Genomic DNA, 57,406 nt, shown 5'->3' on the forward strand with positions numbered 1-57,406 from the left:
CCATCGATGCGGTAGAGCAGGGAGCCCTTGATGCCGGAGATCACCCCTTGCAGGTTTTTCAGAACCAGGACGTTGGAACTGGTGATCTGGGGCAGGGTGATACCCCGGTGGTTCAGGGCATCGAACAGGATCCCTTCGAAGGTCTCGGTGATGCGGCTGGTGCCCACGGTGACGGTCTTGGCCTGGTGCTTGATGGCGTCCACAGGCCTTGCCATGGCGTTGATGGCATTGGAAAAGCAGCCGAAGAGCTTGTCCAGCATGTTGGACGGGGTGCCCTTGCAATCGAAGTCCAGCTCAAAATCCGCCGACGGGAGCTTGCCCGCGAGGTATTTCAGCAGCAGGGTGATGTCCGAGGCGGTGTTGAAACCCAGGATGGGAGGCAACTTGCCCTTGCGCCGGCTGGTTCGGAACTCCTGGTAGACCTTGGTGATCTTCTCACGGAAGGCCTTCTCAAGAATGATCTCGTACAGGTTCATCCCTTTGGCCTCAAAGGAGGTGATGACCTTCTGCAGCTCCTTGCGGTGCTCAAAGATCACGCGGGAGCCATCGTTGATGGCAAGGGCCGCGTAGTAGCCCCAGATGTGGCCGGCCAGGGTGTTGATGATGGGGGCCAGGTGCTCGGAGACCTGGGGCACGTGGAAGATACTGGCCGCATAGTTGTTGAAGCGCTCCTCCCCTTCGCTGGCGATGACGATGGGAACGGCTTTGTGGGCGTGGAAGATGGCCGTGTCCTTGATGATATCGCCCAGGACGCTCTCCCGGGTGCCGGCGGCACAGACAATGATCAGGGGTTCGGAGGAGAGGTCGATGTGCTTTTTGTCCTCCACGAAGTCGCTGGAGATGGTTTTGTAGCAGAGCTCGCTGAGCTTGATGCGGATCTCGTCGGCAGAGGCCTTGTTGGCACCGCTACCCACCGATGCCCAGTAGGTGCGGCTCACGGCATGGGTGAAGGCCGACGCCTTGATGTCCTCGACCATGTCCAGGACTTTTCGCATTTTTGTGGGCAGGGCCAGCAGCTCGCGAATCTCTTCGGAGATGAAGCGGGCATCGCGTTTTTTGGTCTGGCCGGCCAGGTGAAGCCCGATGAGGGCACCAGCCACGATCTGGCTGTAAAAAGCCTTGGTGGAGGCCACGCTCATTTCGATGTCTCGGCCGCTGCTGGTGTAGACAACCCCGTCCACCTTGAAGGTGAGGTCTGAGTCGCGCCGGTTGACGATGGCCAGGGTAGCGGCTCCCTTGGCCTTGACCATGTCCACGGCCAGGTTGGTGTCCGTTGTGGTGCCGGACTGGCTGATGGCGATGACCAGGGCGTCGGCCATGGTGTCCCCGTCGCCGTCGCCCATCATGAACCCGGAGAGCTCCGAGGCTTTCAGGGGACAGACCTGGATGGCGGGGTCTCCCAGGTAATGGGTGAAGAGGTGAGCAATGGCCTGGGCCGCAATGCCTGCCGTGCCCTGGCCCACGAGAAAGACGCGCTTGATGGTTCCGTTCTTGATGCGGGCGATGGTGGCCTCGGGGATGGCGCTGTCGTCGAGCATGGTCTTGCAGAGCTCTTTTTTCCCGTCGATTTTCCAGCGGTTCTGCAGGGTCTTTTCCACGGAGGCGGGAGACTCGGAGATCTCCTTGAGGAAGTAGTGGGGAAAGTGCTGGCGGTCGATGTCCCGGCTGGTGATCTCCGTCTCCATGACGGATTCGACGGTGACGGGCACCTCGGTGCCGTCGTAGTGGTAGGAGCGGATTCCGGCCTGGGCGCCTTCCAGGCGTGCCCTGGTGCCGTCCAGGACCACGATCTGGCCGGAGACGGGCTTGCCGTCTTTTCCGGTGATGGTCTTTTCGCCGTTAAGCTTAATGTAACGGGGGGTTTCCTCCACGAATCCGTACACCTCGGAGACGGCGATGTAGTGGTCTTCGGCGATGCCTACGAAAAGGGCCTGGCCGCTTCCCTTCTGGGCAAGAAAGAGCTTGCCCGGGGCCAGGTCTGTCTGCATGGTGATGGCGTGGGACCCATGGAAATCGTTGACGGCAAGGCGAAACGCTTCCTCGATGTCGTGACCTGCCTTGAGGTAGGTCTCGATCTGCATGGGGATGACCTTGGTGTCTGTGGTGATCTCCTTTTGGAGGGTGTCGAACCGGTCTTCGTACTCTCCTTTGAGGGAGGCGTGGTTGTCGATATCGCCGTTTAAGCTCACGTGGATGATGCCCGAGCGGGGGATGCGCCCGTCGGTGTTCTGGTTGTCCACCGGGTGACAGTTGGCGTCGGTGATGGCACCCACCGAGGCCCAGCGTGTGTGGGAAGAGACCGTAAAATCGCTGCGTTTGAAGGTTGCCGCCACTTTGAGCAACAGGTCGTTTCGAATCTGTCTCCGGAGAAAATCGACGTTGTCGCCCAGGCTGCCGATCTCTGCGGCCCGTTTGTAGACAAAGGCAACGGAGGTGCTTTTTCCCCTCTCTTCCACGGCAATGGTGTTGTTGAGGAGGGTGTCGCCCTGGGACCGCTCGTTTAAGGTCTCTTCCAGGCCTTCGGCCTGAAGGAATTCCCTGAGCTTGGTCCATGTTTTCGCCGGGAAGGTGAACATCACGGAGATGCCTGCAGAGTCGCGCCCCCGGACTTCAAGGCGGTTGATGGCGTTCAAGGTGGTGTTGATCTTTTTAAAGGGCACGATCCATCCGTTGCCGGACTGGATCAGCTCGGCCCCGGCGAGGTCCCTGACGCTTCGGACGTTGGTGAGGGTCTCCTGGGTAAGGGACCACGAAATATCCCGGAGCCCTTCCAGGGCATCGGCCACGGCATCGGTGTCGGCCGGGGAGAGAAAACCCGCCTGTTCGGTGAAAGCCGCTTCTTCGCGGGTGAGGAGTTCGCGGATTGTCGTCGCGGCTCGGGAGAGGGCCTCAAGCTGGTCCTGGTTCTGCAGGAGCAGGGAGAAGAGGTGGTCCTCTTTGAAACGGCAGGCCTCGTTGTACAGGGCGGTGACCTGCTCCCGGCCGCCCAGGTAGTCGGTGGCGAGTTCGTCGCCTGCGTTGATGACGGCGTCGAGCCCCTTTGCGGACAGGATCGTGATGGCCTCCCCAAGGGTGGGGACGGGCCCCTCCGCAGGGCCCCTTTCAAAGGAGACAAGGCCGGCAAGGCCGCAGTGCAGGGTGTTGGGGGCATTGGGGAAGAGAACCCAGGCATGTCCGGTGAGTTCCTGGGGGCGCCTGCCGAAATAGATGGGGGCGTTGAGCAGGGAACGCAGGGTGGTCCAGGGTGTAGAAAACGTCCTTTTCATGGTTTAGATTCTCCAATGGTTTTATATCCGGGCGCCGCAAAGGACGGGCGCGTGGTTTGTAAAAAACGTACCGATTCATCTTGCTGCTGCCTCCTGTGGCTCTGCCGGAGGCCAAACATTTAAAACCGTATGATAAACAGGCCTTGCCTAAGCCGTTGAAGGCTCCGCCGAAATAATTTCGACATGTTCGCACCTGTATCAGGAAAATTTTTTGCGGAGCTTTTTATCAAAAAAAACGAATGCATCACGGGGTCTGGATGGGGTCCGTGGCGGTTGTCGTTCTCATGGTTACGGAACGCGCTATCTTTTGAGTTATACCACAGCTTGAGGGCCAAGGTCCCCAAAAAAACCGGTCCCGCTTCTCCTGGCCGTTGGGTGGCTCAGCTGTCGCCGGGGGAGGTGGCCTGCCGGGCTTCGGCGATGTGGGACCTGTCGGGTTCGGGGGGGTGGCTGAAGTAGCAGGTGATGGCTTTTCGCGCATAAGCGCTGGCCCGGGTCCCTATGTACGCCTGGTGCCCCACCACCACGGCGATGGCCATGGATCGCCCCGTTTTTTTCTCTTTGGCAAATCCCACGAACCAGTCCACGCGCACATCGCGGGCCTTGTTGGAGATGGACCCTGTTTTTCCGCCAAGGGTGAGGTTTTTCAAGACAGGGTCCCTGCGGTACCCTGCAAAGCTTTTGCGGGCCGTGCCGGAGCGGATGGTGCGCTGCATGAGCTCATTGAGGGTGGAGGAGACCTGCTGGGGCACGGCGCGACCCAGGGTCGGCGGACGGGGCACGGAGAGCTCTTCGCCTCCGTCCGTTGTCACCGAGTCCACGAGGTACGGAGCGGGGATTTTCCCGCCGGTGACGGCTGTGGCGCCGATGAGGGCTCCGTGGAGGGGAGAGATCCGGGTTACCCGGTTGAATCCGCAGGCAACCTCCGCCCACTGATAGGGCTCTTCCCCGATGGCAAGGATGCTCTTTTCCACGGGCAGGTCAAAGGCGATGTCCTGATTGAAGAGAAACCGGTCCGCGTAGCCCGACAGGTTCTCTTTCTTGAGCTTGAGGGCGCCCAGCTTGCCGAAGACCGGGTTCACGGACTGGGCAAAGGAGTCCCGAAACGAGATGGTGTTGGTGTACTTGTTTTTCTTCTCGTTGAGCTGTCGCTTGTAGAGGGTGTATTTCCCCCCGTTGAAAGAGAGGGTGCTCCGGGGGGTCAGGCCCAGCTTTTCTGCGGCGGCTGAGGCGGTGATGATCTTGAAGATGCTGGCGGCGGGGTAAGCGGCTTCAAGGCTGGGGTTTGTGATGCCCTCGTCCTTGCTGAAGCCGGCCATGGAGAGAATACGTCCGGTGGCCGGGTCCATGGCCACTGCCGCCACATAACGCGGTGTGCCGCGTTTTCGGGCAATATTGCGTTTGAATTCGCTGATAAGAAGGGCCTGGAGCTCCAGGTCCAGGGTGGTGGTGACCGTGAGCTCCTGCTCCCCCTGGATAACCTGAAGCACCTTGTGATCCAGGTGGGCCAGGGACTTGGGGGCAAGAAGGCCTTTCAGGTTGTCCTGGCTGAGGAGATTGGGGTTCTCTTCCGGGGCAGGGGGCGCTGCCGTGAAGGTCTCTTTGACCCGGGGCGCCACGACGATCACCAGGGCCACGACAAGGGCCACCAGGGCGCCGCCTGCAAGGCCGCGCAAGGCGCCTTTTTTAAAGCTTTTGGATCGTTCTTTGATCTTTTGGCGTTGCTTCAGGCTCTGCTGGTAAGCTCGCCAGTCCTGTTTTTGCTGTCGCATAGGTCTCGTCGGAGGTGTCGTGATAGTGTCAGGCGCCCCAAAACCAAGCATACAAGGGCAGCAGGTGTTGAGCCGGCTTCGCAAGCCGGGATGCGTCAGCCCGAAGGGCCTTCGGGCTGACGCCGTGTCCATGTCTCCATGCCTTTTTCGTCAAGGCGGCGAAACGATTACTTAACGGGTGTTCCCGGCTTCAAACCCTCCACGTCAAAGGTGGCAAGGGAGAGGTTCTTGCGCTTGGTGGCGGCCAGGAGCATGCCCTGGGACTCCACGCCCATGAGGGTGGCAGGGGCCAGGTTGGCAACCACCACCACCTGGGTTCCCTTGAGCTCTTCCGGGGTGTAGCTTTTGGCGATGCCCGCCACCACGGTGCGGGGGGTGCCTTCCCCCAAGTCCACGGTGACCTTGAGGAGCTTGTTGGCCTTGGGAATGGGCTCGGCATCAAGAACCGTTCCCACGCGCAGGTCCAAGTTCTGGAAGTCGTCGAAGCTGATCTCCGGCTTGAGGGGCGTTGCCAGGGCCTTTTTGGCCGGGGCGGGCTTGTCCTTGGCCTGGGCCTTTTCAAAGGCCTTCAGGTCGATGCGGGGAAAGAGCGCCTTGGCCTTGGTGATGGCACCGCCCGGGGCAAGGGCGCCCCAGTTCTCAAAGGAGGAGAGGAGCATGGGGGTGTCCCCTGTGCCCAGGTGTTCCAGCATGGCCTTTGCCGTGCCCGGCATGACCGGGGAGATGAGCCCGGCCACCACCCGGAGGCCTTCCAGGAGGTTGTACATGACCGTCTTCAGGCGTGGGGCCTGGGCCTCGTCCTTGGCCAGGTCCCAGGGTGCGGTTTCGTCCACGTATTTGTTCATGCGGCCCACAAAGGTCCAGATCCCTTTCAGGGCCCGGTCAAAGGCGAAAAGGGGCATTTCGGTGCGGAAGGCCTCGCGGGCAGCGTCCGCGTCGCCGGCCAGGGAGAGTTCGTCCATGAGGGCGGCATCGGGCTCGGGAACCACCCCGCCGAAGTACTTGAAGCTCATGGCCACCACTCGGGAGAAGAGGTTCCCCAGGTCGTTGGCCAGGTCGTAGTTGATGCGCTTGACAATGGCCTCTTCCGAGAAGTTGGAGTCGTGGCCGAAGGCCATGTCCCGCATGAGGAAGAACCGGTAGGCGTCCACGCCGTAGGTCTCCAGCAGGTAATCGGGGCTGGCCACGTTGCCGAGGCTCTTGGACATCTTGGCGTCGCCCATGTTCCAGAACCCGTGGACGTTGAGGGTGTTGAAGGGGGAGAGGCCCGCAGCCTTCAGCATGGTGGGCCAGTAGATGGCGTGGGTCTTGAGGATGTCCTTGGCCACGATGTGTTGCACCTTGGGCCAGAAGGTGGCGAACTTGTCGTCTTCGGGGTAGCCCAGGGCCGAGACGTAGTTGAGCAGGGCATCGAACCAGACGTAGGTGACGTAGTTTTCGTCAAAGGGCAGGGTGATGCCCCAGGTGAGGCGCGACTTGGGCCGGGAGATGCAGAGATCCTCTAAGGGCTCCTTTAAAAAGGAGAGCACCTCGTTGCGGTACTGTTTGGGCCGGATAAAATCGGGGTTGGCCTCGATGTGGTCGATGAGCCACTGCTGGTATTTGCCCATGCGGAAGAAGTAGTTGGACTCCTTGATGCGCTTGGGCTCTTTTTTGTGGTCCGGGCACTTGCCGTCCACCAGCTCACGTTCCAGGTAGAAACGCTCGCATCCCACGCAGTAGAGGCCCTCGTATTCCGAGTAGTAGATATCCCCGTTGTCGTAGATCTTCTGGAGGATGTCGGCCACCACCTTTTTGTGGCTTTCGTCGGTGGTGCGGATAAAGTGGTCGTTTTCTACGGAGAGCTTGGGCCACAGGTCCCTGAAGAGGGCGCTGATCTGGTCGGCGTACTCCTTGGGGCTGCACGCGTTGGCTTCAGCCGCCTCGGCGATTTTGTCCCCGTGTTCGTCGGTGCCGGTAAGGAAAAAAGTTTCGGCGCCGAGCATTTTGTGGAAGCGGCTCACCACGTCGGCTGCGATGGTGGTGTAGGCATGACCCAGGTGGGGCTTGGCGTTAACGTAGTAGATGGGCGTGGTAATATAAAAAGGATCGGTCTGGTTCATGGATCTCATCTCTGTTGGTTCTGTTCTGGGTCGTGCCCGCAGGCTCCGGCTGCGCAAAGGGGCCTGAAGGCACCGGGCGGGCAGTCGTGACGGCACCGCCGGGTGCATGAAGGGCGCTTTGCCGGGTAAGGCTTCTTATCCTCTGGGTTTGTCCGGTTTGACGTTGTCCAGGTCGGCTTCGTACTCGCCCCCCTCATCGAGCCTGACGGTGAGGCGGTTGCAGATGACGTTGTGACGGATCACCTTGCCGCGGCCCTTGTCCGTGGTGACGAATTTTCCCACCTTGGGATAACGCTCTTTGAGCTTCTTGTAGGTGGCGTCTTCAAAGGTCAGGCAGCACATGAGTCGCCCGCAGAGGCCGGAAATCTTGGTGGGGTTGAGGGAGAGTCCCTGCTCTTTCGCCATTTTGATGGAGACGGGCTCAAACTTCTCAATAAAGGACGAACAGCAGATCTCCCGGCCGCATCGACCGAGCCCGCCGCACATTTTCGCCTGGTTGCGGATGCCCACCTGGCGCATTTCGATGCGCAGGCGGAACTGACGGACAAGGATCTTGACCAGCTCGCGGAAGTCCACGCGTCCGTCGGCCGTGAAGAAAAAGGTGAGCTTGCTGGCGTCAAAGGTGCTTTCCACGGCAAAGAGGTTCATCTCCAGGCCGAGTTTTTCCACCTGCTGCTGGCAGAAGTCGTGGGCCTCGGTTTCGAGAAGGATGTTCTTCTCCCTCTGCCTGACGTCCTCTTCCGTGGCCAGGCGAAACACCTTTTTCAAAGGGCTGCCGGTCTCTTTTTTTTCCAGGGGTTCCGGCGGGGTGGCCACCACCCCTAAGCCGAGCCCCTGCTCGGTGGTGACGATCACCTTGTCGCCCACGTTGAGGACATAGGGACCGCTGTTGAAATCGTATATTTTTCCGGCCGGTTTGAACCGAATGCCGACTACTTTTTCCATAGGTCTGTGCCACACTGCTTGGGTGAAAAAAGGCTGCTTGCCGCATGGGCATGCGGAAAAGCACGTATGCCCCTTCGTGCACGGCGTAAGTAAGGCTGCGGTGCAGCCTGCCGAGGCAAAGGGGCACGACAATTGGGGGAAGCCGAAAGCGATCAGCTCTGCATCAGCTTCAACGCCATCACCTCCAGGGTGTGCCGCAACACGGTGTTGCCGTCGATGCGCTGAAGGGTGTCCCGAACCGTGTCGGCCATGGCGGTGAGCCGCGGCATCTCGAATCGGGCCGCATCGGCTTCCAGCTGCGGCATGAGGTCGCGGTTTACCACACGCCCGGGGTCCAGCTTACAGACCATCAGGTCGTGGAGGTAATGCCCGACCAGTGAGAGGGACCGGATGGCCTTCTCTTTGTCCCTTCCCAGCACCTCGGCAAAGGCCAGTGCATGGGAGAGATCTCCCCGTCCCGGCAGGGGGAGGGCCGTAAAGAGCCAGTTGCGCTGTGCAAGCCAGGCCTCCACGCCGCCTTTCCCCGAGACCATCTCAAGGGCCCGGGCATAGCTGCCGTCACTTAAGGCGGCCACTGCTTCGGCCTGCTGCCGGGGCAGGTCCGTCTCTGCCGTGAGGCATCGTACCACGGTCTCCTGCTCAAGGGGCCGAAACGCGACGAGCTGACAACGGGACAGGACCGTGGGCAAAAGCTCCGAAGGCTGGCAGGTGGTCAGGATGAAAAAGGTCCCGGCCGGAGGCTCTTCCAGCACCTTTAAAAGGGCGTTGGCTGCCTCGCGGTTCATGTGGCCCGCCTCCCGGATCACAATGACCCGATGGGTTGCCTCCAGCGGTTTTGCAAGCAGAGTATTGCATAGATCACGGATCTGCGCAATCTTGATATGGGTGCCGTCCGGCTCGATAACCCGGATGTCCGGATGGCTTCCGGCCTCGATTTTACGGCAGCTTCGGCAGGTGCCGCAGCGAAGGGAGAAGAGGGGGTGACACTGGGGCTCCGGCGGTGTGTCGGGGCTTTGGCAGTTGAGGATCTGGGCCAGGGTAAGGGCTGCTTCGGCCTTGCCGGTTCCGGCGGGGCCGGAGAAGAGCAGGGCGTGGGGGAGGGTGTCGTGACGTGTCATGGACAGGAGGGCGGAAAGTGGCTGCTCCTGTTCTGGGAAGTGTTCTAACATAGATGGTGCCACCTGTGAGTATGATGACGCGGGGTCTCCGGGTGAAAACCGCCTTTTTTCTCAAAAAAAACGGCACGTGACTCGGGACGGCTGTGAGGCGGTTGCCTTTGCCGGCCGTCCCGGCAGTGCCTTGACTGTCCCGACGGGAGTCGGGGACACCGCCGAGCCGTTGTCGGCGGGCGGTGCCATACCCGGAAAAAGGGGCGCTAGTAGTCCACGCGCTCCTTGAGCTCCTTGCCGCACTTGAAGAAGGGCAGCTTTTTGGGGCTGATGAGCACTTTGTCGCCGGTCTTCGGGTTGCGGCCGGTGTAGCTCTTGTACTCTTTGACGTAAAAAGAGCAGAGGCCGCGAATCTCTACGCGGTCTCCGCGGGTCAGGGCGTCGGTCATTGAATCAAAAAAGATCTGTACAACCTCCGCAGCTTCCGCTTTGGAGATATTGGCTTCGTTTTTCAGTGTGGAGATCAGCTCCAGCTTATTCATACATCCTCCTTAGAATACTAAGACTTATCTTTCAATCTGGACGCCTCGCGGGCGTTGCATCGCTCTTAAATAAACGTAAATCCATAGCAAGTCAAGGGGTTATGGAGAAGTTTTGAGCGGATTGTGGAAAAAAATGAAATCCCCTGATTTTTCGACGGCTCCGACCCTCGGGGATGCAAGGGGCGGGGCGTTCTAAACCTCGTTTTACGGGACGCGTTCGATGTCCGTGTCGGAAACATGGACCGCTGCTGACTGTCCCAGGATATCAATATTGACGATGACCCGGCCCTGGCCGAGGTTCTTGGCAAAGATGCCCGTGATCCCCTCAAAGGGGCCCCGGGTCACAATGACCGCTTCCCCTTCCAGGAAGGTGGCGGCAGTGAAGATCTCTTCCCCGGCGGAGACCATGATCTGAAGGGAGGAGAGGGACTCCTCCGGGATGGCCACCGGTCCCCGGGTGCTCCCCAGGACGCGGACCACGCCGATGGTCTTCAGGATGGAAAGGTGGTTCTCAGGGGTAAGCCCCGCCTTGACAAAGACATAGCCGGGAAAGATGGGGACATCCAGGACCACACGGCGGTCCTTTCGCCGGCTGGGCTTTTTCATTTTGGGGAGAAAGGTCTCAAAGGACTTTTTGGTCAGGTTCTCGAATACCACATTTTCAAATCGACTCCGCGTGTGAAGGGCGTACCACATCTCATCCGTCGGGGTGATAATCGTCATGTGAAGATCCTCAAAAAGGTGTCATGGGTGGCGCGCCGCTTCCCGAATAAGGAGGGTACGGCGCGCAGTTCTGTTGTCTTGATCAGTTGGCGTCGTAGCTGCTGTCGAAGCCGCCGAGGCCGGTCAGCTCCACGCCGAAGACGATTTTTGTGTCGTCGGTGGAGTCTTCATACCGGGTAAACAGGGACCAGCATGAGGAGGTGTAGGTGACGCCTACGGATTTCTTGATGTCTTCGTTTTCCTCGATGTCCCGCTCGTAGTCGCAGTCCAGGGTGATGCGGTCAAAGAGGTCCGTTTTGAATCGGGCCACAAGGCTGTTGGTGGACTCGTAGCTTGTGGACGGGGTGATGCCCAGGCTTTCGTGGATGCTCTCCAGGGGGTCCCGCTTTTTTCGGTGGCTGATGCTGAAGAGTCTTGTCTCTTCGGTTCCCATGATCAGGGCGGTGTTCTGGGTGAGCATTTCGGATTCGTACCAGCTCCAGGTGCCGTCGAATTTGAAGTAGAGGTTCATGGCCGGGTTGAAGATCAGCTCGGCGTAAAAGGGCCTGAAGGGTTCCTGGGTGAGGCCGTTGCGCCATTTGGTGGGATCAGACTCCTGCTCTTCCTGGATATCATAGGTCTGGGAGATGGTTCCGGTGAGGAGATCCCGGTAGACGGGGATGCCCTCGCCGTTTTTCTTGGAGGTCAGGATGGAGTCCAGCTTCAGGGTGATCTGGTTTTTGCCGTCGATTTCGTCAATGGAGTCAAAACGCGGGTACTCGGACTCCTCCAGGCGATCCTGCCAGTCGTAGGTCAGGGTCGGCTTGATGCGGTGGCGGGCCTTGTCCGCCCAGTCGGCATCTGTGTTGAAAATACGGTAAAACTCCGTTGAGATGTCCGTGGAGAACTCGGGAACGGCGGCGGAATGGGTCCCGGAGAGGTCATCGGTTGAATCTTTTGTGTCGATATCCCACCAGAGGCCTTTCACCCCTGCGCTGGGATCCACGGAAAAGGCGCCCACCTTGAAGGGCATGTAGACCTTCGGCAGGACGTAGGTGCGCTCGCCGTCGTAGAGGGCGTCGGTGAGGTCTTCCCGGTAAAAGCTGGTGGCCCCGCCCGTGACGGAGACCTGGAAAGGCGTTGTGCCCAGGGCGGTCCGTGACTGGGTCATGGTGAGGGTTGGCAGCTGCTGGAGAGTGGAGTCCTCGGTATCCTGGGATCGGGCCACGACATCGTCGTTCCAGATGCCCGAGAGGCTTGCGGTGAAGGCGTTGGTGGTTTTGGTGACCGAGAGCTTGTTGGTTCTCACCGTGTCGGTGTAGTCATCGAGGGTACGTCCCATGAACTCTTCCATCTCGTCCTGGGTGGCGTCGAAGCCTCCGGGGCCGTCCTTGAACTCCCTCAGGTAATCCTGGTCGCTGACCCAGTCCAGATCGAGTTTGGCTTTGAACCCGCCGCCGAGTTCCTGGTCGGCCTTGCCGCGGAACCAGTAGCGGTCCGTGTTGGTGCGGTCCGGGGAGCCGTCGTATCCGTAATCGGAGTTGGCGCTGGTGCCGTCGTCGATTTTCTGGTCGTCCAGGCCTTCGACGGAGAAGATCCCCCTGGACAGGGCGCTTGCCATGTACCGGAACTCAACGCCTCCGCGGAGGCCGCGTTCGGTCATGTAGTTGGTGTAGACCGTGGCATCCATGCTGTCGCCCATGGTGACGAACAGGGGCTGGATGATGTCCAGGCCTTTGCGAGAGGAGTAGCCCACAAGGGGTGCCAGCAGGCCTGTCTGCCGTTTGATTTTAACGGGGAACAGGAGGTACGGGGTGTAGATTACGGGGAGGCCGGCCGTTTTGAGCATCACGTGGTGGGCCGTGCCGTAGCCTTCGATGGTGATGTCCAGCTTGCGACCGGTGATGGACCAGTCCGGGTCTTCGCCGTCGCAGGTGGTGATGGAGACCTTTTCGGCGGTGTATCGGTTCTCACCCCGCTTTTCAAGGGTGGCGCCGCGGATCCACAGGTTGCGGCTCTTGATGAACACCGTGCCGTTGGTGATGGTGCCTTCCTGGCTCTCCATGGCGTAGGTGACGGTGTCCGCGGTGACCTGTTCTTCGTCGGAACTCAGGCGCACATTGCCCTCGGCCTCGGCAGTGCCTTCCTGGATGTGGTAGGTCACGTGGTCGGCGTGGAGGGTCACCGAACCGTCGGTGACCAGGACGTTGCCTTCGGCGACGTAGACCCCTTTGGCTGCGTCATGGGCCAGGCTGTCCGCGGTGATGTTTACCGGGGCCTTGCCGGGCGTGGGGGCGGCAGAGGCGGATTGAACCGTAAGGGTGAGGATGCTTAGCAGGAGAAACCATGTGAATCTGTGCGGAAAGACCATGTTGAAGCGTGCCTGTGTCGTCTGTCACCCCAAATGACTATAGGGGCTGGGTTGAGGTCTCCGGCCGGTGACGGCCCAGGGTGCCCCGGTGGACGGGCCCTGTGGGATCCGACCGACGTCGAGGCGTCGAAGAACAAGTGTGGCTTTGATTTTTCCCCGGCCATCACGTATGATGCCCTCGAAAAAAGTCACGGGCTGAAACGCCCTGCATCTCCTCATTGCCTGAGGAAGAAGATGCCGTGGCGTTGAAGAGTATTGCTGAATTTACCGGGTGCGTATACCGTTGCCCTGTGGGTCGGTCCGGCCCCTGTCCTTTAGACGTGCCGACGGGGCGTTTTCGAGACCACCCGAGTTATAAACCCCGAATACCCTGAAAAGTCAAGTTGAACATGGGGCGGGGACTGTACGGCACATGCCGCATTGCGTGGAAACGAAGCCACCGGAAATGAGTTGAGGAACGACTATGCTGATTACCCTTGAAGGGATTGAGGGCTCTGGGAAGAGTACTCAGATAAAACGGATAACGGCCCACCTGGAGACGCTGGGGCGCCGGTGCATCACCACCCGTGAACCCGGGGATACGCCCATCGGTAAGAAAATTCGGGCGATCCTTCTGGATCCGGAGAACCGTGAACTTACCTCCCTTGCGGAGCTTTTCCTCTATGCGGCCGACCGTGCCCAGCACCTGGGAGAGCGGGTTCTTCCCCACCTTGAGGCCGGTGACGTGGTGGTGAGCGACCGCTTTTTCGATGCCACCACCGCCTACCAGGGATATGCCCGGGGCCTGGACCTTGAGGTGATTGAGAAGATCCACGGCATGGTGCTTAAAGGGCTGCGGCCCGACCTGACCCTGCTTCTGGATCTTCCCCCCGAGGTGGGCCTGGGGCGGGCCATCTCCGCCATTGAGGCGGGGGACCGCACCGTCGCTGAATCCCGGTTTGAGCAGGAGGCCCTGGCCTTTCACGAGAAGGTCCGGGCCGGCTACCTGGCCCTTGCCCGCCGTGAGCCCGACCGCTTTGTGATTATTGACGCCACCCTCTCTCCGGATGAGGTAACCGAGGCCGTGACGCGGGCCATTGATGAACGGCTGGCACGGGCTTAAGGGATGAAAAGAGCTGAGACCATGACGACCCATACGATTCTGGATGCCATCGGCAACACCCCCCTTGTGGAGGTGACGCGCTTGAATCCCAACCCCCGCGTGCGTATCCTTGCCAAGCTTGAGTATGTCAACCCCGGTGGCTCCATCAAAGACCGCGCCGCCCTGTCCATGATCGAGTATGGGGAGAAAACCGGGGCCCTGACCCCGGACAAGACGGTTATCGAAGCCACCAGCGGCAACACGGGTATCGGTCTGGCCATGGTCTGCTCGGTGAAAGGGTACCGACTGAAGCTGGCCATGAGCGAGGCCGTGAGCGAAGAGCGCCAGAAGATCCTTCGCGCAAGGGGCGCTGAGATTGTCCTCACCCCGGGTCACCTGGGCACCGACGGGGCCATCGACGAGGTCACCCGGCTGGTGGCCGAACACCCGGAGGCCTACTATCGCAGCAATCAGTACAGCTCCCCTGCCAACTGGATGGCCCACTACCACGGCACCGGCCCGGAGGTCTGGGCGCAGTGCGAGGGGCAGGTGGATTGCGTGGTGGCTTCCATGGGCACCACCGGGACGCTCATGGGGCTCTCCCGGCGCATGAAAGAGTACAGGCCGGAGATCCGTATTGTGGGGGTCGAACCCTATCTGGGCCACGGCATCCAGGGTCTCAAGAACATGAAGGAGGCCAATGAGCCCCCTATTTACGAGCGAAGCCGTCTGGACGAGAAGGTCAACGTCGAAGACGACGAGGCCTTTGAGATGACCCGGCGCCTTGCCGCAGAAGAAGGGCTCTTTGTGGGCATGAGCAGCGGGGCGGCCATGGTGGCCGCCGTAAAGGAGGCTGAGGCCATGGAGTCGGGGACCGTGGTGGTGATCCTGCCTGACGGCGGGGAACGGTATCTCTCCACGCATCTCTTTTCCGTCAAGGACAAGCCCGGGCCCATGCTGTACAATACCCGCACCGGCCGGCGGGAGATGTTCGCCCCCAAAGATCCCGGGGTGGTGACCCTTTACTCCTGCGGCCCCACGGTCCATCAGCGCATGGATCTTTCCCTCATGCGCCGCTTTCTCTTCTCGGACCTTCTCAGCCGCTACCTGGGCTACCGGGGGTTTGCCGTTCGCCATGTGGTGAACATCACCGATCTGGACGACAAGACCATTGCCGGCGCTGCGGAGCAGGGCGTGCCCCTGGCTGAATTTACCCGCCACTGGATCGACTTGTTCCACAAGGACCTTGCCGCTCTGACCATCAAGGCCCCCGAAGCCTGTCCCAAGGTGAGCGATCACGTGGATAAGATGGTATCGGTCACCGAGGAGCTCCTTAAAAAAGGAGTGGCCTACGAAAAGCTGCGGTCCGTCTACTTTGACATCTCCCAGGTGGAGACTTACGGGAGTATGTCCGGGGTGGATCTGGAGAAGATCCGCCTGGGGGCCACCGTGGACCTGGATGAATATGAAAAGGAGAACCCCCGGGACTTTACCCTTTTTAAACGCACCCGGGGCCGGGAGCGTGAGATGGGTGTGAGCATTGCCACCCGGTGGGGGCGGGTTCGGCCCTCCCTCCACGTGCAGTGCGCGGCCATCTCCATGGCGTTTCTGGGGGGCGGTTTCGATATTCACACCAGCAGCCGGGAGCTCTTGTTCCCCCACCATGAAAACGAAGAGGCCATAGCCCGGGCCCTCACCGGCGAGCCCCTGGCCCGGTTCTGGCTCCACTGCGACCGGGTTTTGGTCCGTGGCCGCAAGATGGCGGGCAACGGCGAACGCATGACCCTGGAGGATATTCGGGGCATGGGCTTTGACGGTCGTGTCCTGCGGTACTGGCTTCTGTCCGGGCACTACCGCAAGCCCCTGAACTTTTCCCGGGAGCGCCTGGAGGAGGCGGCCAAGGCCCTTGCCAAGATTGATGCCTGCATCCATGCCCTCATGGCACGGGAGTCCGGGCGTCCCTTCACCGACCTGGACCAGGTTGTCTACGATATCCGGCGGGGCCTCATTGATGCCATGGACGACGACCTCAACGTGTCCCGCTGTTTGGCGGTGATATTTCGGGCCATCCGGCGGATCAACGCCTTGCTGGGCGACGGCTGGATCGACGCGGACGGCGCCCGGGAGCTTCTCAAGATTTTTCGGGATGCGGATCAGGTCCTCGGGGTCTTTGACTTTTCGGATGAAAAGGGGACCTGCCGCGATGAGGTGGCGTCCCTGGTGGCTGAGCGGGACCGGGCCAGGGAGATGGGGGCGTGGGACCGGGCCGATGCCCTGCGTGACCGTCTGGAGGCCATGGGGGTCACCGTTCGGGACGCCCGGGTCCATGAAGAGGCCTGACTCCGGCCGTGCACGGGCAACATGGGTCTTGATGCCGCAGCAAGCGGCGCATACCTTAAAGAAAGATGATTTAACATCGGAGGGATCAACCAGAATGATGCGCGTACGATACTTTCCCCATACCCATATGAGCGATGCCGTGGCCCAGGTGCTGACGCCGCTGTTCGACGAGGTGGTCATCACCAAGGCATCGACCGCAGACCCTGTCCCCGACGGGGTCACAGCCCTTGGTCCCTCCCCTGAAGAGGAGGCGCGCCTGTGTGCCCTGCTGGCGGACTGGCGGCAGTTCAGCGGGCTCCATGGGGAGGGGCTTGCCACCTATGCCCGTGGCCTGGGCCAGCGGGTGGACCCTCTGGATGAGCTGCTCGCCTCCCAGATCAAATGTGAACTCCAGCGCCAGATCAAGGGCGACACGGCCCGCAACGAGGGGGCCGATGCCGTGACCACGGCCCGGGCCCTTCTCAGCCTGGCCGCAGAGTATGACCTGAGGCACCGGGATCTGGATGACGACCTGTGCCGCATCGACGCCAGGCAGCAGGCGCTTCTGGATACCTTGAAAGGAGAGGTGGCGGACCTGCCCGAAGCGGAACCCCGCGGAGAAGCTGCCGGGGAGGTGAAGATGATGCAGCGCCTCTCTGCCTGGGGGAGCCTCTTCACAGCCGAAGGGGAGGCCTGCCCGGACCGCCTCTTTGTCACCACCAGCCGGGAAGCCCTGGATCTGGTGGCGGAGCACGGAGGCATTGCCCTGGAAGAGCTCGGGGTGCTCCGGGGCGTGGGCCTGAGGCGCGAGAGCCTGGAAGCCCTGTTTGCCGGGGACCCTTCGGGAGTCCCCCTGGAAACGGGGTCCGATGACGGTGGGGTGCCCGTCACGTTCACGATATGCATCGCTCGTGGTGAACACCCGTATAATCTATTTAACCGGTTTGCTCGCGGGACAAATGTTTCTCTGCAGAATCAGACTGTTCAAGGTCTTGAAATAAAAGAAGATGTGGTCTTCGTCTTGGCGGAAGAGATTGCCCCTGACTAGTGATTGCGCAAGGGGCTTTTTATGGATGCTACTTTTTTAAAAACCATATTGACAGCCCCTGAAAAATATATAATGAATAGATCTGACTTCGTCAGGACAGATTATTTTCAGGCGTTTTCAGCCTGATTTTAGTTTGGGTGAGAATATAACTGAATATTTTTTAAGGAGGCTTTAAGATGGGTTTCGAACCTAAAGTAGATGCTGAGAAGTGCACCGGTTGCGAAGAGTGTGTAGACGTATGCCCCACCGAGGTATTTGAGATGAAGGACGGCAAGTCCAGCGCTGCAAACGCAGAAGAGTGCCTTGGCTGCGAAAGCTGCATTGAAGTTTGCGAATCCGACGCGATTACTGTTGAAGAAAACTAGTTGACGTTTTTTTCATGAATCCCCGACGTGCTCCGGCGCTGTCGGGGATTTTTTTTCCCGCCCCTTTCGTACACGCCTTTCAGATCCTCTTTTGAAAACACGTGGTTTTGTGCTTCCGGCACCTGCAGAGGGTGAACATCCACCTTGCCCGGGAGAGCATTTTGTGATACGTCGGTTTTTTATACATATCTCTTAAAAGCGGAATTGTTTGGTTTATGAAACAGTATGTCATTGATGAACTGAGACCCGAGGATTACGACAAGATCAAAGCCTGGCTGGACGACAACCTGGAGAGATCGGCCCTGGGAGATCTTTACTGGCTTCCCCTGGACGGCGGACTGCTCAATGACGTGCAGCGGGAACACACGGACTGCGCCCCCCATGTTTTTGCCCTGGAGCTGGGGCCCACCAGCCTTTCCTGCGAACTGCTTGTCCGGACACGAAAAAAGGTCACCTGCCCCTGCATCGGCTACGCGACAGATCAACAGTTTCTCTGGCTTGTGGGGCGCATGGACGATCTCTTCCAAGCGGCCGGGGTCCTCTGTTAGCGTCATGGACCCTTTCGCTCCCCGTGCCGACGGCATGGGAGACACGCAACACCCATCTTTGCCGTCTTTGGCTATGGATGGCCATTATCATACACGTTTGACAAGATCATCAATCAACATCACGAGACTGGGTGAATAGATGGAACACAATGTATCACCGGAAGGCGACAAGGCCTTGAGAATCATTCCCCTGGGAGGACTGGGCGAGATCGGGCTCAACATGATGGTGATTGAGTACGGTGATGACGCGATCATCATCGACGCCGGGCTGATGTTTCCGGAAGATTACATGCTCGGTATCGACATCGTGATTCCGTCCATGGATTACATCAAGCAGAACGCCTCGAGCATTCTGGCCGTGATCCTGACCCATGCCCACGAAGATCATATCGGGGCCCTGCCCTACCTTTTAAAAGAGGTGGACATACCGGTCTACGGCACCTCCTTTACCCTGGGCGTGGTGCGCAGGAAGCTGGAAGAGCAGGCGGGCCTGGGCTCTTCCTCCCTCAATGTTTTCCACGCAGGGGAGCTGCTCCGCATCGGCCCCTTTGAGGTGGACCCCATCCGGGTGAGCCACTCCACAGTGGACGGGGTGGGGCTGGCTGTACGGACCCCCCGGGGCGTGATTGTCCACACCGGCGACTTCAAGATCAACCTGTCGGGCAACGAGTCCACCATGACCGACGTCAACAGCTTTGCCCGTTACGGGGAGAAAGGGGTCCTGGCCCTTTTGTCCGACTCCACCAACGTGGAAAAACACGGCTACACCATCTCCGACGGCGAGGTGGCCGATTCGTTGAGGCGCATTGCCTTTGACGCCGAAGGGCGCATCGTGGTGGCCCTGTTCGCCTCCAACGTGGCGCGCATCCAGCAGATCGTGGACATTGCCGAGAAAAAGGGATGCAAGGTGGTCTTCTGCGGACGCTCCGTGGAGCTCACCGTGAAAATTGCCCGTGAGCTGGGGTATCTTCATATCCCCCAGGGGATGGAGCTGGACATCCGTCGCAGCAACGATTTCCCGGCCAACCGCCTGATCCTCATCACCACCGGGAGCCAGGGAGAGCCCATGAGCGCCCTGCCCGCATGGCCGCCGGAAACCACAAGCACATCAAGATCCGGAAAGACGATACCATCGTCTTCTCATCCAAGATCATCCCGGGTAACGAGAAGGCCATCGCAGGGATCATCAACACCATCTATCGCCTGGGCGCCAACGTGGTGTACGAAAAAACCGCGCCGGTGCACGTGTCGGGCCACGCCCATCAGGAAGAGCTCAAGACCATGATGCACCTGACCCGGCCCCGCTACTTTATCCCCATCCACGGCGAATACCGCCATCTGGTGCACCACGCCCGCCTGGCCGAATCCGCAGGCATTCCCGAGGAGAACGTGGTCCTGGCCGAGAACGGGGACATCATCACCTTTGACGACGACGGCGCCCGCCTGGACGGCAAGGTGGCCACAGGCCGCGTGCTGGTGGACGGCAAAGGGGTGGGGGACGTGGGGCGCAGCGTCCTGAAAGAGCGGCAGATGCTGGCCGAGGACGGACTGGTGGTGGTGACCATCGTGTTTGACGAAGAGACCGGGGTCATTGTGTACGGCCCTGAGATCGTCTCCCGGGGGTTTGTCTTCTGGACGGCCACGGGGCACCTTCTGGACGACGCCCAGTGCGTCATCCTTGAGGTGGTGGAGGAGGTGGGCATGGACGCCCCCAACCGCACGGATCTCATCCGGTCCAAGATTCAAAAGGCGCTGCGTCAGTACTTCAACTTTACCATCAAGCGCCGACCCATCATCGTTCCCGTCATCATGGAGCTGTAGATTCGGATGCGAAAAGAGATCACCGGTACCCTCCTGTTTTTTCTTGTGGTGTTGACCCTGATCAGCCTGGTCTCCTACAACTGGACCGACCCGTCCATCAACCATGCCGGGGCGTCGTCCGCCCATGTCAAGAATCTCTTCGGGCTCCTGGGGGCTCACATCGCCGGGTTTCTTATCGGGCTCGCCGGTATGGGGGCCTTCTGGATCCCCGTGCTGCTGCTCATCGCCAGCGTTCATTTCCTGAGCAACCGTGAGGGAAAGAGCCTCTATTTTATCACCGGGGGCGGCGTGATCCTGGTTTTTGCCACCGGTACCCTCCTGGCCATGGTCTCGGGCCTTGACTACTATATCCTCTTCGACAACCGGTTCCCCGCAGGGGGCCTGATTGGGAGCATGCTCAAAGGGGCGCTCCTGAAATACACCAACCTCACCGGCGGGCTCATCATCATCAGCGTGGCCATTTTCATCGGCCTGATCCTCTCCACCGGGTTCTCCTTTATTGCCCTCTACCACTTTATGAGGGGCCGCTGGAAAAAAGCACAGGAGCACAGGGCGCGCCGTAAGGTAAAAAAAGATCTGGAAAAGAGTGTGAAGACCGCCAAGGTCAAGGAGAGGAAGGCCAACCGCAAGGTGGCCAAGAGCACACCGGCCGATGCCTGCGAGGTGAAGATCAAGAGCGTCAAGCCCAAAAAGGCCCATACCGCCACCGTGGCCCAGCAGGCCGAGTTCAGCTTCATGAGCCCCGGCGAGACCAAGGGGTACCGGCTCCCCACCATCTCGTTTCTCAATGACCCCGTCGAAGAAGAGGGGGCGGTCATCGACAACGAGAGCCTGCGCATGCTGTCGGTTCAGCTTGAGAAGAAGCTGGAGGACTTCGGGGTGATGGGCAAGGTGTCCGAGGTCTCACCCGGCCCTGTGATCACCACCTTTGAATACAAGCCCGCCCCCGGGGTGAAGATCAACAAGATCGTCAACCTGGCCGACGACCTGGCCCTGGCCCTAAGGGCCATCAGCATCCGCATCGTGGCCCCCATCCCCGGCAAGGACGCCATCGGCATCGAGGTGCCCAACGATGTCCGGAGCAAGGTGTGGTTCAAGGAAATCGTCACCTCCAGCAGCTTCATCAAGTCCAAGTCCCCGCTGTGCATGTGCCTCGGTCACGACATCGTGGGCAACCCTGTTTCCGCCGAGCTCAACAAGATGCCCCACCTGCTCATCGCCGGTGCCACGGGCGCGGGCAAGAGCGTGGGCTTAAACGTCATGATCTCCAGCCTGCTGTTCAAGTCCACCCCGGACGACGTGCGCATGATCATGGTGGACCCCAAGCGCATTGAGCTCTCCGTCTACGACGGCATCCCCCATCTCATCACCCCGGTGGTCACGGACATGAAAAAGGCCACCAACGCTCTGTTCTGGGCCGTTCGGGAGATGGAGCGGCGCTACGAACTCCTGGCCCAGTACAAGGTCCGGAACATCGACCAGTTCAACAAAAAAGCCGAGAAACTCGCCCAGGAAGCCAAGAAAAAAGGGCCCGCAAAACCGGCCCCCCAGGATGCCGAAGGCGCCCAGGTACCGCCGGAGCCCACAGAGCCTCCGGAGAAGCTCCCCTTTATCGTCATTATCATCGACGAGTTGGCCGACCTCATGATGGTGGCCTCCCGGGACGTGGAGGTGGCCTTGACCCGCCTGGCCCAGATGGCCCGTGCATCGGGTATTCACATTATCCTGGCCACCCAGCGGCCCAGCGTGGATGTCCTCACCGGTATCATCAAGGCGAACTTTCCCACGCGTATCTCCTTTCAGGTCTCCTCCAAGACCGACTCGCGGACCATCATCGACGCCAACGGGGCGGAGAACCTCCTGGGCATGGGGGACATGCTCTACCTGCCGCCGGGCACGGCCAAGCTAATGCGAATCCACGGGGCCTTTATCTCCGACGACGAGCTCAGTGAGCTTATCAGTTTCTGGAAGGCGCAGCAGGGACCGGGCTACGACTCCTCCATCCTCGACACGCCCCCTGAGGCGGCTGCCGCCGAGGGAGGCGACGAGGAGTACGATGAAAAATACGACGAAGCCGTGGCCCTGGTGACCCGAACCCGGCAGGCTTCCATCTCCAGCGTCCAGCGTCACCTGCGTATCGGATACAACCGGGCCGCCCGCATCATCGAGGCCATGGAGCGTGACGGGGTCATCGGCCCTGCAGACGGCTCCAAGTCCCGGGAGATCCTGGTGGCATCCTATGACGAGTAGGGTTTTCTGCCGGGTGACATTATTTCATTGATGTGATCGGGGCATCCCGTCAAGGGTGCCCCTTTTTTTATCTGACATTTGAGGAAAGTTGGTGTTGTATGGCTTTGGACAGATCATTGATCGACAGCGTAAAAGGCTTTTTGAGTATTGAAGAGGGCACACGCCTTTACACCCTTGCCACCGAGGCGGCAAAGATGGGGCCCTGCCTTGAGATCGGCAGCTACTGCGGCAAATCCACCCTCTGGATCGGCGAGGCCTGTCGCCAGGCAGGCAGCGTGCTGTTTGCCGTGGACCACCACCGGGGCTCGGAGGAGCAGCAGAAAGGGGAGATGTTTTTTGATGCCGACCTCTGGAACGCCGAAGAGGAGAAGGTGGACACCTTTGCCGTGTTCCGAGATGCCCTGGACCGGGCCGACCTCAATGATACCGTGGTCCCCATGGTGTCGAAGTCCACGGTGGCTGCGCGGTTCTGGGCCACTCCCCTGAGTCTTGTGTTCATCGACGGCGGGCACACCTACGAGGCCGCTTACAACGACTATGCCTGCTGGGCAAGGCACGTGGTGCCCGGCGGTTACCTCCTGGTCCACGACATCTACGACTCCATCGAAGAGGGGGGGCAGGCCCCCCACCACATCTATAAAATGGCCGTTGCCTCCGGGCAGTTCGAGGTGCTGGAACGCACGGGCTCCCTCGGCGTTCTGAGACGTTACCCCTGTGGGGTGCTTCCGGCGGATCTCCCGGAAAAAGATTATTAGGTTTCAGCGAGCCCGGACAGCGTTGCCTCCCACCGGACACCCTTGGGCATAGGCCGATGGTGCAACGCTGACCGGATTCCAGGCGACTGATGCCTCTCCGTTGCACTCCACGGCGGTGTGCCCCTCCTTGGGCATGAAGGGTGTTGCCCACCTGTGCTCACTCTGATAAACTATGTCCATCTGCGTGGGCCTCACCCGGGGCCCTGCACCGGGCTGTAAGACATGACGCCCCTGTTTTTCCTTCCTTTCCGAGCCTCTGCGCTGCGTTGTTTTCGACTCGCCGAGTCCTTCGTGTGTCATTTCCTTTTTTATCTTTCCATGCGTGGGATGCCTTGACGGATATCCCTTTGTTAACAAGAACCGATCCGGGTATCCGGCCGCTGTGAGCGGACGGCCCTCACCTTCGGGCGGTTTTGTTTCCCACTGTTCAGGCTGTCACACAACCCAATCTGCGAGGTGGTTACGATGGTCGAGTTCATCTACGGTTTACTGGAGAGCGTCGGGTTTCACCATCCCCTGCACCCGGCGGCAACCCATATTCCCATGGGGCTTGTGATGGGAGCCCTGATTTTTCGCGTGACAGCCATCCTTTCCCCCATGAAGGAGCTGGCTAGGACCGGTTACCATTGTGCGGTGCTGGGACTACTGGGCACACCACCCACGATCATTGTGGGGTGGATGGACTGGCAGCACCGGTACGGGGGAGAGTGGGAGTACCTCATCGGCTTGAAAATGGTACTGGCCGTGATCCTTACGGTGCTTCTGATCCTCATCGTGGTTCTGGACGATCCCGAGACACCGCGGGTGGACCTGCGGAGCTTTTTGTATGTCCTGGGTATTGCCAATGTCATCGGCTTGGGGTTCTCCGGTGGCGAACTCATTTACGGTTGACGGAGGACGCTATGAAACACTTGGTTTTCTGGATCATGCTTCCGGCCTGTTTTTTGTGGGGCAGTTCAGCCTTCGGGGCTACCCATGAGTTTACCCACACCCTGAAAGACGGCCCCATGACGTTCAGCTGGACGGTGAGCGGGGAGAGCCTCCACGTGAAACTTACGGGCAGGACCACGGGCTGGGTGGGGGTTGGCTTTAACCCGGAAAAGATGATGAAAGGCGCGAACTTCATCATGGGCTATGTGAAGTCCGGGAAGGTCAAGGTCACCGATCATATCGGAAACAATGAGCGCAACCACAAGGCCGACACAAAATCCGGCGGTGAAAACAACACCACCGATATTGCCGGTTCCGAAAAAGGCGGCGTCACGGAGATCTTTTTTACCATCCCCTTGAAGACCGAAGACGCAAACGACACGGACCTCGATCCCGAAGGCGTGACCACGGTGCTGCTGGGCATGGGAGGCGGCCGGGACAGCTTTCGCTCTGTCCATAAATTCAGGTCGGTGCACAAGGTAACCCTGTCCACGGGTGCTTCGGAGAAAGTCAAGTGAGCCGGGCGGCGGCCATGGCCCTTTGTGTGCTGGCCCTTGTGGCGGCTGGGGCCTCCCGCGGTCTCTCCCAGGATGAGATGGACCATGGGGCTTTGCACCATGGCGACGCGCCCATGGTCATGGTGGAGTCGTCGACGGCCGTGGATGTGGGGGTGGATGAAAAACCAGGCGATACCCTCTACACGGAGGGCAAGCTCTGGAATGAAAAAGGGGAGGCCGTCAACCTTGAAGAGGTGCTGGACCTTCCGACCCTCCTGATTCCCGCCTATTACAATTGCCCTCGGTCCTGCAGCCTCCTGCTTGCGTCCATGGCCACGGCGATTCGGGACCTGGACCTTTTCCCGGCCATGGAGTACCGGGTGGTGACCTTGAGCTTTTCACGGGAAGAGACCCCTGCCGATGCTGCACGGGCCAAGATCCAGTACATGAACATCCTGGGGGACGGCTACCCCGAGGAGGCCTGGACTTTTCTGGTGGGAGACCCCGAAAGCATCGCACGGATCTGCGATTCCATGGGCTACCGTTTTACCAGAAACGGCCCCAACGCTTATGTCCACCCCAATGTGGCACTTGCCGTGGCTCCCCGGGGAAAAATCATCCGATACCTTTACGGACCCGACTTTCTTACGGCGGACATCAAAATGGGATTGCAGGAGGCCGCCCGCGGCATGGCGTCGGTCTCCATCCGCAAGGTGGTGACCTTCTGTTTTGACTACGATCCGGAGAGCCGGGGCTACGTGCTGAATATCTACCGGTCCATGGGTACCCTGATCCTCACCCTTGTGGGGCTCATGTTCCTCTATCTGGTGCTGGGGCCCAAGGGGCGGCGAAGGGAGAGGGTGTAGGACGGCAGGGGATAGGAAAAACAGGTAAGAGGTCATAGGTGAGAGGTTATAGGTAAGAGGTTATAGGTGAGAGGTTATAGGTAAGAGGTTATAGGTGAGAGGTCATAGGTGAGAGGTTATAGGTGAGAGGCTATAGGTGAGAGGGGGGATGGAGAATCGCCCTTTTTCATGTTGTGTGGATTGCCATTTAAACGGAGATCGGAGATCAGAGATGGAACAGGTTCCCTCGTTTTTCGAGACACCAGCACCGCCCCGCTTCAAGGGCGTGCTCTCCTGGCTTATCACCACGGATCACAAGCGCATCGGGCTTATGTATCTCTTCGTGATCCTTTTCTGGTTCGTGGTGGCCATGTTCCTGGGCGGGCTGATGCGCCTGGAGCTGATGTTCCGCGGTGAGACCCTCATGGGTGCCCAGTCCTACAACGCCCTGTTCACCCTCCACGGGGTGATCATGATTTTTCTCTTCATCATCCCGGGCATCCCGGCCATCTTCGGCAACTTCATCCTGCCCATCCAGCTCGGCACCGACGACGTCTTTTTCCCCAAGCTCAACCTGCTCTCCTGGTATCTTTACGTCATCGGCGGGGTCCTGGCTCTGTCCACGCTGTTCATCGGCGGCCCACCGGACACGGGCTGGACCTTTTACGTCCCCTTCAGCGTGGGCACCAACAGCAATGTCTCCACCGCTGTGTTTGCCGCCTTTGTGCTGGGGCTGGCCAGCATGCTTACGGGCATCAATTTTGTTACCACCATCCACCGGATGCGCAGCGAAAAGATGGGATGGCTTCAGCTGCCCCTGTTCTCATGGAGCCTTTACGCCACCAGCTGGGTTCAGATCCTGGCCACGCCGGTGGTCTCCATCACCTTGCTTCTGATCATCGTGGAGCGTTTTCTGGGGGTGGGGCTCTTTGATCCGGACAAAGGGGGGGATCCCATTCTTTACCAGCATCTCTTCTGGATGTACTCCCATCCGGCCGTGTACATCATGATCCTGCCCGGCATGGGGGTGATCTCCGAGGTGATGGCGGTCTTTGCCAGAAAGCCTGTTTTCGGCTACAAGGCCATGGCCTTTTCCAGCCTGGCCATTGCCGTGGTGGGCTCCCTGGTGTGGGCCCACCATATGTACACCAGCGGTATGAGCGATACGGCGGTGTTTGTTTTTTCCCTGCTGACTTTTCTCGTGGCCATTCCGTCGGCCATCAAGGTGTTCAGTTGGGTGGCCACCCTGTACAAAGGGTCCATCCTCATGACCCCGCCGCTCTTTTTCGGGCTCTGTTTCATCTACCTGTTTTCCGTGGGCGGGCTCACCGGCCTGGTCCTGGGGGCCGCCGGTCCCGATATCCATGTCCACGATACCTACTTTGTGGTGGCCCATTTCCACTTCACCATGTTCGGCGGCACCGGGTTTGCCTTTTTTGCAGCCCTTCATCACTGGTGGCCCAAGATGTTCGGGCGGATGTATGACTTTAAGGCGGCCTACTGGGCGGCGGTTTTGGTGACCTTTGGCTTTTTCCTTCACTATGTGCCCATGTTTGTGCTGGGGCTCCAGGGCATGCCGCGGCGCTACTACGACTACCTGCCCGAGTACGAGGCCGGTAATTTTGTGGCGGGTTTCGGTGCGGCTTTTATGCTGGCGGGCCTCGTGCTGATGCTGGCGAACCTGATGGTGTCTGTCAAACGGGGCAGCATTGCTGCCGCCGATCCCTGGGGCGGAACCACCCTGGAGTGGACAGTGCCGTCGCCGCCGCCGCTGCATAATTTCATCCAGGACCCGGAGGTCCCGGATTACCCGTATGATTTTACCGGTATCGGTGCCGTCAAGGCTAAGGCCGGTGACGCGGAGGTCTCATGAGGCAGGCCACGGATCACAAAGGAAAGCGTCTCGGCATGTGGCTTTTTCTCTATACCGAGATCATTCTCTTCGGCGGGCTGTTTGTGCTCTACGCCGTCTACCTTGCCAAGTATCCCGGGGATTTTATTCAAGGGGGAAAAGACCTGAGCCGGCTGTTTGGCGCTGCCAACACCCTGATCCTCCTGGTGAGCAGTTGTGCCGTGGCCTCGTCCATTACCGCCGTGCAGAGAGACCAGAAAAAGCTGGGGCTGATCCTTGTGGGCGCCACCATTTTCTGCGGCCTCGTGTTTCTGGTGAACAAGTACTTCGAATGGGGGCACAAAATCCATGAGGGCATCTACCCGGGTTCCGATGACCTGGTATACGGAGAGCCGGGCCGCAATATTTTTTTCGGGCTCTACTATGTGATCACCGGCCTTCACGGCCTTCATATCGTCATCGGCATGACCGTTCTCACCGTGGCCTTTGTGCTGGTGTCAAGGGAACGTATCACGCCGGAAAATCACGTGTTCCTGGAAAACGCCGGGCTCTACTGGCACCTTGTGGATCTTGCCTGGATCTTTATCTTCCCACTTTTTTACCTGGTCCTTTAAGGAGAGACCCATGCACATTGCATCCTACGGACGGTTGATGGGCGTCCTGGCCGCGCTCATTGTCTTGACCGGGGTCACGGTGGCGGCCTCGTATGTGGACCTGGGCCCTTTGAACGTCTGGGTTGCCCTGGCCATTGCCTCCACCAAAGCCTCCCTGGTGCTGCTTTTTTTCATGCACATCGGCATGGAGGGGCGCCTGGTGGTGGCTTCGTTTCTCAGCACCATTTTTTTCCTGGCCATCATGATCGGTTTTACCTTCTGGGATGTGGCGTTTCGGATGCCCTGAGTGGTGAATAGTGAGCAGCAGGTAGTGAATAGTGAGTTCTGAGCCGGTACGGTTTCCCCTTTTCCCAAGGAGTGCATTATGCCCATGGACAATAACCCGGTGGCTCTGGTGGACCGGTCCTTCTATTTTATCATTGGGTTTTCCTTCCTGTTTCTTTTTGCCATTACCGTGGTGATGATCTGGTTCGTGATCCGGTACCGAAGGAGCCGGAACCCTTACGCATCGGATATCCGGGGCAATGTGTGGCTGGAGCTTGCCTGGACGGTGATTCCAACGGGTATCGCCATTGCCATGTTTGTGTCCGGCTGGCAGGCGTATACGGGGCTTCGGAATGTCCCGGACGGAGCCCTGGAGATCAAGGCCTACGCCCAGATGTTTTCCTGGATCTTTGTCTACCCCAACGACAAGGAGACCGAAAACGAGCTGGTGGTTCCCGTCAATGTCCCGGTGAAGATCACCCTGACATCCGAGGATGTGCTTCACAGCTTTTACCTGCCCTCATTCCGGGTGAAGATGGACGCCGTCAAGGGCATGGACACGCGGGCCTGGTTTTTCCCCGACAAAGAAGGGGAGTTCGTGTTTCACTGCACGGAGTTCTGCGGAACAGGCCACTCCACCATGGACGGCACACTGACCATTGTTTCCAAGGAGGCCTACGAAGCATTTCTTGAGGAGGAGGACGACGATGAGTGACCGCAGGACGTGCAACCGAACGGAAAGCACGGGACACGGCGGTTTCAACCAAGAGATGGAGATGGCCGTGGCAGATACGAATCCCCCACCCAGGATCGCTCCGAAGGGAAGGGTGCTCTCCTTTATTCTCCTCTCCAAAGCCTTTCTCTCGGCCCACATTGGCCTGGCGGCCGCCGCTGGCTGCCTGTTTCACCCCGACGGCGGGGTCATGCAGGCTGCCATGGCCTGGGTGGGGGTGACCATGACGGCCATGGCCGGTGCCCTGGTGAACAATATCCAGGATCGGCTCCAGGACCAGGAGATCCCTCGCACAAGGTGGCGCAAAGAGGCCCTGGAATCCGCCGGGGTCCTTGCCCTGCTCAAGGGGGCGGGTCTCATGGCCGTCCTCGGTCTCATGCTGGTGGTGGACGCAGGTGACGGCCTCTGGCCCGGGGCCATGGTCCTGGTGGGACTTTTTTTCTACAACGCGGTGTATACCCCGCTAAAGAAGAAGAGTCACCTGGCCCTGCTCCCCGGTTCCCTGTGCGGCATGGCCGCCCTTCTTGCCGGGTGGATGGTGGCCGGGGGCTCCCCCATGGACCGCGGGGCGCTTTCCGCCGCCCTGGTGGTGGGGGTGTGGCAGATCCCCCATTCCATGATCCAGAACCTCAAGCACGCCGATGAGCTGAGAAAGAGCGATCAGCCCACCATCACGAAGCTCTTCAAGGATCCGGACCTGGCCTTCGTGACCCTCATGTGGGTGATGCTTTATAATCTCTCCTTGTACCACCTCATTTTCATGGCGCCCTTTTCGGATTGGGCGCTGCTCCTGCTCTTTACCAATGCAGGCTTTCTGACCCCGCTTTTTGCCCATACCCTGTTTGTGCTCAAGAGGCCGGGCCTTGCCTTCAACTTTCTGAACCTGTCCCTGGTGGTGTATTTTATCGCCCTGATGATACCCTGAAACGACGTGAAAACGGAGAAGGGATGCCGACGATTCATGATCCGATCCCCCTTGTGGAAGAACTCTTCGTACCTTGGAAGGCGTCCCTTGCCGATGAGTACACGGGATACCGAAATCATGTGTACCGCATGCTTCACTTCTGCTTCGGCCTTGCCCGCTGCTCCGATGCGGAGCGTGAAAAGCTCTGCATCGCAGGGGTGTTCCATGATATGGGCTTGTGGATCGACGTCAGCTTCGACTACATCCCCGCATCCATCCCCCCGGCCCTGGCCTGCCTGAAGGGCCGCAACCTCTCTGCCCACTCCCATGAGATTTCCCTCATGATCTCCGAGCACCACAAGCTTCGGGAGTACAGGAACAAAGCCTTTCCCCTTGTGGAGCTGTTTCGCAAAGGCGATCTGGTGGACGTCTCCCTGGGCCTGTGCCGCTTCGGGCTTGATAACGCCTATGTCCGGGCGGTGAGGGGCCATTTCCCCAATGCCGGATTTCATGTGAACCTTGCCCGCAGGGCGGCCAGATGGGTCGTCAGGCACCCCCTGGATCCCGTCCCCATGATGAAGTGGTGACGAACGCTCCATCATTCCTCCGTTCCCAACGTTTCCTTGACCCCTCCCTCTTATGATGTGTTCCCGTGTATCCCTGTGTCTGAATGTCGAATGCGTTTGACCCGTTCTGCCCGGCGCGGAGCGAGTGACTCGGGTGTATTCATATGTCTCAGCGTGTGATACATAAATGATTTCCCGTTTAGACAAAGTTGGGGGTGGACAGGGCCCTGGGAGAGGCCCTTTGGTTTTCTTTTTTTCGTTGCGCAAGGGGGGCGTTCCGGCCGGTGTCCGGGACCCTGGTGCGGCAACGATTGCCGGAGTATGTGGTGCATGGCTGTATGTGGGTGTGTGAAGCGTGTGATGCTGGTGGGGGCCTTTGTTCTGTGCCTTGCCTTGCCGGCGGGGGCGTTTCAGGTGTCTTTGTTTGTGCCCCGGGACGACACGGTGTTCTGGGCGTCCCTTGTGAGGTTGACCCGTGCGGCGGCCCATGACCTGGCTTTGGACCTTGAGGTGTATTCGGCCGACAACCGGGGGGACATCATGCTGTCTCAGGTAGAGGCCGCGTGCGCCAAGGGCACCGACGGCATTCTTTTCATGAATTATGAAAACCTCGGCCAGCAGATCCTGGCCATATCCCAGGCCCACGGAGTACCGGCATTTCTTTTCAACACGGGTTTTTCCGATTCCCGGCTGGTCCCCAGGAAACAGTATCCCCATTGGATCGGAAGCATGACCCCGGATGATGCCCGGGCCGGGGCGCTCCTTGCCGAAGGGTTGATCCGGGCGGCCAAGCGGTCGGGCAGGAGCGATGTCCAGATGCTGGCTGTGGAAGGCAACCCCTTGGAGAAATCGTCCTCGGACCGGGTCGACGGCATGAAGGCGGTTGTGGCTGACCGTGACGACGTGACGCTGTACGGCATTGTCAGCGCCGGAAAGGGGTGGAGCCGGGGCCGGGCAAGGGACGCGGTCATGGAAGGGCTGCGCAGCCACCCGGATATCAATACCGTGTGGGCGGCAGGGGACGACATGGCCCTGGGCGCCCTGGATGCCGTACGTGAGCTGGGGCTGGACAATGGGACGGTGGTCACGGGGGGCATAGACTGGAGCTTTTCAGCCGTAGAGAGCATTCGGTCCGGTGGTGTTACCTTGAGTGTCGGCGGCCATGTCCTGGAAGGGGCCTGGTCCCTTGTCCTGATGCACGACTATCTCCACCGCAGGGATTTTTCCCGGGAAAGCACGGTCTTCAAAACCAGGATGCATGCCATCGACAGCGGCAACGTCGAGCAGGTGGCGGCCTTTTTATCCGATGACTGGGAACATGTCGATTTCGCAAGCTTCTCCAAGTACCTGAACAAGGCCCTGCTTTACCGGTTCGATCTTTCTTACCTGCTGGACTCCTTTTACCCGAAGAAAAACAGCTTTGAGCTTACCGCCGAGGAGCGCCGCTGGCTGGCGGACCATCCCACGGTGCGCCTGGGGATCGACGACAACTGGCCTCCGTTTGAGTTCATCGGACCGGAGGGGCGATACAAAGGCATGGTGGCCGATTATGTCCGGGTTTTGGAAGATCGCCTGGGAATCCGGTGCATCTACACCCGCGGGATGAGCTGGACAGACACCCTGGAGGCCATGGGAGAGCATCGCCTGGATATGATCGCCGCCATCGGTGCGATCCCCCGGCACAAGGGCTCCATGCGGCTCACCGCGCCCTTTTTGTCATTTCCCCTGGTGGTGATCACCAGCGAACAGGTGGATTTCGTGGAGGACATGGCAGCCCTTTCAGGCAGGACCGTGGCCGTGGTCAAAAATTATTCCGAGCACACCATTCTCTCTGCCGAGTACCCGGATATCAAGGTCCTGGCAACGGACAGCACGGCCCGGGCCCTGGCTGCCGTGGCCACGGGCAGGGCCCATGCCTACGTGGGGAACCTGGCCGTGGCAAATTACACCATCAAGCAGGAGCGGTTTACCCACCTCAAGGTGTCCGGCACCGTCCCCAGAACCCTGGAGATCAGCATGGGGGTCCGCAAGGACTGGCCCCTGTTTGCCGGACTGCTCTCCAAAGCCATTGAGTCCATTTCCGAGGCGGAACGGGACACAATCTACCAACGCTGGCTCCCCTTGCGCTACGAGCACGGCTTTGACTACGGGTTGCTCTGGAAGTGCCTGGGAGGCGCGGCTTTGATCCTGGCCCTTGCCTTGTATTGGAATAGGCGGCTGGCGGCCTTGAACAGGGCCTTGAAAAAGGAGATTGCCGTGCGGGTGACAGCGGAGGAGGCCTTGCGGCGGGAGCAGTCCAGGGTCAAGGTGATGGCGGTGACCGATCCTTTGACCGGCTTGTACAACCGGCGGAAATTTGCGGAGGCCTTTCCCCTTGAGATCAGTCGGCTTCGCCGCAGCGGACGATACCTCGCCTTTGCCATCATGGATATCGATTTTTTCAAGCAGTACAACGACCATTACGGCCATCAGATGGGGGACGAGGCCCTGAACCGGGTGGGGGCACTTCTCCTCCAGCGGTGCAAACGGGGCACGGACTACTGTTTTCGCCTGGGCGGGGAAGAGTTCGGGATCCTTTTCCTGGCCCGTGATTCGCAGCGGGCCCTGGCCTTTATGGAAAACATGAGGCAGGCCATTGCCGCACTGGCCATCGAGCATGCCCACAGCGGGGTCGACGATGTCCTGACGGTCTCCCTTGGCCTGGTGGTTTCCGACACCCCCACAGACATTGACGGCATGTACAAAGTCGCGGACAACGCCCTCTACCGGGCCAAAGGCGCCGGGCGCAACCGGACCGAAATGGTCTGCTGCTGAGCCAGGCCACGGGGACGTCTGTTCGTCAGGTTGAGAGGGTGTGATGGGTGATGGCCCATCCCCGTGCCAGGGCCGTCGCCTTGAGGTCCGGGGTGGGGTTCACTGCCGTGGGATGGCCCACGGCCTCAAGGAAAGCCAGGTCCGCGTGGTGATCGGAGTAGGCGTGGGATGCGGCCAGGTCGATGCCCATGGTCCGGGCCAGCTGGCCGATGGCCCGAGCCTTCTCCCCTCCGACACAGACGTTTGCAGCCGGGCGGCCGGTGCATTGATCGTTGCCGTCGGTTTCAATGGGCGTGGCGAGCCAGGCGTCGGGGGCATGGTCGTCCACAAAGGGCGCCAGAAGGTGCCCGCTGGTGGCCGAGACCACAATGACAAGGTGCCCCTGCTTCCTGTGGGCGGCCATGCAGGTCATCATCTCGGGAAAGAGCAAGGGGCTCAGGCGCTTTTCATAGAGCTGTCTGGCGTGGGCCCGGAGGCGGGACATGGGAATGCCCTTGTATGAGGCGAGGTAGATGCGATTGAAGCGGTCGTGGTCCATGAGCTTTCGCTTGTACAAGGGCTCGGCCAGAGCCACCTTGAGCAGGCGAAAGGGGTAAAGGGGCCCCGGGCAGTGGTGGCGAAGCAGGGAGAGGGCCTCCATGCGCTGGCTGTCTGCGGCGATGAGGGTGCGGTCAAAGTCGAAAAATGCGGCGGTGCGTCTCATGGATCTCCTTGGGGTGACGGGTGGGCGTCCGGGACGGTATGTACCATGTGCCTTCCCAGGGTGTCAATGTGCGGGCTGACGCAACATTCCGGGATGACGGGGGAATGGGTTGATCCCTCTTGTGGGCTCCATGGCTCCTGAAATTGTACTGACCGGTCAGTTATCCTGTTGACACCATTGCAATTCCTCGGATATGTTTTCTTTAAAAATCAGCGACGCTACCCGTTTTTCTACCTCAACCATGTGAAGGAGTGAGTGTGGATCCCGTGACCCATGTCCTTGCCTTCGATGTCGGAACCACAGGCTGCAAGACCTGCCTGTACCGTATTGGTGAGTCCCTGACCCAGGTGGGCTCCGAGGTTGCCGAGTACCCCCTCTACGTGACCGAAGACGGGGGGGCCGAGCAGCGCGTGGACGAGTGGTGGGAGGCCCTGTGCCGATCCACGCAGGCGGTCCTTGCCAAAAGCGGGGTGCCCCCAGCCGGGGTTCTGGGCATCTCGTTTTGCTGTCAAATGCAGGGGTCGGTGCTGGTGGACAAAAACGGCGAGGCCCTGCGCAACCCCATGGTCTACCTGGACGGCCGGGCCACGGAGCAGATTGCCCGATACCTGCACAAGGGGCTGTTTCGCATCAGCGGGATCAACGCCGTGACCCTCTTGAACACCCTGCGCATTACAGGGGGCATCGCGGCCACGGCCAAGGATCCGCTGTGGAAGTACCATTGGGTGAAAGACCACGAGCCCGAGCTCTTTGAAAAGGTCCACAAGTGGCTGGATGTCAAGGATTACCTTCTCCTCCGATGCACCGGTGAGTATGCCATGACCCGGGATTCCGCCCACATCACCTTTGTCTACGATACGCGGCAGGGCAGGGAAGGCTGGCATAAAGGCCTCTGCAGGACCTTTGGCGTGGACATGGCCCATCTGCCCGAGGTGGTTGAGGCCACGGACGTGGTGGGTGGGCTTTCGGAGCGGGCGGCCCGGGAGCTGGGTCTCTGCGCCGGGACCCCTGTGTTCGGCGGGGGTGGGGACGTCACACTGACGACCATCGGGGCCGGGTGCCTGGATCTTCACGATACCCATATCTACGTGGGAACCTCCGGCTGGGTGGTTTCCAACGTGGGTAAACGGTATGTGGATATCGCCCACTTCATGGCGGCGATTTCAGGGGCGATTCCCGGGTATTACAGTTACGTGGCAGAGCAGGAGACCTCGGGCGCCTGCCTCCAGTGGGTGAGGGACCACCTGGCCCTGGATGCCATCGGCGTCTACCTCAAGGAGAAGGGCATGGATGCGGAAAACGTTGACCCGGCAGCCCTTTACGCCCTCATGAACCAGGCCGTGGACGAGACCCCGCCCGGTGCGGGGGACCTTCTTTTTACACCCTGGCTCCATGGAAACCGGGCGCCCAGGGAGGACATCCGGGCCCGGGGTATTTTTTTTAATATCGGCATGAACACGGGCAAGCGCCAGATGATCCGGGCCGTGCTTGAGGGGGTTGCCTTTCACAAACGGTGGATGCTGGAGGCCATGGAGGCGCGGATTCCAAGGCAGGAGGCGGTCCGCTTCGTGGGGGGCGGGGCCCGCTCCGGGGTGTGGTGCCAGATCATGAGCGATGTGACGGGGCGGCGCATTGAGACCCTGGCCCACCCCCAGGACAGCGGCGCGGCAGGCGCTGCCGTGGTTTGTGCCGTGGGGTTGGGGATCATGCCCTCTTTTGCCGCGGCAAAGCCGTTGATCCAGGTGACAAAAACCTACGAGCCCCGCACCGAGTTTAAGCCCATGTACGACCGCCAGTTTGACGTGTTCAAGGGACTCTACAAAAAAAACAGAACACTTTTCAATACATTGAATCAGGGACGATAAAACGGGAAAAATCAATCGGAGGACCATGGATTCCGGGAAAACAAGCACCAAACGCAAGCAGATACTTGAGGCCGCAGCCACCATTTTTTCGCAAAAGGGGTTTCATCAGGCGCGCATGGACGAGATCGCCGTCATGGCCAATGTGGCCAAGGGCACGCTGTACTACAATTTTTCCAGCAAAAGCCTTCTCTTTGCCGCCACTGTTACCGAAGGGATGGAAGGGATCGTCAGGCAGATCCGGTCCGAACTGGTGTCCGATCTTCCCTTTCCCGAGCATTTTCAGCTCCTGGTGACCTCCATTGTCCGGCTCTACCTTCAGCACAGCGACCTGGCCCACATCATTTTCAATGAAATCTCAAGCGGCATCGACGATGCGGTCCTCGTGGAGATCGAGCGGGTCCGCTCCCGGTTTATCGAGTTCATCGCAGAGATGCTCGAACGGGGCCAGCAAAAGGGGTATATCAAGGAGATCGACCTGAAACTCTCTGCCGTGGCCCTTGCCGGGATCATCGACAGCGTGTGCAGCCATCTGCTTCAGCACCCCGACGAGGCCACCGAGGAGAAGGCCGTTGCAACCCTCCATGCCATGCTCTCCACCGGGTTGTTGAACGGTGAATAGGTGAGTGTCCGTGGGCATTGATGAGCCTGGGGTATTACCCCCTGTCCGCCCGAGGCACGGGTTGTGTGCGTTTTTTTGCATAGGCGAGCCGGTAGACGGTGCGCATGAGAAGGGCTTCTCCTCGGTTGATCCGGATACCGCCCCCTAAAAAGGTGGCCTCGATGGCGGCCTTGCAGTTCTTTTCCAGGACCTGGGCCACGGCACGGGCATCGTCAAAGGTTCCGGCTCCGCAGAGGGCGCCGCTGTTTTTGAGGAGCACGGCATTTCGTCCCTTCATGGCCGCCACCACCGGGGCGGTGCCCCGGCATGGCCAGGATCGGGCAACCTTTGCGGAAACGCCCACCAGCTGGGCCATGTCGTCCAGAAGGGGCGGCACCTCGCGCCCTGCCTTGGAGGCGGTGAGGATACTCAGGGGATCGGCGTGGACAAGGATGCCCAGGTCCTTCCGTTTTTTGTAGAGGGCCCCATGCAGGGGGAACCGGCGATCCGGCCTGGGGCCTGCAAGGGGAGCGCCCGTGGCAAGGTCCACCACGGCAAGGCCGTCCGGGGACAATTCGGAGAGCCCTGTGTCTTCGGGGGTGATCACCAGGCGATGTCCCAGCCGGGCGCTCAGGCACCCGGAGGTGTCGGTGCATAATCCTTCGGAAAGAAGGGCCAAGGCGTTTTCGCAGAGGGTTCGGGAGACGGACGTCATGGTCATGGGGCGCTCCTTTCAGGGGGCGGTTGTCAGGTAACAGGCATGCATCTCTTCCATGGTGGCCGCCCGGGTACCGAAGTGCCGGGCAAAGGCCTCGGCAATGAACGATTCGCAGGCCCCTTCCAGTTCTAAGGCCACCCGGAAGGCCGCCTCCATGGTGCTTCCGACACACAGGGCGCCGTGGTTGGCCAGAAGGGCCGCGTGGCGCCCCTCTTCAAGGGCCTGGCCGGCGGCTTTCATGAGTTTTTTTGTGCCGGGAAGGGCGTAGGCGGCGCAGCGAACGCTTTTGCCCAGGAGCCGGACATGGTCCTCGGAGAGCCCTGTGACCTCTTTTCGGGCGGCAGCCACCGTGGATGCGTGGCGCTGGTGGGTGTGGACCACGGCGTTGATCTCCGGGCGCCGCCTGTAGACCTCGGCGTGCATGCCTTTCTCGGAGGAGGGCTTCACGTCCCCCTGGTGGGTGAGGTCGTTGATGTGCACCGCAACGATCTCCTCGGGGGCCAGGGTCTCGTAGCTCCTGCCGCTGGGGGTGATTACAAAGGAGTGGTCGTCCAGGCGCAGGCTGATGTTGCCCCAGGTGCGGGCCACGAGGCCCTCTTTCACCAGGTCGAGGCCTGCCTGGTACACAATGTCGCGGGCTTGGCTCAGTTCCATGACGTTGTCCTGTTTTCTGGTAAGTGGGGATATGCAGACGGTAACCAGCGGCTCAAGGGCCCGGAGCTTATGCCGTTACCCCTTCGATGTTTTTGAACACGCGCTCGAACCGGGCCAGGGCGTCGTCGATGATCTCGTCGGTGTCTGCAGCCGACGTATAGAGGCGGCTTCCGGCAAGGGTGACGAGGCCTTCGGCCATGTAGGCGGCCCCCATGTGGGTCATGACATCTTTGCGGGCGTGGATCTCCTTGATCTTGGAGGGGATCTCCCATGGCCTGAAGAGGTTGATGTCAAAGAGCATGGTGCCCACGGTTTCCAGGTGACAGATGGAGCCCTGGTTGTAGGCCACAAAGGGGAGCCCGTATGTCTCGATGAGCTTCTGGAGCCCCTGGGTAAGCCGGTCCCCTGCCTTTCCTGCCGTTTCACAGGCGTTGGTCTCTTCAATCATCTTCACCGTGTGGTAGCCGGCAGCGGCGCTTAAGGGGTTGGCCGCCATGGTTCCCCCCACATGGGCCTTCTTCGATTTCTTTCCGCCGAGCCCTCCTGCCAGGCAGGCCATGTAGTCGGCCTTGCCGCCGATACCCCCCGCAGAAGGGTACCCCCCGGCCACCACCTTGCCGAAGATGGTGAGGTCGGGTGTGACCCCGAAATATCCCTGGGCCCCGTCGACGCCGATGCGAAAGGCCGTGACCACCTCATCAAAAACAAGGAGGGCACCGTAGGCGGTGCAGAGGTCGCGGACCTGGCCGTTGTAGTCGAAGTCCAGGGGCCGTGTGCCGCTCTCCGGACCCATGGGTTCCATAAAGACCGCAGCGGTTCCTCCCCGAAGCCTGTTGCGTTTGAGCTGTTTTTCAAGGGCCTCGATGTCGTTGGGGAAAACCTCCTGGGTGTATTTGAAGCAGGCCAGAGGGATGCCGTGGGACTCCAGGAACCGGATCCCCGGGATGCGGTTGCCGTAGGAGAGCTGATCGCTCCATCCGTGATACGCCCCGCCGAGCTTGATGATGTTTTTTTTCTTCGTGGCCACCCGCGCCACCCTCACGGCTGCCATGCACGCTTCGGTGCCGCTCCCCAGCATGCGGAACATCTCCACCCCGCTGAACCGGTCACAGATAAACCGGGCCAGCTTCATTTCATATTCGTGGAACAGGCCGGTACAAGGCCCGCAGGTGTTAAGCAGGTCGAGTACCCTGGCCCTGACGGGTTCGGGGTTGCTCCCCAGCACCGTGGGCCCCCCTGCCTGGAGAAAGTCGATGTAGGTGTTGCCGTCCACATCTTGGAGGTGCGCCCCTGAGGCTTTGGTAAAGGCCAGGGGGAAGGGGTAGTTGAAGGCCAGGTTGTGCTGAACCCCTCCGGGAATGATTTTGGCCGCGTCCTCCGTCATGCGTTTGGAGGTCGGACATTTCTCCTCGAAGTACGCCAGGTATCCCTCCAGGGCGACCTTGCGAAGGGTCCGGATGGGCTGGCTGATGAGGGCGTTTAGCTGTTCGTAGATTTTACCGGTGTCGTGGTACTGGCTGATGGCATATCCGGGTTTTGTCATGGTGGTCTCTGCCTCGTCGTTCCTTGATTTTTGCCAATGCCTGCTCCGGGAACGGGCCTTTCTGGGGAACGCGTCACGCTGTGGGCGTTTGCGTACGGCCCCATGCCGGGCTCCCCATGGCCCGGTTCCTGTGGCGTTTACGGGATATCCCCCTCCAAAGAATGTGCTTGGCTTAATTTTCGGTAAATACATGGAAAACGAAGTGCTCTGGAGCCACTATAGGAAAAAGGATTTTTGGGTGTCAATGAAAAACTGACTGGTCAGTTTAGTTCTCAAGGGCGGCAGGGAGAGCATGCACTGACCGGTCAGTTAATGGTTGACAAACATTGGTCGCCGAGGCTAACGTCTGTTTTGAGTGTTGGTAAACAGTGATTGTGAAAGAAATGCTTGTTTGACAGCCAAAACCTGTTTGGTCAGGTCCGGGTGCCGCCCGTGGCCTGCATACCAAACCCGTTGCATGGGCGTCAGCGTATTGGACGAAGCGACATTCATCATGAGATGGCTTTGCTTTCCATGACCCAAGCGAGTTATTGAAAGGGCCTTGCCGGCTGGGCCGTTCCGCGGCCACCTGCCTCCAGGCCCTCTTGTTTCCATGGGCGGCGAACCATCTTCACGACCAGGGAGGGTGGTATGAAACGATCGGTTCTCTTCAGTGCAGTGCTGGTGGCAGTCTGTCTTGTCTCCACGGATCTTCTGGCCAACATCGACAACCTGTCCAACATGAGTGTGGAGTGGATGCGGACCGCCAATAGGAACGCCGCAACGGACAGGGCGGATATCGTGGTCTACAACCCCGGCGGCATCACGGAGCTGGCCGACGGCGTGGCCATCAACATCGGCAACCAGAGTATGCGGCGAGAGCCGGAGCACTCCTATAACGCGGGCATGGGGGAGAAAAGCTTCGAGCAGGACGGGGACGATCCGTTTCTTCCCAATATCTATGCGGCGTACAACAGAGACAACTGGGCGCTCTGGGGTGGGTTTTATATCCCCGGGGGTGGTGCCGTGGTTGATTACCCCACCGGGTCTTATACCACCAATGTGCTGATTCCCGGGAACATCGCCAACGGGGTGGCTGACTTTATCGGCGGGGGGCTTACGGGCAATGATGTGTTTGCGACCCTTTCCACCTCCAACGAAAGCCTTGAAGCGGAATCCATGTACCTCACCTTTACCCTGGGCGGGACCTACAAGTTCAACGACATGGTGTCGGTGGCCCTGGGGGGCCGGTACATTGACGCGGACAACAGCATTGAGGGGACCGTTGCCGTTGAATCAGGCAACCCCTTGTTCAATGGTGTTATCGCTGCCGGTGGGTTCAGCGACAACAAGGTGGACGTCGAGGAGAGTGCCGAGGGTGCGGGGTATATCCTGGGGCTCAACCTTAACCTTACGGACCGGTTGAACATCGGGGTGCAATACCAGTCCAAGGTGGAACTGGACTTTGAGGCCGATGTCAAGCAGGACAACCTCGGCCTGTATGTGGACGGCGCGGAGAACCCCCGGGATTTTCCGGCCATGCTGGGGGTTGGTGTCGGTTGGGATATCCTGAAACGGTTATACCTGGAAGCCAACTACAGCTACTGGTTCCAGGAAGATGCGGACTGGGGAACAGACGCACAGGGCAGGGATATCTCGGATATGGCCGGTGACACCCAGTCCTGCGGCATCACAGGGACCATCCAGTGGACCGAGGGCCTTGCCACCAGCATCGGAACTGTCTACACCGATTTTCTCTGGAACGATATCGACGGGTATTATTCGGCCAATATCGGGTCCTACGAGGTGCTGTACTCGGACAACTGGCAGGTGTGCGGGGGCGTTTCATGGCAGATTACCAAGACGGTGGAGGTCAACGCGGCCATCGCCAGGACCATCTGGGATGATGAGACCATTACCGATCAGAACACCGGCCTCGAGATAAAGACCGAAAATGCCACCACCACCGTTGCCTTGGGTGCCAACTTTACCTTTTAACACCCCTTGCAGCGTTCTCTGGTCCGTTCATGCCACGGGCCCCGGCAGGGCCATGACGTCCTGCCGGGGCTTTTTTTGTTTTTCCCTTTCCCTTTCCTTTTCTCCGGCCATTGCTGTAAGACAGTCAGCGTTGATTTTTTTATGTATGGCCGGAGGATGTGATGGGCTGGTGTGATGAGAAGCGGGCGGTGTTTCTGGAAGGGGTGAGAGCCTCCCTTCCGTTGATGTTGGGGGTGATCCCCTTTGCCTTGATTTGCGGGATCGCCTCTGTAAAGGCGGGGCTTCCCGTGTGGCAGGCGGTGGTGATTCCCGTGGTGATTTTTGCCGGGGCGGCCCAGCTTGCCGTGACCCATCTTTTTGTGGCGGGGGCTCCGGCTGTGGTGATGGTGCTCACCGCCCTGGTGATCAACCTTCGTTTTGTGATGTACAGCGCCTCCATCGCCCCTCACTTCAAGCCGGTGCCCGGCCGCTGGCGGCCCATGCTCTCCTATCTTCTGACCGATCAGGCGTATGCCCTGTCCCTGACAAAATTCAACCAGCCCGAAGGGTGCCGGTACCCTTTTGCCTACACCATGGGGGCCGGGGCGACTGTTTTTGTGGCCTGGCATGTGTGCAACGGGGTCGGCGTGCTCTTAGGTGCCGGCGTCCCGGAGGGGTGGGGCCTTGACTTCGGGGTCCCCCTGACCTTCATGGCCCTGCTGGTGCCGGCGGTTCAGGACCGGCCGACCCTTGTGGCGGCCCTGGTTTCCGGTGTCATGGCCGTGGCTGCCGCGGGTCTTCCCTGCGGGCTCAACATCATCGCAGCGGCGCTGGCAGGCATCGGTGCCGGGATGCTCTTTGACTCCGGTGCCCAAGGGAGGGTATCATGAGCCACGACGCTTTTTTCCTGGTGGCGTTGCTTTGCGGTGCCGTGACCTTTTCCGAGCGGGGGGCTTTTCTTCTGCTGAAACGGAACAGGGAGCCTCACCCCAAGTTTACCCGGGCCCTTCGCCTGGTTCCGGCGGCCGTGCTTCCGGCCCTTGTCACACCGGCTGTGTTTCTGCACGGCGGCACCCTGGACCTCTCTGTGGGCAACCTTCGGCTCCTGGCCGGGGGCATTGCCCTTGCGGTGGCCCTCTGGAGACGAAGTGTCTTTTGGACCCTTGCCTCCGGCCTTGTCTCCCTCTGGGGCCTTCAGTGGGTGACGGGGGCGTGGGGCTGAGAGGGCTGCCTCAAACCTTTGGAGCGGGGGCATGCGATGCGAATCATCATGATTCTGGCGGTGTGTCTGGCCATGGTAACTTCAGCTTACGGCCAGGACCGGTTCAGGCCTTCGGATTGGGCGGACCCGGTGCACATCGAGGGGGTACCCAACCTGTACCGGGTCGATGAGGGCGTGTACCGAAGCGCACAGCCTTCGGCCCTCGGCATGAAGAATCTTGCTTCTGAAGGGTTCAAGACCATAGTAAATCTGAGGCTGTTTCATTCGGATACGGATGAGGCCAAGGGCACGGGGCTTCGCCTGGTGAGGGTCCCCATGAAGGCCTGGGCCCCGGATGAGCAGAGGGCCGCCCAGTTTTTTGCCATTGTGTCGGACCCCTCCAGCCGGCCCGTGTTGTTCCATTGCTGGCACGGGGCTGATCGAACCGGGGTCATGGGGGCTCTGTACCGGGTGGTGGTGCAGGGGTGGACCAAAGAGGCGGCCATTGAAGAGATGGTAAACGGGGGGTACGGATTCCACAGTATCTGGTTTCATCTGCCTGGATGGATCCGGGACCTTGACGTGGATGCCTTAAAAGAAGATCTCGCCGACGATTTTTTCCAGGCAGGGGTGATGTGCCCTTTGTTTCGTTGGATGCCCGGGCCTGTGTGTTAACCCGAAAATTCTTTAGATGGATACCCTTTCACTATGCCGACGGCTTCGGGGATGATTCCGGGGCGGTGGCTGGGGTAAGGGCCCGATTGTGATGTGTGTGCCGTGGAACTGATTCCTTTGATCTCCCTTGCCGTGGCCCTTGCCATGGATGCGTTTGCCGTTGCCGTTGCCGTGGGCATCAGACTCAAGACCGTCAACCCCAGGCAGATGTTTCGCCTTTCCTGGCATTTCGGCCTGTTCCAGGCCATGATGCCGGTGCTGGGGTGGAGCCTTGGGGTAAATGTTCGCTCCTTTGTGGAGAGCTTTGATCACTGGATTGCCTTCGGGCTCCTTGCCTTTGTGGGCGGCAAGATGATCTGGGAGGCGTTCCATGAAGACGAGGAGGCCGAGGGCGCCCAGGACCCCACCCGTTCCGTGAGCCTCGTGGTTCTCTCCCTCGCCACCAGTATCGATGCGCTGGCCGTGGGATTTTCCATGTCCGTTCTTGATGTGGCCATCGCTTTCCCCGCCGTTGTCATCGGCATAACCGCCTCAACCTTTACCCTTCTGGGGATGCAGCTCGGCAGCCGGTTCGCCTCCTCGTCCCGCCTGGGCCACTGGGCCGAGATCTTCGGCGGCGTGGTGCTTTTCCTCATCGGATTTCATATCCTCTACGAACATGGCTGCCTAGGGGGATAACGGGCGGTATCAGTCTGTCCGGACCCTCATGAAGGATGCAAACCGTGGTTTGCCGGTGTGGGTGAAGCCATGGTACCTGAAAGTGACCACCGCCCCCCGGGGGGGAGGATTCTGTCGCGCCTCATCGGAAAATCCGGTGCCGAGGTTGAACTCCACCCCGTTATCCAGCCTGATTTTAAGGCTTCCCATCATTCCCTTGTATTTTCCTTTGCCCTCATTGATGCCCATGACGGTCCCCTCCATGTCCGAGGCGTGTTTGACCTTGAGAACGTGGGGCGACCTGCCGGTGTGGTAGGCAAGGTGCGGGTTTTTCACGATGAGACCTTCGCCTCCCTTGCCCTTGATATCCGCCATGACGTGCTCGAGGTGCTCGGTGCCTTTGCAGGGAATTTGCGGGATGATGCGTGCCGGGGTTTCGGGGTGGGCGTTGAACCAGCGCCTGGCGCGGTCCAGACGGTGGGGAAAGGGACCCGGGGTATTGGGAACCTCGAAGATGTTGTAGGTGATTCGCCGCCACCCCTCCGATGGGGTGTGATCCATGACGGTACGCTGGATAAAGGAAAAATCCCCGCGCGCACTCCAGAGTTCGCCGTCGAGTTCAAAGGGGGGAAAATCCCGGGTGAACCAGGCAGGGGCATGGATACGCTTTCCCTTGCGGGTGATAAGGGCGGTGCCGGTCCAGTAGCCGCGAATTCCGTCGAGTTTTTCGCTCATGAACCATCCGGTGACCTGTTCATCGCCGGAGTAGGTGGCGGCTTTCTGCAGGGCCGGGGGGGCGGCCGGGGAGGGAAGGGGGGCCAGGAAGAGACTCCCCAGGAGGATCAGGCTCAAGGTGGTCAGGCTCAGGCACCGATGGGGGCGGGGCATGGGTCAGCTCCCGGTATCCATGGGCCCGGATGGGGACATGGCCGGGGGCCTGGCAAAGTCGATCTCTTCAAGCCGGGTCTTGGGGTCGAGTTTTTTGTAGTAGAACTCGCCGTGGCCGGGGGTGCACATTTTCAGGTAACCGTCGTCGGTTTTGCGGGCCACAAGAGAAAATCGGTCCCGATTCTGGTGCTTGAGGGTGACGGTGTCGTCTGTTACCGACACATCCAGCAGGAGCCGGTTCCAGCCCTTTCTGGGCGAGTATTTTCGCAGATCGCCGTCGGGGCTGAAGAGCAGGAGATGTTTTTCCCGGGGGCATTTGAGGGCCATGGGCGCCTCGCCCGGGGCGCTCTCCGACGCCACAGCCACGTGGAGCCACCGGCCGTGGAGCCAGGTGGACTCAGCGGGAAGGGTGTTTAAGTTGGCGTTTTCCGTACCGAAGGTGAGAAGCAGGGCAAAAAGAAACTGGGGCATACATATCTCCAATCTGTGATTGGTAAGGTTGTATGGCGACGATGAATACTTTACTAATACGCGAAATCGCGACAATGATCAAGGATAGAACTGCGGATCAGTGTTTATTGCGTGTGCGAAAGGTGTTTACGCCCCGGCCCCGAAAGGCCCGTAACAGACTTTCGGAAGGGGGCTGTCAGGGCATAAGCAGCACAAGGCGCAGGGCGTCCAGACGGACTCTGCACCCTTTCAGGGCCGTTGCCATGGCTTGCTTTTCGGTGGCAAGGGCCGAGATGTCGGCTTCCGTGACGTCGGGGTTGGTGGCCTTCAGGGCAATGAGACGAGAGATTTCGCGGTCCATGAAGGATGCCATGGTTGCGGTGGCCGTACGGGCAAGGGTGCGGCCCTCGGCATCCATTGCCGCGGTTCCCTTTTCCATGAGCATGGGGAGGAGTTCCCGTGCCAGCTCAGGGTGGTCGGAGAGCCAGGAAGGGGGAAGGTCCTCAAGGGGTTCTGCAAGGGTGTCGGCGATGCGGCGGGCGGGGACGACTTCTCCCTGGTGGTTCAGGGCAATGCGAAAGGGGGCTGTGGGGAGAAACCGATCCACACCCAGTCGGGCGGGAGCCACGCATTCGGGAACACCGATGAGCTCCAGAAGGAGCCCGTGCTCACCGGCCCCCGGGAGACAGGCCAGGGCCGCGTTGCCGGTGTCGGATCCGAGGAAGGACTCCAGGGCGCCCACCACCATGGGGTGGTCAGCGGTGAGGAATTCGATCTCTTCGCGTTTCAGGGCGGTGGCGCGGTCAAAGGTGGCCACCAGCGGGTTGCGCCGGAAGGGAGGGAGGGGAAGGGAGGGCTCGTCGTTCTCCTTGAGCCCCAGAAGGAGAGCCTTTTCCCCTGCGCTGTCCACCTCGATGCCGTGGTGCCTGAAGAGGCGGAGGATAAAGTGGGGAAGGGCCGTGTCGCTGTCGCTTTTTTTGACCTTGTCCAGCAGCCCTTTGATGCGTTCCGGGCGGTTGGCCGTAAGTTCCAGGAGGCGATCCCTTCCCTTTTCCAGGGTTGCCGCAAGGTCTTGGGTGAAATCGCGGGTGTCGGCAAGGAGTGCGGTCAGGGCTGCCTCGGGGAAGGGGCCGGTTCCCGTGGCCTCTGCCATGAGGCCTTCGAGGCGTGCCCTGAAGGCTTCTCCAATGGTGTGAAGGCCGGGAACGCAGCGTGAAAAGAGTCCCACGGCGTCGTACCATCGCGCGGCAATCTCGGTGGCGCTCCGGGCGAGGAAGGGGACATGGATGGTGATGTCGTGCTCCTGGCCGATGCGGTCGAGGCGCCCGATGCGCTGTTCCACCTTTTCCGGGTTGATTGGCAGGTCAAAGAGAACCAGGTGTTTAGCGAACTGGAAATTGCGCCCTTCGCTGCCGATCTCCGAGCAGATGAGAAGCCGTGCACCGTCTTTTTCCGAAAACCAGGCGGCGTTTCGGTCCCGCCGGATGAGGGGCATCTCTTCGTGAAAGAGGGCGATTTTGACGGAGAGGTGGTGCCCAAGGGCCGATTCGATGGCCAGGGCCTTGTCCCGGGAGGTGCAGATGACGAGGAACTTTTCATCCCGTTGGGCCTTGAGCTGCTGTGCCAGCCAGTGGATCCTGGGGTCTTCGGCCAGGTCGGGCATGGGCACATCCGGTTGCGTGTCGTGGCGCAGCTCTTCTCGGTGAAGGGCAAGGGACGGTTCCGGGGCGCTTAAGCTGCAGAGGTTGGGAATACGGCCTGCAAACCCCTGGATGGTTTTTCGGGTGTTCCGGAAAATGACCCGGCCGGGGCCGTGGCGGTCCAGAAGGTCGTCCACCATGGCCGGGCCATCGGTTTCAGGGGCCGTTGTCAGGGTGGCGAGGGTTTTCTGCTCCGATGCGGTGAGCGTTTCGTTGTCCAGAAGTTTTCCGGCGAGGGTGGCGATGCGTCGGTGGCCCTCGGCTTCCTTCTGGTAGGCGTCGAAGTCGGGATAGCGGGCCGGGTCCAGAAGGCGAAGCTGGGCAAAGTGAGCCTTTCGCCCCATCTGCTCCGGTGTGGCCGTGAGAAGGAGCAGCCCCCGGCAGGTGCGGGCCAGTGCTTCCACGCCTCGGAAGCTGCGTCCCTGGGGGGCCATATGATGGGCTTCGTCCACCACCACCATGTCAAAGCCAGCGTTCAGGGCGTGGCCCATGGTTTGCTTCGTTTCCAGAACGGCCATGGGAGCCAGGATCAGCTGGTCATCTGTAAAGGGGTTGGATGCCGGGTCGCGTTGGGCTGTGTCCGTTAGATGCTCTTCGTTTGCGATGCGGAAGTGGAGGTTGAAGCGCCGCAGGAGCTCCACGAACCATTGGTGGATCAGGGCGTCCGGGACGAGAATCAGGACCCTGGAGACTTGCTCGGTGAGAAGGAGGCGGTGAAGGATAAGGCAGGCCTCAATGGTTTTTCCCAGGCCCACCTCGTCTGCCAGGAGCACCCGGGGAAGGCGGCGCTGGGCCACTTCCCGGGCGATGTGGAACTGGTGGCCGATGAGCTCCACGCGTCCCCCTAAGAACCCACGCACCGGAGAGGCCTTGGCCGCCAGATGATGGGAGATGGCTTCGGCGCGGAGGTCGAAGAGCTCCGACCCATCTGAAAAACCGCCTGTCAGACGGTCCAGGGGTGCCGAGGCGCCCAGGGTATCGGAAAGCTCCGATTCCGGAAGCTGCTGCCCGTTTCCACAGTAGACAAGGATTCCTTCGACTTCCTCCACCGTGTCCACGGAAAAGGTGGTTTTGCTGCGGCTCGTGACGGCGTCCCCGGGCTGAAAGGTGACGCGGCGAAGGGGGGCGGCGGCCGCCGCGTATTGCCTGGTGCAGTCGCTCTCTTCAAATCGGACGGTGACCCGCCGCAATTCCACGGCGCAGACCGTGCCCAGCCCAAGTTCCGGTTCGGTTTCACTGACCCAGCGCTGACCCACAACAAATGGATTCATCAATGCTCTTTCCTTCGCCTTGTGATAACGTCTAATGTGTTTGAGTCCCGGCCATGGCACCATGGCAAAACGCCCGATGCAATATACCAAATAGCGTCAAATATCCAGATTATTCTGCGGGATTTGTCTGCGATGGTCGGGCGAGGTTCGCAGGGGGGAACGTTTTTTTGCCTCGGCGTACCGGGAAGTCGCTGTTGAAATTTGTCTTGAGATTATGCATCATGAAACATGATGGATTTGCGGCCTTTCCAGGCCCGGAGATACTTACCATAAGGGCGACGACGGTCCGCCAAGAAAAGCGAGGTGAGAACATGAACAAGGAAAACACCGGCAGGCTCCCCCGGACGGGCTCCTGTGCCGCAGGGCTTGGCCGTGTCCTGGCCGTTGCGGTGGTGCTGGCATGGCTGGTCGTCCCGCCTTCGTTTGCCGGGGCGGCATCGTATGGCGAGTCCGCTGGCGATGCGCCTTCAGAGACCAGTGTTCCCGAAGGGTCAAAGGAAAACCTTCCCCCCTCCAACGTGGATATCACCAAGCCCAGCAGCTCCACCGACGTCCTCATGGATGCGTACAACCGACGAATTCAGGGGGTGATGGAACAGGCCGACCCCTTTGCCTACGTGGCGCCTGAAGAGGCTTTTTCCGCGTCCAGTGCGTTGAAAAATAACCCGGAGTACAAAAAAGCCCTGGAGCTTTACATGCAGCTGGTAGACGATGGGGCTGCCGAGGGTGGGGACCCAGGCTCCCAGGGGCTTTCCTCTGATTTGGAGAACGACCCCGCCCAGTCCTACGAGGACTTTTACGAGGCGCTGCTGGCCAGGGCCAAGGCCCGGGAAACCATGGGGCAGGTCCCGGATGTCCGGGAGCTGATCGAAGAGGCCATGGCCTCCATTTCCGAAGACGGCACCGGGGTGGATGCGGCGGTGACCGAACTCTACAAGGAGATGATGGAGCAGGTGTCGGGTCAGTCCGGCTCAGCGTCCCCCGAAAAGGAGACTCCCTGATTTTCCGCTTTTCTGTGATGAACCAGCGTCACCTTGCCTCCGGCGGTCCTGCCGGGGGCATCACTGAATAGTTCCCGTTGTTTTTTTGTTTATCCTTGGATCATGTAACGGACCTGGCAGGCGTTTTATGGATGTGTCACCGTGGTTGCTGGTGGGGGTCTCAGCGGTTCTGTGTGTGCCCCCGGCCCTTGAGCTGAGGCAGATGACAAGGGGAGGAGCCCTGGCCTCAAGCGGCCTTTATCTCCTCCTCTTTTTTATGAGCTGCATGCTCATCGATCGTTTTCTTGTGCCCATTCCCGTGGCTGCCCTGGGTCCTCCTCCGCCCCTTGCAGACCGGTTTGCCGTCCGGCTGGCAAAAGACCCGGTGTGCAAGGCGTTAAAAGAACATGACCCGCAGCGGTACCGTGAGCTGGTGGCGGCCATGGTCTCCTCAGACCTTGACTCCATGGCCCAGGCCTATGCCTCCTTCAAGATCAACGGGATCCTTTCCCGGTCTCTTCGCGTTCACCTTCCCAAAGCATCGGATACGGCCCTTGTCCATTATATGCAGGCGATGTTAAGGGAACTGCAGGAGGCGGTGTGGGAGCAGCCGGATGCCTGCCTGACCATGGGGATTGCTCCGGGGGCAGAGGCGGATCGGCCCTACTTTATGACGGGGGAGACGCGGGCCCTCTACACCGGTGTGTTCATCGAGGTGCTGGAGTCCGCATCCCATGGGGGGCATCCCGCCCCCAGCCGCGCGGCATTCAACAGGGCTGTGGCGCCCGTGATGGAAGAGCTTCGCGGCACTTACGGCCAGGACCTCCGCCTTCTGGCGGACCCCGGTCGCTACGTCATGGACGAAGGGGGCAGGGCCACCTATTGCCGCCTGGTCACCTCGTACTATGAGGCGGTGGCCTTTCAGCCGTCGGAAGACGCCGGTACGATTTTGCGGTGGCTCTACGCGCCCCCTGCCGTCTTGGAGAACGCCCCGTGACCTGAAAGGCTGGTCAGTCAATGTACAGAGGCACGTTAACAGCAGAGAAACAAACGTAAGGACGGGTATGCCGGAAGAGAGTCGGGTCGTCAGACCGGGAAAGGCCGCAAGGCAGGTAATCAGTGATAACGGAGAAACCCTTGACGCGCCAAAGGGCTGGGAGCTGCTGGCTCCCGGTGATGCGGCGCTGACACGGCGGGTGAAAAAGGCCGGCCCCCACTGGCAGGTTCAGGAGAAACGCGGGCGAAAGCTCTTTTCCCGTGGGGTGTGGGCCCCTGCCGACACCATCCGTTCCCTTCGGGAAGTCCTGGAAAAGGAACGGGAGACCCCCGCCTATAAAAAAAAGCGCGCCTCGGACAAGGCACGCCGGGAAAAAGAGCAGGTCTCCTACGTGGAGGATTTTAAAGGGGCCGTGCTGGCGTTCCTTCGGTTTCATCCCCGTCACCAGGCGCTTGCCGAGGAGCTGGCCACGGCCGTGACCGCCCATGCATCCCCCGTGGGGAGCGGCACCGTGGCGCGTACCCGCCGCATTCCCATCGAGGAGAGGGCCAGTGCCGCCGTCATCGCCTGGCTGCGCCATCAGACAACCGCCTACGACAACCTGCGAATTGCCCGCGTCAAGGGAGAACGGCGGCGGGTGCGGCGCCGCCTGGCCAAAGAGTCCGAGTCCCTGCTCGAAGCATACCGGCGCGGAGAGGGTTTTGAGTCGTCTCCCCTGGAACGGGCCCTTGCGAAAAACCGTTGACACAAAGGGGAACACTCCTTCAAAATAAAAGCTCCGGTGTGCCCCTTCCAACCCCAGCCGACGTACTGGAGCCCCCATGTCCACAGCGATCCCTACGAGCACTGTCCTTTTTGCCTTCGGGCTCACGGCCTTTGCCGGGCTTTCCACCGGCATCGGCAGCGCCCTGGCGTTCTTCTCCAAAAAGACCAACACCAAATTCCTGGCGGTGTCCCTGGGCTTTTCCGCCGGTGTGATGATCTATGTCTCCATGATCGAGATTTTCGTCAAGGCAAGGGACTCCCTGACCCTGGCCGTGGGCCCCACCCTGGGGTACTGGTACACCACCCTGGCTTTTTTCGGGGGGATCGCTGTCATCGGGATCATCGATAAATTGGTGCCCTCCTTTGAAAACCCCCATGAATACCACAAAATAGAGGAGATGGGGCCAAATGGCGCCGACGCGGTGGAAGCCAAAAACGGGGCGCTCCTTCGCATGGGCATGTTTTCGGCCCTTGCCATCGGGATCCACAATTTTCCGGAAGGGCTGGCCACCTTCACCGGCGCCCTGCAGGATCCCACCCTCGGTATCTCCATTGCCGTGGCCATCGCCATCCACAACATTCCGGAGGGGATCGCCGTTTCCGTCCCGATCTATTTTGCCACGGGCAGCCGGAAAAAGGCCTTCGGGTATTCTTTTCTCTCCGGGGTGTCGGAGCCGGTGGGGGCCCTGGCGGGGTATCTTGTCTTCATGCGCTATTTCAACGACATGGTCTTCGGCCTGCTCTTTGCCTCGGTTGCCGGGATCATGGTGTTTATTTCCCTGGACGGGCTGCTGCCCACCGCAGAAAAATACGGGGAGCATCACCATGCCATTTATGGGGTGATTGCGGGAATGGCCGTGATGGCTGTCAGCCTTCTTCTTTTTGCCTGAGGGCGCACTCCGACTCGACGGTTTTCAACGCTGCTCATTATTGAGGGCGATGAAACCGTTTTTTTGTGTTAAATTTTAGGTAAGCCTAAAAAAATTATTTGACACAAAAACAATCGATCTTATCTTGAGAGGTAACAAAGGATTTACCCTGTTGAAAACCCAATAAAAAAACAATCCCAATCCGGGAGGAGAACATATCATGAAATTTACCGAAACCGAACACAACTACATTGAAACCGATGAAGAGCGCGAGGAAGGACACATTGACGTCAGGACCCCGAACCTGGAGTGTGAAGGCCCCCTCGGGTGTGACCTCGGCATCGACGTGGCCGGATAGGCCCATTCACGCCACATGCTCCGGGTAAGATCCCGGGGCAAAGACAATTTGGTTTTGAAAGGCGCTGCTCAGTCAGCGCCTTTCCTGTTTTGTGGCACTGCGTGGAGCGTCTACCCGCAGAACTCGGCTTTTTTGAGATGGGCATCAGGTGGAGGCCACGCATATAATAAAGGAGCAATGGGCAAGGGGAGCAAAGGGGTCCCTTTGGAAAGCAAAGGGGAGCGCAGCAGGGGATGCGGCGCATGTCAGCCGGAGTGGCCAGTGACGGATGTATCAGGCAGGCTTGTTTTAATCTTCAATTAATTCGATGAACTATCAGGGTGGTGCCGAATGCCTCAGATTGTGTGAACATATTTTATAAAATAAATTCGAAAAAAGATTATGAAAAATATTGACACAAATACTGACCGCAGCTATACATGATTCATCCTCACGTTGTGAGGGGTCAAACGCAGTTTTTTTGGATTGATTTTATATACATGTGGAGTGTGTCAATGGAATTTATCAAGAAAGCAGAGCTTAGCTTTGAAGAAGTAAGTGACCAGAAACGTGTGATCGTCGAGGGCATCCTCAAGGACATCGAAGCCCGCGGTGAAGAGGCGGTTCGCGAACTGGCCAAGAAATTCGACAACTGGGAAGGTGATTTCATCCTTTCCGAAGAGAAGAAGCAGGCTCTCATCGCGCAGGTTCCCCAGCGTGTTAAGGACGACCTCAAGTTTGCCTACGATCAGGTGTTTGGCTTTGCCCAGGCCCAGCGTGAGAGCATCGTTGAGTTCGAAAAAGAGACCCTCGAAGGCGTTCGCCTCGGCCAGAAGGTCATTCCCATGGAAGTGGCCGGTTGCTACGTTCCCGGCGGTCGTTTCGCCCACGCCTGCTCCGCCATCATGAGTGTGGCCACTGCCAAGGCTGCCGGCGTCAAAACCGTTGTTGCCTGCTCCCCCCCCCGTGGTGAGAGCATCGCTCCTGCCGTTGTTTACGCCATGGAACTTGCCGGCGCCGATATCATCATCGAGATGGGTGGTGTTCAGGCCATTGCCACCATGGCCTTCGGTCTCTTCAGCGGCAAGCCCGCAAACATCCTCGTAGGCCCCGGCAACGCCTTTGTTGCTGAAGCCAAAGCCATTCTGGCCGGTACCGGCCGCTGCGCCATCGACGTTTTCGCCGGTCCCACCGAGTCCTCAGTGATCGCCGACAAGACTGCCGATCCCATGACCGTAGCCATCGACCTGGTTTCCCAGGCAGAGCATGGCCTCGACTCTCCCGTATGGCTCCACACCGACTGCCGCGAGCTGGCCGAGAAGGTCAACGAGCTGATGCCCAAAGTCATCGCCGACATGCCCGATCCCGATACCCCCGCCACCTCCTGGAGGGATTTCGGTGAGATCGTTCTCTGCGAAGACCGTGAAGAGGTTGCCAAAGTCAGCGATCAGTATGCTTCCGAGCACGTACAGGTCATGGCTGAAGACCTCGACTGGTGGACCCAGCGTCTCACCAACTACGGTTCACTCTTCCTCGGCGAAGGTTCCACCGTACCCCAGGGCGACAAGTGCTCCGGCACCAACCACATCCTTCCCACCAAGAAGGCCGGTTACATGTCCGGTGGCCTGAACGTACACAAGTTCCTGAAGATCATGACCTACCAGGAGATCAAGCCCGAGGCCAACAAGGTCGTCAGCGGTGCTGCTTCCCGTCTCTCCCGCGTGGAGGGCATGGAAGGCCACGCCCGCGCCTGCGACTGGCGTCTGCGCAAGTTCTTCCCCAACGAAGAGTGGGACTTCGAAGTATACGACCAGACCAAGTACTAAGGGATTGGGGCATCATCGGAATATCTGATCGGTGGTGCCCATCTCAATCTCCATCCTTCCGGGGCCCATTACCTTCCCGGGGCCCGGGAGTGCAAGCAAGACATAATCCCGACGCACACAGGAAGGGCTATGTTACAGGGATGAGACGGCACTTCCTGTGATGCGATTTTTATGTCGGGTTTACATATATTTTTTCCACCCCGCCGGGCGATGGACGCCACATTGCCTTCCGGGTTTACATATGAGTAATCCTTGATTACCGAGGCAGCCTGCGTGCAACTGGACCGTTGGCACGCGACAAGCTGGACATGTGGTGCAGGAGATATCCTGCCGGGCTGCCGACTTCTCTCCTTACATTCTGAAGAAGGCCGGAGGTACCCTAACGCCTCCGGCCTTTTTCGGTCTGGTTTCATACCGCCTGTTTCATGCCCCCACATGCAGCGGGCGGATGTCCTCCCGGGATGCCTTGAAGGCGAGGCTTTTCCGATGCAGACACGATGAAAAAAAAGGGCCGCACCCCCGAACAGGGTGCGGCCCTTTTTTGTTGTGCGCATTAAGGCAGGGGGGATACATGGGCAGGGGTAACGCATTTAGATTTTTGCCTCCGGTGGCCCTGCCGGAGGCAACTGAATGATTAAATGCGTTGACCCTGGATATATGGGGCCATTTTCTTGATTTTACAGGGGGAATGTGGTCTTCTTTGGGGACGTTGTGTGAACGCGTATCAGGGGGGCGGTATGAAACCTGTGGTGTTGGCCCTTTGGGCGTTTGTTGTCTTTTCTTCGGCATCTGCCGGTGCAGAGGAGGTCTGGAAGATCACCTCGTTGAACTGGGAGCCGTATTCCGGGGCCTCTCTGGCACACCAGGGGGGCGCCATCCAGAAGCTCAGGGAGCTCCTCAAAAAAGAGGGGATTCAGCTGCTGGTGGAGTTCTACCCCTGGTCCAGGGCACAGGCTCGGGCGCGGTCCGGGGAGTATGTGGGCTATTTTCCGGCATGGCCCGAGGAGGTCGGGTCTGATTTTGTGGCATCTCCGCCTGTGAGCTGGTCCGAGGTGGCGGTGATGAAGAACACATCGGGTTCTTTTTCCTACGACGGCCTGGATGCCCTGTTCAAGACCCATGTGGTGGGGGTGGTGAAAACCTACGCCTACCCCCGGCCCGTCAGCGATGCCATGGCCGCCTATCCCCACCATGTGGACGGTGCGCCCAATGATATGTCCCTGTTGAAGAAGTTGGCCAGGGGGCGCCATATGGTCGCCGTGACCGATCCCAATGTGATGATGTTCCTGGCTGAAAGAGAAGGGATCGAAAACATCGAACCTTTGGCCGTGGTTGTGAAAAGAGAGCTGGTTGTGGCTTTCAGAAACGACACGGAGAACAGGGCGCGTCTTGCCCTGCTGACGCGGTTGCTGGAGGAATCCTCGGCCAAAGATGCCAAAGATAAAAATAAAGAGTAACGATTCAGCTCAACATCGCCTCGGAGGCATACGCTGAATCGTAGCGATGAAGATAGCGTTGCGGATTGATCCCTGATGGGTGTACAAGGGGACAGGCCGGGCAGGTATGCCCCGGTTCAATCCGTTTACCCACCGAAAGCCTGTGGTACCGGCAGGGCCAGTTCCTTACCGACTGCACGTTTTTTTATGATGAAGGAAGGCAGTGCCCTTATATGAGTGAGACGCAAGTGAACAATCCCCTGCACGGGGTGACCCTGGAACAGATCGTGACCGCCCTGGTTGCATATCATGGCTGGGAGGCCCTGGGAAGTCGCATCCATATCCGGTGCTTCAACATCGACCCGTCGGTAAAATCCAGTCTGAAATTTCTTCGAAAGACCCCCTGGGCACGGAAGAAAGTGGAACAGCTCTACCTTGCCCTTCCCAAGAAAACGCGAGCATAAAAGCAATACCCGGGCCTGCTGGGCTCCGGGACCGGATTCCTACCCCTGGTCGGGCCTTTTCGGCGTGATCACCTCGTCGGGGTCCATGCTCTGGCACACGCTATGTCCGGGGGGGATGCGGACAAACCGGGCATCGTCCCAGGTGCCGGAGAGCAGCTCCGCCAGGTAGCCGGGGGCGCCTTTCATGGTTTCCAGGGGCAGGTTGGAGCGTCTGGCAGCCTCGGCGGCCTGCTCCCGGTACGCTTCTCCCAGGCCGGGCCACTCGATGAGGCAGGCCCGGGTGTAATTGGCAAGGACCCCGTCTTCCATTTGCATGAGAAGCTCGGCCCGGTCTTCACCGTATTTTTCCACGTAGTGGGCAAGGCGGACCGTCCGGTTGTCCAGATAGGGGATCACCGACCAGGTGAGCCATCCAGGGGAGAACCAGTAGGTGCCGCACTCCCGGCTGTGGGCTTCCCGGTGGGCGGAAACCGACCCCACAAGAAGGGGAATGCAGTCGTGTACCCTGGGAATGACCAGCTCGCAGCGGCCTGCAGTGACGCCATCAATCCCCTTGCCGCACAATCCGTACCCCAAAACAATGCGGGTGAGCTCCGGGTGCTCCTCTTCCACCCTATCGATGGTGGCCCGAAGCTCCTGCTTTAAGAGCTTCGGCGTGTCGTGGAGTCCCTGTTTTAGAAAATGAAGGTCAGGGGCCTTTTCCATGTCCCTGCACAGCATCTCCAGCTCATAACGCATCACCTCACAGGCTATCACAGCCATATTCATCGTTTGTTCTCCCTGCAAAAAACAGTGCCCCTTTCTATGCGACACGGTTCAGTCCGCCCCGGGCAGGCCTCTTGGTGAAAAAAGCTGCCCTTACGCAGCAAGGAACCCTGCGTCGGCAAGGTGCTGCCTGACTGCCTCGCCCTTGTCCTGCATGGTGATGACCACCACAGGGGTGAAGTTCTCTGCCTCCTCCCTTTTTTCGATCTCCGCGCCGGTGTCGGAGATGTAGTAGTGGCGACCGTTTTCCGTAAGGCATCCCTTGACCCGCAGGAGGTCCTCTTCGCGATTCAGGGCTTCAAGAAAGGCGTCCACCGATCCGTTGATGCTCTTCACGGTGAAGGCGTCGGGGCGGTTGTCCGAGGTGTTGAGGCTGGGCATCATGGCAAAGGGGTTTTCCATCTCTTTTTTCAGGAGGTCCACGTTGAATCGGCACTTGCGGGTCGGGAAGATCACGGCCCGGCTGTTTATTTTGCGGATGTAGGCTGTTGAGGCCTCCATCTCTCCTGAGGTGGCGAGGTCGGTTTTGTTGAGGAGGATGTAGTGGGCGTTTGCCACCTGGCGCTCGATGGTGGCCAGGTTCTGGGCCAGTTTGAGGCTTTTGATGGCGTCAAAGACGCAGAGGGTGCACATGAGCTCACAGGCGTCCCCCAGCCCGGCATTTCGGATCATGGGGCCGATGCCTGAAGGGTCGGCCATGCCCGAGGCTTCCACCAGGATGAGGTCGGGGCTGCATTCGGTGAGGGCCTTGAGGCCGAGGACGAAGTTGTCCTTCAGGCAGGCGCAGAAAATGGACCCGCCGTTGACCTCGTAGAGCATGTCATCGGGCAGGCCCCGCCCGGAAAGGAGGGCTGCGTCCACGGGGACCTCACCGAAGTCGTTGACCAGCACGGCCACCTTCTTTTCCGGAAATTCATGGAGGAGATACTGCATGAGGGTGGTTTTTCCGCTTCCTAAAAAGCCGGTGAGAACAATGATGGGGGTTTTCATGGCAAGACTCCTTTTTATGCATGTCAGGTGACCGGTATACCTGTTTTTGGCGTGTTTGAAAACAGGGAAACCCGCTCCCCGAA

The 57,406-nt window shown here is 59.7% G+C and carries 50 protein-coding genes and 1 pseudogene (1 of these 51 cut by a window edge); 34 read left to right on the forward strand and 17 right to left on the reverse strand.

From position 1 onward, the window contains the following. The 8 genes from ACOYW0_RS20525 to ACOYW0_RS20560 all read right to left on the reverse strand — a co-directional run. Positions 1–3,266, reverse strand: the 5' portion of a protein-coding gene (locus ACOYW0_RS20525; RefSeq protein WP_482415636.1) for an SIS domain-containing protein. 448 nt of this gene lie to the left of the window's left edge; 3,266 of the gene's 3,714 nt are visible here — the first part of the coding sequence; its start codon is at positions 3,264–3,266; the stop codon falls past the left edge of the window. A 380-nt stretch (positions 3,267–3,646) separates the two neighbouring features. Continuing rightward, positions 3,647–5,038, reverse strand: a complete 1,392-nt coding sequence (locus ACOYW0_RS20530; protein ID WP_482415637.1) for a penicillin-binding transpeptidase domain-containing protein — start codon at positions 5,036–5,038, stop codon at positions 3,647–3,649. 167 nt (positions 5,039–5,205) lie between these two features. Beyond that, a complete protein-coding gene (gene metG, locus ACOYW0_RS20535; RefSeq protein ID WP_482415638.1) occupies positions 5,206–7,140 on the reverse strand; it encodes a methionine--tRNA ligase in 1,935 nt (644 codons plus the stop codon). Between the two features lie 135 nt (positions 7,141–7,275). Next, positions 7,276–8,085 carry a PSP1 domain-containing protein gene (locus ACOYW0_RS20540; RefSeq protein ID WP_180143215.1) on the reverse strand — a complete coding sequence of 270 codons (810 nt, stop codon included), beginning with the start codon at positions 8,083–8,085 and terminating at the stop codon, positions 7,276–7,278. Positions 8,086–8,237: 152 nt separating this feature from the next. Further along, positions 8,238–9,254, reverse strand: a complete 1,017-nt coding sequence (gene holB, locus ACOYW0_RS20545; protein WP_482415639.1) for a DNA polymerase III subunit delta' — start codon at positions 9,252–9,254, stop codon at positions 8,238–8,240. Between the two features lie 206 nt (positions 9,255–9,460). Continuing rightward, positions 9,461–9,736: an HU family DNA-binding protein gene (locus tag ACOYW0_RS20550; RefSeq protein WP_092211940.1), complete on the reverse strand. Its 276-nt coding sequence runs from the start codon at positions 9,734–9,736 to the stop codon at positions 9,461–9,463. 204 nt (positions 9,737–9,940) lie between these two features. Continuing rightward, positions 9,941–10,459 (reverse strand): transcription termination/antitermination protein NusG, encoded by a 519-nt coding sequence (gene nusG, locus ACOYW0_RS20555; RefSeq protein ID WP_246317822.1) that lies wholly within the window; start codon positions 10,457–10,459, stop codon positions 9,941–9,943. Between the two features lie 82 nt (positions 10,460–10,541). Continuing rightward, positions 10,542–12,809 (reverse strand): LPS-assembly protein LptD, encoded by a 2,268-nt coding sequence (locus ACOYW0_RS20560; protein WP_482415640.1) that lies wholly within the window; start codon positions 12,807–12,809, stop codon positions 10,542–10,544. A 463-nt stretch (positions 12,810–13,272) separates the two neighbouring features. Between ACOYW0_RS20560 and tmk the strand changes: the two genes are divergently transcribed. The 19 genes and pseudogenes from tmk (at position 13,273) to ACOYW0_RS20655 (ending at position 33,015) form a co-directional block, all read left to right on the forward strand. Further along, entirely contained in the window at positions 13,273–13,911 is a 639-nt protein-coding gene (tmk, locus tag ACOYW0_RS20565; RefSeq protein ID WP_482415641.1) for a dTMP kinase, read from the forward strand. A 21-nt stretch (positions 13,912–13,932) separates the two neighbouring features. Next, positions 13,933–16,230 (forward strand): cysteine synthase, encoded by a 2,298-nt coding sequence (locus tag ACOYW0_RS20570; RefSeq protein ID WP_482415642.1) that lies wholly within the window; start codon positions 13,933–13,935, stop codon positions 16,228–16,230. Between the two features lie 94 nt (positions 16,231–16,324). Next, complete coding sequence (locus ACOYW0_RS20575; RefSeq protein ID WP_482415643.1) at positions 16,325–17,257, forward strand: hypothetical protein; 933 nt, start codon at positions 16,325–16,327, stop codon at positions 17,255–17,257. Between the two features lie 176 nt (positions 17,258–17,433). Further along, entirely contained in the window at positions 17,434–17,622 is a 189-nt protein-coding gene (locus ACOYW0_RS20580) for an ATP-binding protein (RefSeq protein WP_482415644.1), read from the forward strand. 215 nt (positions 17,623–17,837) lie between these two features. Next, positions 17,838–18,170 carry a hypothetical protein gene (locus ACOYW0_RS20585; RefSeq protein WP_482415645.1) on the forward strand — a complete coding sequence of 111 codons (333 nt, stop codon included), beginning with the start codon at positions 17,838–17,840 and terminating at the stop codon, positions 18,168–18,170. Positions 18,171–18,441: 271 nt separating this feature from the next. Beyond that, a pseudogene (locus ACOYW0_RS20590) lies at positions 18,442–19,304 on the forward strand (ribonuclease J); the annotation flags it as partial. Positions 19,305–19,451: 147 nt separating this feature from the next. Next, positions 19,452–19,991, forward strand: coding sequence for an MBL fold metallo-hydrolase RNA specificity domain-containing protein (locus ACOYW0_RS20595; RefSeq protein ID WP_482418850.1), 540 nt, complete (start codon positions 19,452–19,454; stop codon positions 19,989–19,991). A gap of 6 nt (positions 19,992–19,997) precedes the next feature. Then, positions 19,998–22,241 carry a DNA translocase FtsK gene (locus tag ACOYW0_RS20600; RefSeq protein WP_482415646.1) on the forward strand — a complete coding sequence of 748 codons (2,244 nt, stop codon included), beginning with the start codon at positions 19,998–20,000 and terminating at the stop codon, positions 22,239–22,241. Between the two features lie 98 nt (positions 22,242–22,339). Then, positions 22,340–22,996, forward strand: a complete 657-nt coding sequence (locus tag ACOYW0_RS20605) for a class I SAM-dependent methyltransferase (RefSeq protein ID WP_482415647.1) — start codon at positions 22,340–22,342, stop codon at positions 22,994–22,996. Between the two features lie 465 nt (positions 22,997–23,461). After that, positions 23,462–23,887 (forward strand): DUF2231 domain-containing protein, encoded by a 426-nt coding sequence (locus ACOYW0_RS20610; protein ID WP_482415648.1) that lies wholly within the window; start codon positions 23,462–23,464, stop codon positions 23,885–23,887. A gap of 11 nt (positions 23,888–23,898) precedes the next feature. Then, positions 23,899–24,444, forward strand: coding sequence for a DOMON domain-containing protein (locus ACOYW0_RS20615; RefSeq protein WP_482415649.1), 546 nt, complete (start codon positions 23,899–23,901; stop codon positions 24,442–24,444). 14 nt (positions 24,445–24,458) lie between these two features. Continuing rightward, complete coding sequence (locus ACOYW0_RS20620) at positions 24,459–25,289, forward strand: SCO family protein (RefSeq protein ID WP_482415650.1); 831 nt, start codon at positions 24,459–24,461, stop codon at positions 25,287–25,289. Positions 25,290–25,500: 211 nt separating this feature from the next. Continuing rightward, positions 25,501–27,141 carry a cytochrome c oxidase subunit I gene (locus ACOYW0_RS20625; RefSeq protein ID WP_482415651.1) on the forward strand — a complete coding sequence of 547 codons (1,641 nt, stop codon included), beginning with the start codon at positions 25,501–25,503 and terminating at the stop codon, positions 27,139–27,141. Then, a complete protein-coding gene (locus ACOYW0_RS20630; protein WP_482415652.1) occupies positions 27,138–27,734 on the forward strand; it encodes a cytochrome c oxidase subunit 3 family protein in 597 nt (198 codons plus the stop codon). The genes ACOYW0_RS20625 and ACOYW0_RS20630 overlap by 4 nt, the downstream gene beginning before the upstream one ends. 10 nt (positions 27,735–27,744) lie before the next feature. After that, positions 27,745–28,020 carry a cytochrome C oxidase subunit IV family protein gene (locus ACOYW0_RS20635; RefSeq protein ID WP_482415653.1) on the forward strand — a complete coding sequence of 92 codons (276 nt, stop codon included), beginning with the start codon at positions 27,745–27,747 and terminating at the stop codon, positions 28,018–28,020. A gap of 78 nt (positions 28,021–28,098) precedes the next feature. Continuing rightward, positions 28,099–28,713 carry a cytochrome c oxidase subunit II gene (coxB, locus tag ACOYW0_RS20640; protein ID WP_482415654.1) on the forward strand — a complete coding sequence of 205 codons (615 nt, stop codon included), beginning with the start codon at positions 28,099–28,101 and terminating at the stop codon, positions 28,711–28,713. Further along, positions 28,706–29,656, forward strand: coding sequence for a UbiA family prenyltransferase (locus ACOYW0_RS20645; RefSeq protein ID WP_482415655.1), 951 nt, complete (start codon positions 28,706–28,708; stop codon positions 29,654–29,656). The genes coxB and ACOYW0_RS20645 overlap by 8 nt, the downstream gene beginning before the upstream one ends. Positions 29,657–29,679: 23 nt before the next feature. Beyond that, a complete protein-coding gene (locus ACOYW0_RS20650) occupies positions 29,680–30,222 on the forward strand; it encodes a hypothetical protein (protein ID WP_482415656.1) in 543 nt (180 codons plus the stop codon). A gap of 309 nt (positions 30,223–30,531) precedes the next feature. Beyond that, positions 30,532–33,015 carry a diguanylate cyclase gene (locus tag ACOYW0_RS20655; protein WP_482415657.1) on the forward strand — a complete coding sequence of 828 codons (2,484 nt, stop codon included), beginning with the start codon at positions 30,532–30,534 and terminating at the stop codon, positions 33,013–33,015. A 25-nt stretch (positions 33,016–33,040) separates the two neighbouring features. Here ACOYW0_RS20655 and ACOYW0_RS20660 read toward each other — a convergent pair whose 3' ends face one another. Next, positions 33,041–33,718 carry an HAD family hydrolase gene (locus tag ACOYW0_RS20660; RefSeq protein ID WP_482415658.1) on the reverse strand — a complete coding sequence of 226 codons (678 nt, stop codon included), beginning with the start codon at positions 33,716–33,718 and terminating at the stop codon, positions 33,041–33,043. A 257-nt stretch (positions 33,719–33,975) separates the two neighbouring features. Here ACOYW0_RS20660 and ACOYW0_RS20665 point away from each other — a divergent pair, with 257 nt between their 5' ends. Together ACOYW0_RS20665 and ACOYW0_RS20670 are read left to right on the forward strand one after the other, a co-directional pair. Continuing rightward, entirely contained in the window at positions 33,976–35,583 is a 1,608-nt protein-coding gene (locus ACOYW0_RS20665) for a xylulokinase (RefSeq protein WP_482415659.1), read from the forward strand. Between the two features lie 25 nt (positions 35,584–35,608). Next, a complete protein-coding gene (locus tag ACOYW0_RS20670) occupies positions 35,609–36,202 on the forward strand; it encodes a TetR/AcrR family transcriptional regulator (RefSeq protein WP_482415660.1) in 594 nt (197 codons plus the stop codon). A 34-nt stretch (positions 36,203–36,236) separates the two neighbouring features. Here the strand turns inward: ACOYW0_RS20670 and ACOYW0_RS20675 are convergent, their stop codons facing one another. The 3 genes from ACOYW0_RS20675 to ACOYW0_RS20685 form a co-directional block, all read right to left on the reverse strand. Beyond that, positions 36,237–36,902: a class II aldolase/adducin family protein gene (locus ACOYW0_RS20675; protein WP_482415661.1), complete on the reverse strand. Its 666-nt coding sequence runs from the start codon at positions 36,900–36,902 to the stop codon at positions 36,237–36,239. Positions 36,903–36,914: 12 nt separating this feature from the next. After that, positions 36,915–37,553: a class II aldolase/adducin family protein gene (locus ACOYW0_RS20680; RefSeq protein WP_482415662.1), complete on the reverse strand. Its 639-nt coding sequence runs from the start codon at positions 37,551–37,553 to the stop codon at positions 36,915–36,917. Positions 37,554–37,620: 67 nt separating this feature from the next. Beyond that, on the reverse strand, positions 37,621–39,096 hold the full coding sequence (locus ACOYW0_RS20685; protein WP_482415663.1) for an aspartate aminotransferase family protein: 1,476 nt from the start codon (positions 39,094–39,096) through the stop codon (positions 37,621–37,623). Positions 39,097–39,726: 630 nt separating this feature from the next. Here ACOYW0_RS20685 and ACOYW0_RS20690 point away from each other — a divergent pair. The 5 genes from ACOYW0_RS20690 (at position 39,727) to ACOYW0_RS20710 (ending at position 43,606) form a co-directional block, all read left to right on the forward strand. Next, positions 39,727–41,073 (forward strand): OmpP1/FadL family transporter, encoded by a 1,347-nt coding sequence (locus ACOYW0_RS20690; RefSeq protein ID WP_482415664.1) that lies wholly within the window; start codon positions 39,727–39,729, stop codon positions 41,071–41,073. A gap of 161 nt (positions 41,074–41,234) precedes the next feature. After that, positions 41,235–41,942, forward strand: coding sequence for an AzlC family ABC transporter permease (locus tag ACOYW0_RS20695; protein ID WP_482415665.1), 708 nt, complete (start codon positions 41,235–41,237; stop codon positions 41,940–41,942). Then, positions 41,939–42,274: an AzlD domain-containing protein gene (locus tag ACOYW0_RS20700; RefSeq protein WP_482415666.1), complete on the forward strand. Its 336-nt coding sequence runs from the start codon at positions 41,939–41,941 to the stop codon at positions 42,272–42,274. Before ACOYW0_RS20695 ends, ACOYW0_RS20700 begins: the two co-directional genes overlap by 4 nt. Before the next feature lie 36 nt (positions 42,275–42,310). Next, on the forward strand, positions 42,311–42,928 hold the full coding sequence (locus tag ACOYW0_RS20705) for a dual specificity protein phosphatase family protein (RefSeq protein WP_482415667.1): 618 nt from the start codon (positions 42,311–42,313) through the stop codon (positions 42,926–42,928). A 102-nt stretch (positions 42,929–43,030) separates the two neighbouring features. Beyond that, positions 43,031–43,606, forward strand: coding sequence for a manganese efflux pump MntP (locus ACOYW0_RS20710; RefSeq protein ID WP_482415668.1), 576 nt, complete (start codon positions 43,031–43,033; stop codon positions 43,604–43,606). A 9-nt stretch (positions 43,607–43,615) separates the two neighbouring features. Here the strand turns inward: ACOYW0_RS20710 and ACOYW0_RS20715 are convergent, their stop codons facing one another. The 3 genes from ACOYW0_RS20715 to rapA form a co-directional block, all read right to left on the reverse strand. Next, a complete protein-coding gene (locus ACOYW0_RS20715) occupies positions 43,616–44,473 on the reverse strand; it encodes a DNA ligase (protein WP_482415669.1) in 858 nt (285 codons plus the stop codon). 3 nt (positions 44,474–44,476) lie between these two features. Then, entirely contained in the window at positions 44,477–44,944 is a 468-nt protein-coding gene (locus ACOYW0_RS20720; RefSeq protein WP_482415670.1) for a hypothetical protein, read from the reverse strand. 175 nt (positions 44,945–45,119) lie between these two features. Beyond that, the gene (gene rapA / locus ACOYW0_RS20725) at positions 45,120–47,894 is read right to left on the reverse strand and encodes an RNA polymerase-associated protein RapA (protein WP_482415671.1); all 2,775 of its coding nucleotides are present in this window, start codon (positions 47,892–47,894) and stop codon (positions 45,120–45,122) included. Between the two features lie 311 nt (positions 47,895–48,205). On the opposite strand from rapA, the gene ACOYW0_RS20730 reads away from it, so the two are divergent. The 8 genes from ACOYW0_RS20730 (at position 48,206) to ACOYW0_RS20765 (ending at position 55,568) form a co-directional block, all read left to right on the forward strand. Next, positions 48,206–48,895, forward strand: a complete 690-nt coding sequence (locus tag ACOYW0_RS20730) for a hypothetical protein (RefSeq protein ID WP_482415672.1) — start codon at positions 48,206–48,208, stop codon at positions 48,893–48,895. 127 nt (positions 48,896–49,022) lie between these two features. Next, positions 49,023–49,871, forward strand: coding sequence for a hypothetical protein (locus tag ACOYW0_RS20735; RefSeq protein WP_482415673.1), 849 nt, complete (start codon positions 49,023–49,025; stop codon positions 49,869–49,871). 67 nt (positions 49,872–49,938) lie between these two features. Continuing rightward, a complete protein-coding gene (locus ACOYW0_RS20740; protein WP_482415674.1) occupies positions 49,939–50,616 on the forward strand; it encodes a DUF2293 domain-containing protein in 678 nt (225 codons plus the stop codon). A gap of 76 nt (positions 50,617–50,692) precedes the next feature. Continuing rightward, the gene (gene zupT / locus ACOYW0_RS20745) at positions 50,693–51,526 is read left to right on the forward strand and encodes a zinc transporter ZupT (RefSeq protein ID WP_482415675.1); all 834 of its coding nucleotides are present in this window, start codon (positions 50,693–50,695) and stop codon (positions 51,524–51,526) included. A 199-nt stretch (positions 51,527–51,725) separates the two neighbouring features. Then, positions 51,726–51,863: a hypothetical protein gene (locus ACOYW0_RS20750; RefSeq protein WP_175469871.1), complete on the forward strand. Its 138-nt coding sequence runs from the start codon at positions 51,726–51,728 to the stop codon at positions 51,861–51,863. Positions 51,864–52,357: 494 nt separating this feature from the next. Further along, positions 52,358–53,668 carry a histidinol dehydrogenase gene (hisD, locus tag ACOYW0_RS20755; RefSeq protein ID WP_482415676.1) on the forward strand — a complete coding sequence of 437 codons (1,311 nt, stop codon included), beginning with the start codon at positions 52,358–52,360 and terminating at the stop codon, positions 53,666–53,668. Positions 53,669–54,405: 737 nt separating this feature from the next. After that, positions 54,406–55,125 carry a hypothetical protein gene (locus ACOYW0_RS20760; protein WP_482415677.1) on the forward strand — a complete coding sequence of 240 codons (720 nt, stop codon included), beginning with the start codon at positions 54,406–54,408 and terminating at the stop codon, positions 55,123–55,125. A gap of 212 nt (positions 55,126–55,337) precedes the next feature. After that, entirely contained in the window at positions 55,338–55,568 is a 231-nt protein-coding gene (locus tag ACOYW0_RS20765) for a VF530 family protein (RefSeq protein ID WP_482415678.1), read from the forward strand. 39 nt (positions 55,569–55,607) lie between these two features. On the opposite strand, the gene ACOYW0_RS20770 is transcribed toward ACOYW0_RS20765, so the two are convergent. Further along, a complete protein-coding gene (locus ACOYW0_RS20770) occupies positions 55,608–56,336 on the reverse strand; it encodes a DUF1638 domain-containing protein (protein WP_482415679.1) in 729 nt (242 codons plus the stop codon). A gap of 90 nt (positions 56,337–56,426) precedes the next feature. Further along, the gene (locus tag ACOYW0_RS20775) at positions 56,427–57,323 is read right to left on the reverse strand and encodes a GTP-binding protein (RefSeq protein ID WP_482415680.1); all 897 of its coding nucleotides are present in this window, start codon (positions 57,321–57,323) and stop codon (positions 56,427–56,429) included. Positions 57,324–57,406 lie beyond the last annotated feature (83 nt).

This window comes from Desulfoluna sp. HI9BLuna (genome assembly GCF_056829775.1).

Coding starts and splice junctions, on each gene's coding strand:
- ACOYW0_RS20530 (WP_482415637.1), bottom strand. CDS start 5,038: ATGCGACAGCAAAAACAGGACTGGCGAGCTTACCAGCAGAGCCTGAAG.
- metG (WP_482415638.1), bottom strand. CDS start 7,140: ATGAACCAGACCGATCCTTTTTATATTACCACGCCCATCTACTACGTT.
- ACOYW0_RS20540 (WP_180143215.1), bottom strand. CDS start 8,085: ATGGAAAAAGTAGTCGGCATTCGGTTCAAACCGGCCGGAAAAATATAC.
- holB (WP_482415639.1), bottom strand. CDS start 9,254: ATGTTAGAACACTTCCCAGAACAGGAGCAGCCACTTTCCGCCCTCCTG.
- ACOYW0_RS20550 (WP_092211940.1), bottom strand. CDS start 9,736: ATGAATAAGCTGGAGCTGATCTCCACACTGAAAAACGAAGCCAATATC.
- nusG (WP_246317822.1), bottom strand. CDS start 10,459: ATGACGATTATCACCCCGACGGATGAGATGTGGTACGCCCTTCACACG.
- ACOYW0_RS20560 (WP_482415640.1), bottom strand. CDS start 12,809: ATGGTCTTTCCGCACAGATTCACATGGTTTCTCCTGCTAAGCATCCTC.
- tmk (WP_482415641.1), top strand. CDS start 13,273: ATGCTGATTACCCTTGAAGGGATTGAGGGCTCTGGGAAGAGTACTCAG.
- ACOYW0_RS20570 (WP_482415642.1), top strand. CDS start 13,933: ATGACGACCCATACGATTCTGGATGCCATCGGCAACACCCCCCTTGTG.
- ACOYW0_RS20575 (WP_482415643.1), top strand. CDS start 16,325: ATGATGCGCGTACGATACTTTCCCCATACCCATATGAGCGATGCCGTG.
- ACOYW0_RS20580 (WP_482415644.1), top strand. CDS start 17,434: ATGGGTTTCGAACCTAAAGTAGATGCTGAGAAGTGCACCGGTTGCGAA.
- ACOYW0_RS20585 (WP_482415645.1), top strand. CDS start 17,838: ATGAAACAGTATGTCATTGATGAACTGAGACCCGAGGATTACGACAAG.
- ACOYW0_RS20595 (WP_482418850.1), top strand. CDS start 19,452: ATGATGCACCTGACCCGGCCCCGCTACTTTATCCCCATCCACGGCGAA.
- ACOYW0_RS20600 (WP_482415646.1), top strand. CDS start 19,998: ATGCGAAAAGAGATCACCGGTACCCTCCTGTTTTTTCTTGTGGTGTTG.
- ACOYW0_RS20605 (WP_482415647.1), top strand. CDS start 22,340: ATGGCTTTGGACAGATCATTGATCGACAGCGTAAAAGGCTTTTTGAGT.
- ACOYW0_RS20610 (WP_482415648.1), top strand. CDS start 23,462: ATGGTCGAGTTCATCTACGGTTTACTGGAGAGCGTCGGGTTTCACCAT.
- ACOYW0_RS20615 (WP_482415649.1), top strand. CDS start 23,899: ATGAAACACTTGGTTTTCTGGATCATGCTTCCGGCCTGTTTTTTGTGG.
- ACOYW0_RS20620 (WP_482415650.1), top strand. CDS start 24,459: ATGGCCCTTTGTGTGCTGGCCCTTGTGGCGGCTGGGGCCTCCCGCGGT.
- ACOYW0_RS20625 (WP_482415651.1), top strand. CDS start 25,501: ATGGAACAGGTTCCCTCGTTTTTCGAGACACCAGCACCGCCCCGCTTC.
- ACOYW0_RS20630 (WP_482415652.1), top strand. CDS start 27,138: ATGAGGCAGGCCACGGATCACAAAGGAAAGCGTCTCGGCATGTGGCTT.
- ACOYW0_RS20635 (WP_482415653.1), top strand. CDS start 27,745: ATGCACATTGCATCCTACGGACGGTTGATGGGCGTCCTGGCCGCGCTC.
- coxB (WP_482415654.1), top strand. CDS start 28,099: ATGCCCATGGACAATAACCCGGTGGCTCTGGTGGACCGGTCCTTCTAT.
- ACOYW0_RS20645 (WP_482415655.1), top strand. CDS start 28,706: ATGAGTGACCGCAGGACGTGCAACCGAACGGAAAGCACGGGACACGGC.
- ACOYW0_RS20650 (WP_482415656.1), top strand. CDS start 29,680: ATGCCGACGATTCATGATCCGATCCCCCTTGTGGAAGAACTCTTCGTA.
- ACOYW0_RS20655 (WP_482415657.1), top strand. CDS start 30,532: ATGGCTGTATGTGGGTGTGTGAAGCGTGTGATGCTGGTGGGGGCCTTT.
- ACOYW0_RS20660 (WP_482415658.1), bottom strand. CDS start 33,718: ATGAGACGCACCGCCGCATTTTTCGACTTTGACCGCACCCTCATCGCC.
- ACOYW0_RS20670 (WP_482415660.1), top strand. CDS start 35,609: ATGGATTCCGGGAAAACAAGCACCAAACGCAAGCAGATACTTGAGGCC.
- ACOYW0_RS20675 (WP_482415661.1), bottom strand. CDS start 36,902: ATGACCATGACGTCCGTCTCCCGAACCCTCTGCGAAAACGCCTTGGCC.
- ACOYW0_RS20680 (WP_482415662.1), bottom strand. CDS start 37,553: ATGGAACTGAGCCAAGCCCGCGACATTGTGTACCAGGCAGGCCTCGAC.
- ACOYW0_RS20685 (WP_482415663.1), bottom strand. CDS start 39,096: ATGACAAAACCCGGATATGCCATCAGCCAGTACCACGACACCGGTAAA.
- ACOYW0_RS20690 (WP_482415664.1), top strand. CDS start 39,727: ATGAAACGATCGGTTCTCTTCAGTGCAGTGCTGGTGGCAGTCTGTCTT.
- ACOYW0_RS20695 (WP_482415665.1), top strand. CDS start 41,235: ATGGGCTGGTGTGATGAGAAGCGGGCGGTGTTTCTGGAAGGGGTGAGA.
- ACOYW0_RS20700 (WP_482415666.1), top strand. CDS start 41,939: ATGAGCCACGACGCTTTTTTCCTGGTGGCGTTGCTTTGCGGTGCCGTG.
- ACOYW0_RS20705 (WP_482415667.1), top strand. CDS start 42,311: ATGCGAATCATCATGATTCTGGCGGTGTGTCTGGCCATGGTAACTTCA.
- ACOYW0_RS20715 (WP_482415669.1), bottom strand. CDS start 44,473: ATGCCCCGCCCCCATCGGTGCCTGAGCCTGACCACCTTGAGCCTGATC.
- ACOYW0_RS20720 (WP_482415670.1), bottom strand. CDS start 44,944: ATGCCCCAGTTTCTTTTTGCCCTGCTTCTCACCTTCGGTACGGAAAAC.
- rapA (WP_482415671.1), bottom strand. CDS start 47,894: ATGAATCCATTTGTTGTGGGTCAGCGCTGGGTCAGTGAAACCGAACCG.
- ACOYW0_RS20730 (WP_482415672.1), top strand. CDS start 48,206: ATGAACAAGGAAAACACCGGCAGGCTCCCCCGGACGGGCTCCTGTGCC.
- ACOYW0_RS20735 (WP_482415673.1), top strand. CDS start 49,023: ATGGATGTGTCACCGTGGTTGCTGGTGGGGGTCTCAGCGGTTCTGTGT.
- ACOYW0_RS20740 (WP_482415674.1), top strand. CDS start 49,939: ATGCCGGAAGAGAGTCGGGTCGTCAGACCGGGAAAGGCCGCAAGGCAG.
- zupT (WP_482415675.1), top strand. CDS start 50,693: ATGTCCACAGCGATCCCTACGAGCACTGTCCTTTTTGCCTTCGGGCTC.
- ACOYW0_RS20750 (WP_175469871.1), top strand. CDS start 51,726: ATGAAATTTACCGAAACCGAACACAACTACATTGAAACCGATGAAGAG.
- hisD (WP_482415676.1), top strand. CDS start 52,358: ATGGAATTTATCAAGAAAGCAGAGCTTAGCTTTGAAGAAGTAAGTGAC.
- ACOYW0_RS20760 (WP_482415677.1), top strand. CDS start 54,406: ATGAAACCTGTGGTGTTGGCCCTTTGGGCGTTTGTTGTCTTTTCTTCG.
- ACOYW0_RS20765 (WP_482415678.1), top strand. CDS start 55,338: ATGAGTGAGACGCAAGTGAACAATCCCCTGCACGGGGTGACCCTGGAA.
- ACOYW0_RS20770 (WP_482415679.1), bottom strand. CDS start 56,336: ATGAATATGGCTGTGATAGCCTGTGAGGTGATGCGTTATGAGCTGGAG.
- ACOYW0_RS20775 (WP_482415680.1), bottom strand. CDS start 57,323: ATGAAAACCCCCATCATTGTTCTCACCGGCTTTTTAGGAAGCGGAAAA.